Annotated in this window: 52 protein-coding genes (2 of these 52 cut by a window edge); 20 read left to right on the top strand and 32 right to left on the bottom strand. The window is 58.1% G+C overall.

Annotation, left to right across the window (positions count from 1 at the left end; genetic code table 11):
• Positions 1-456, top strand: partial view of an ABC transporter permease gene (locus tag ACP15L_RS13895; RefSeq protein ID WP_425084622.1) — the 3' end only. It extends 690 nt beyond the left edge of the window; 456 of the gene's 1,146 nt are visible here — the last part of the coding sequence; its start codon lies beyond the left edge, outside the window; the stop codon is at positions 454-456.
• A 104-nt stretch (positions 457-560) separates the two neighbouring features.
• On the opposite strand, the gene ACP15L_RS13900 is transcribed toward ACP15L_RS13895, so the two are convergent.
• From ACP15L_RS13900 to ACP15L_RS13930, 7 genes are all read right to left on the bottom strand, one after another.
• Entirely contained in the window at positions 561-1,433 is an 873-nt protein-coding gene (locus ACP15L_RS13900; RefSeq protein ID WP_170380358.1) for an NAD(P)-dependent oxidoreductase, read from the bottom strand.
• Positions 1,434-1,448: 15 nt separating this feature from the next.
• Entirely contained in the window at positions 1,449-2,411 is a 963-nt protein-coding gene (locus ACP15L_RS13905; protein ID WP_425084623.1) for a 2-hydroxyacid dehydrogenase, read from the bottom strand.
• A gap of 4 nt (positions 2,412-2,415) precedes the next feature.
• A complete protein-coding gene (locus tag ACP15L_RS13910) occupies positions 2,416-2,610 on the bottom strand; it encodes a hypothetical protein (protein WP_170380356.1) in 195 nt (64 codons plus the stop codon).
• A 16-nt stretch (positions 2,611-2,626) separates the two neighbouring features.
• A complete protein-coding gene (locus ACP15L_RS13915) occupies positions 2,627-3,970 on the bottom strand; it encodes an amidase (RefSeq protein ID WP_425084624.1) in 1,344 nt (447 codons plus the stop codon).
• Positions 3,967-5,331 carry a TRAP transporter large permease gene (locus tag ACP15L_RS13920; RefSeq protein WP_170380354.1) on the bottom strand — a complete coding sequence of 455 codons (1,365 nt, stop codon included), beginning with the start codon at positions 5,329-5,331 and terminating at the stop codon, positions 3,967-3,969. Before ACP15L_RS13920 ends, ACP15L_RS13915 begins: the two co-directional genes overlap by 4 nt.
• Positions 5,324-5,932: a TRAP transporter small permease subunit gene (locus ACP15L_RS13925; protein WP_170380353.1), complete on the bottom strand. Its 609-nt coding sequence runs from the start codon at positions 5,930-5,932 to the stop codon at positions 5,324-5,326. Before ACP15L_RS13925 ends, ACP15L_RS13920 begins: the two co-directional genes overlap by 8 nt.
• Positions 5,933-6,013: 81 nt before the next feature.
• On the bottom strand, positions 6,014-7,108 hold the full coding sequence (locus ACP15L_RS13930) for a TRAP transporter substrate-binding protein (protein ID WP_170380352.1): 1,095 nt from the start codon (positions 7,106-7,108) through the stop codon (positions 6,014-6,016).
• Positions 7,109-7,354: 246 nt separating this feature from the next.
• On the opposite strand from ACP15L_RS13930, the gene ACP15L_RS13935 reads away from it, so the two are divergent.
• Positions 7,355-8,188 (top strand): IclR family transcriptional regulator, encoded by an 834-nt coding sequence (locus ACP15L_RS13935; protein ID WP_425084625.1) that lies wholly within the window; start codon positions 7,355-7,357, stop codon positions 8,186-8,188.
• A gap of 54 nt (positions 8,189-8,242) precedes the next feature.
• Here ACP15L_RS13935 and ACP15L_RS13940 read toward each other — a convergent pair whose 3' ends face one another.
• From ACP15L_RS13940 to ACP15L_RS13975, 8 genes are all read right to left on the bottom strand, one after another.
• Positions 8,243-9,679, bottom strand: coding sequence for a sulfatase-like hydrolase/transferase (locus ACP15L_RS13940; RefSeq protein WP_425084626.1), 1,437 nt, complete (start codon positions 9,677-9,679; stop codon positions 8,243-8,245).
• A gap of 4 nt (positions 9,680-9,683) precedes the next feature.
• Positions 9,684-10,472, bottom strand: a complete 789-nt coding sequence (gene phnX / locus ACP15L_RS13945; RefSeq protein ID WP_425084627.1) for a phosphonoacetaldehyde hydrolase — start codon at positions 10,470-10,472, stop codon at positions 9,684-9,686.
• 14 nt (positions 10,473-10,486) lie between these two features.
• On the bottom strand, positions 10,487-11,674 hold the full coding sequence (locus ACP15L_RS13950; RefSeq protein ID WP_425084628.1) for a 2-aminoethylphosphonate--pyruvate transaminase: 1,188 nt from the start codon (positions 11,672-11,674) through the stop codon (positions 10,487-10,489).
• 96 nt (positions 11,675-11,770) lie between these two features.
• The gene (locus ACP15L_RS13955; protein WP_425084629.1) at positions 11,771-13,705 is read right to left on the bottom strand and encodes a dipeptide ABC transporter ATP-binding protein; all 1,935 of its coding nucleotides are present in this window, start codon (positions 13,703-13,705) and stop codon (positions 11,771-11,773) included.
• Complete coding sequence (locus ACP15L_RS13960; protein ID WP_425084630.1) at positions 13,705-14,868, bottom strand: ABC transporter permease; 1,164 nt, start codon at positions 14,866-14,868, stop codon at positions 13,705-13,707. The genes ACP15L_RS13955 and ACP15L_RS13960 overlap by 1 nt, the downstream gene beginning before the upstream one ends.
• 1 nt (position 14,869) lies before the next feature.
• The gene (locus tag ACP15L_RS13965; RefSeq protein ID WP_425084631.1) at positions 14,870-15,862 is read right to left on the bottom strand and encodes an ABC transporter permease; all 993 of its coding nucleotides are present in this window, start codon (positions 15,860-15,862) and stop codon (positions 14,870-14,872) included.
• A 90-nt stretch (positions 15,863-15,952) separates the two neighbouring features.
• Positions 15,953-18,004, bottom strand: a complete 2,052-nt coding sequence (locus ACP15L_RS13970; protein ID WP_425084632.1) for an ABC transporter substrate-binding protein — start codon at positions 18,002-18,004, stop codon at positions 15,953-15,955.
• A gap of 93 nt (positions 18,005-18,097) precedes the next feature.
• Complete coding sequence (locus ACP15L_RS13975; RefSeq protein ID WP_425084633.1) at positions 18,098-18,997, bottom strand: LysR substrate-binding domain-containing protein; 900 nt, start codon at positions 18,995-18,997, stop codon at positions 18,098-18,100.
• A 263-nt stretch (positions 18,998-19,260) separates the two neighbouring features.
• On the opposite strand from ACP15L_RS13975, the gene ACP15L_RS13980 reads away from it, so the two are divergent.
• Together ACP15L_RS13980 and ACP15L_RS13985 are read left to right on the top strand one after the other, a co-directional pair.
• Positions 19,261-20,037, top strand: coding sequence for an HAD-IIB family hydrolase (locus ACP15L_RS13980; protein ID WP_425084634.1), 777 nt, complete (start codon positions 19,261-19,263; stop codon positions 20,035-20,037).
• Between the two features lie 18 nt (positions 20,038-20,055).
• Positions 20,056-21,291, top strand: a complete 1,236-nt coding sequence (locus tag ACP15L_RS13985) for a glycosyl transferase (protein WP_425084635.1) — start codon at positions 20,056-20,058, stop codon at positions 21,289-21,291.
• On the opposite strand, the gene ACP15L_RS13990 is transcribed toward ACP15L_RS13985, so the two are convergent.
• From ACP15L_RS13990 to ACP15L_RS14060, 15 genes are all read right to left on the bottom strand, one after another.
• Positions 21,269-23,011 (bottom strand): sugar phosphorylase, encoded by a 1,743-nt coding sequence (locus ACP15L_RS13990; RefSeq protein WP_425084636.1) that lies wholly within the window; start codon positions 23,009-23,011, stop codon positions 21,269-21,271. The genes ACP15L_RS13985 and ACP15L_RS13990 overlap by 23 nt on opposite strands.
• 377 nt (positions 23,012-23,388) lie before the next feature.
• Positions 23,389-25,230 (bottom strand): V-type ATP synthase subunit A, encoded by a 1,842-nt coding sequence (locus ACP15L_RS13995; RefSeq protein ID WP_425084637.1) that lies wholly within the window; start codon positions 25,228-25,230, stop codon positions 23,389-23,391.
• Positions 25,227-25,919, bottom strand: coding sequence for a hypothetical protein (locus ACP15L_RS14000; protein ID WP_425084638.1), 693 nt, complete (start codon positions 25,917-25,919; stop codon positions 25,227-25,229). Before ACP15L_RS14000 ends, ACP15L_RS13995 begins: the two co-directional genes overlap by 4 nt.
• Position 25,920: 1 nt before the next feature.
• Positions 25,921-26,598, bottom strand: a complete 678-nt coding sequence (locus ACP15L_RS14005) for a hypothetical protein (RefSeq protein ID WP_425084639.1) — start codon at positions 26,596-26,598, stop codon at positions 25,921-25,923.
• Positions 26,598-27,041 (bottom strand): ATP synthase subunit C, encoded by a 444-nt coding sequence (locus ACP15L_RS14010; RefSeq protein ID WP_170324458.1) that lies wholly within the window; start codon positions 27,039-27,041, stop codon positions 26,598-26,600. Before ACP15L_RS14010 ends, ACP15L_RS14005 begins: the two co-directional genes overlap by 1 nt.
• Complete coding sequence (locus ACP15L_RS14015; protein ID WP_425084640.1) at positions 27,038-28,834, bottom strand: V-type ATP synthase subunit I; 1,797 nt, start codon at positions 28,832-28,834, stop codon at positions 27,038-27,040. Before ACP15L_RS14015 ends, ACP15L_RS14010 begins: the two co-directional genes overlap by 4 nt.
• On the bottom strand, positions 28,831-29,436 hold the full coding sequence (locus tag ACP15L_RS14020) for a V-type ATP synthase subunit D (RefSeq protein ID WP_170380336.1): 606 nt from the start codon (positions 29,434-29,436) through the stop codon (positions 28,831-28,833). The genes ACP15L_RS14015 and ACP15L_RS14020 overlap by 4 nt, the downstream gene beginning before the upstream one ends.
• Positions 29,414-30,775: a V-type ATP synthase subunit B gene (locus tag ACP15L_RS14025; RefSeq protein ID WP_425084641.1), complete on the bottom strand. Its 1,362-nt coding sequence runs from the start codon at positions 30,773-30,775 to the stop codon at positions 29,414-29,416. Before ACP15L_RS14025 ends, ACP15L_RS14020 begins: the two co-directional genes overlap by 23 nt.
• 153 nt (positions 30,776-30,928) lie before the next feature.
• Positions 30,929-33,352 (bottom strand): DUF3141 domain-containing protein, encoded by a 2,424-nt coding sequence (locus ACP15L_RS14030; protein WP_425084642.1) that lies wholly within the window; start codon positions 33,350-33,352, stop codon positions 30,929-30,931.
• Positions 33,353-33,965: 613 nt separating this feature from the next.
• Positions 33,966-35,111, bottom strand: coding sequence for an acetylornithine deacetylase (argE, locus tag ACP15L_RS14035; RefSeq protein WP_425084643.1), 1,146 nt, complete (start codon positions 35,109-35,111; stop codon positions 33,966-33,968).
• Positions 35,108-36,043, bottom strand: coding sequence for a LysR family transcriptional regulator (locus ACP15L_RS14040; RefSeq protein WP_170667733.1), 936 nt, complete (start codon positions 36,041-36,043; stop codon positions 35,108-35,110). The genes argE and ACP15L_RS14040 overlap by 4 nt, the downstream gene beginning before the upstream one ends.
• A gap of 54 nt (positions 36,044-36,097) precedes the next feature.
• Positions 36,098-37,207 (bottom strand): aromatic ring-hydroxylating oxygenase subunit alpha, encoded by a 1,110-nt coding sequence (locus ACP15L_RS14045; RefSeq protein WP_425084644.1) that lies wholly within the window; start codon positions 37,205-37,207, stop codon positions 36,098-36,100.
• 24 nt (positions 37,208-37,231) lie between these two features.
• Positions 37,232-37,906 carry a DUF1028 domain-containing protein gene (locus tag ACP15L_RS14050; protein ID WP_425084645.1) on the bottom strand — a complete coding sequence of 225 codons (675 nt, stop codon included), beginning with the start codon at positions 37,904-37,906 and terminating at the stop codon, positions 37,232-37,234.
• Positions 37,907-37,910: 4 nt separating this feature from the next.
• Positions 37,911-38,327: a RidA family protein gene (locus tag ACP15L_RS14055; protein WP_425084646.1), complete on the bottom strand. Its 417-nt coding sequence runs from the start codon at positions 38,325-38,327 to the stop codon at positions 37,911-37,913.
• A gap of 2 nt (positions 38,328-38,329) precedes the next feature.
• The gene (locus ACP15L_RS14060) at positions 38,330-39,472 is read right to left on the bottom strand and encodes an aromatic ring-hydroxylating oxygenase subunit alpha (RefSeq protein WP_425084647.1); all 1,143 of its coding nucleotides are present in this window, start codon (positions 39,470-39,472) and stop codon (positions 38,330-38,332) included.
• 200 nt (positions 39,473-39,672) lie between these two features.
• Here ACP15L_RS14060 and ACP15L_RS14065 point away from each other — a divergent pair, with 200 nt between their 5' ends.
• A complete protein-coding gene (locus ACP15L_RS14065) occupies positions 39,673-40,920 on the top strand; it encodes a flavin-containing monooxygenase (RefSeq protein WP_425084648.1) in 1,248 nt (415 codons plus the stop codon).
• A gap of 209 nt (positions 40,921-41,129) precedes the next feature.
• Here the strand turns inward: ACP15L_RS14065 and ACP15L_RS14070 are convergent, their stop codons facing one another.
• Both ACP15L_RS14070 and ACP15L_RS14075 read right to left on the bottom strand, forming a co-directional pair.
• Complete coding sequence (locus ACP15L_RS14070; protein WP_425084649.1) at positions 41,130-42,002, bottom strand: amidohydrolase family protein; 873 nt, start codon at positions 42,000-42,002, stop codon at positions 41,130-41,132.
• Positions 41,999-43,012 (bottom strand): ester cyclase, encoded by a 1,014-nt coding sequence (locus ACP15L_RS14075; protein ID WP_425084650.1) that lies wholly within the window; start codon positions 43,010-43,012, stop codon positions 41,999-42,001. The genes ACP15L_RS14070 and ACP15L_RS14075 overlap by 4 nt, the downstream gene beginning before the upstream one ends.
• Before the next feature lie 152 nt (positions 43,013-43,164).
• Between ACP15L_RS14075 and ACP15L_RS14080 the strand changes: the two genes are divergently transcribed.
• The 15 genes from ACP15L_RS14080 to ACP15L_RS14150 form a co-directional block, all read left to right on the top strand.
• Entirely contained in the window at positions 43,165-44,211 is a 1,047-nt protein-coding gene (locus tag ACP15L_RS14080; RefSeq protein WP_425084651.1) for an ABC transporter ATP-binding protein, read from the top strand.
• A 75-nt stretch (positions 44,212-44,286) separates the two neighbouring features.
• Positions 44,287-45,498, top strand: a complete 1,212-nt coding sequence (locus ACP15L_RS14085; protein WP_170640096.1) for an ABC transporter substrate-binding protein — start codon at positions 44,287-44,289, stop codon at positions 45,496-45,498.
• A 67-nt stretch (positions 45,499-45,565) separates the two neighbouring features.
• Positions 45,566-46,588 carry a carbohydrate ABC transporter permease gene (locus tag ACP15L_RS14090; RefSeq protein ID WP_170380322.1) on the top strand — a complete coding sequence of 341 codons (1,023 nt, stop codon included), beginning with the start codon at positions 45,566-45,568 and terminating at the stop codon, positions 46,586-46,588.
• Position 46,589: 1 nt separating this feature from the next.
• Positions 46,590-47,744 carry a carbohydrate ABC transporter permease gene (locus ACP15L_RS14095; RefSeq protein ID WP_425084652.1) on the top strand — a complete coding sequence of 385 codons (1,155 nt, stop codon included), beginning with the start codon at positions 46,590-46,592 and terminating at the stop codon, positions 47,742-47,744.
• Between the two features lie 4 nt (positions 47,745-47,748).
• Positions 47,749-48,279 carry an ester cyclase gene (locus ACP15L_RS14100; RefSeq protein WP_170380320.1) on the top strand — a complete coding sequence of 177 codons (531 nt, stop codon included), beginning with the start codon at positions 47,749-47,751 and terminating at the stop codon, positions 48,277-48,279.
• A gap of 11 nt (positions 48,280-48,290) precedes the next feature.
• On the top strand, positions 48,291-49,622 hold the full coding sequence (gene hisD / locus ACP15L_RS14105; protein WP_170667739.1) for a histidinol dehydrogenase: 1,332 nt from the start codon (positions 48,291-48,293) through the stop codon (positions 49,620-49,622).
• Positions 49,619-50,671 carry an ester cyclase gene (locus ACP15L_RS14110; protein WP_425084653.1) on the top strand — a complete coding sequence of 351 codons (1,053 nt, stop codon included), beginning with the start codon at positions 49,619-49,621 and terminating at the stop codon, positions 50,669-50,671. Before hisD ends, ACP15L_RS14110 begins: the two co-directional genes overlap by 4 nt.
• Positions 50,671-51,435, top strand: coding sequence for an SDR family NAD(P)-dependent oxidoreductase (locus tag ACP15L_RS14115; protein ID WP_425084654.1), 765 nt, complete (start codon positions 50,671-50,673; stop codon positions 51,433-51,435). The genes ACP15L_RS14110 and ACP15L_RS14115 overlap by 1 nt, the downstream gene beginning before the upstream one ends.
• Positions 51,435-52,478, top strand: coding sequence for a LacI family DNA-binding transcriptional regulator (locus ACP15L_RS14120; RefSeq protein WP_425084655.1), 1,044 nt, complete (start codon positions 51,435-51,437; stop codon positions 52,476-52,478). Before ACP15L_RS14115 ends, ACP15L_RS14120 begins: the two co-directional genes overlap by 1 nt.
• Positions 52,475-53,464 carry a nuclear transport factor 2 family protein gene (locus ACP15L_RS14125; protein WP_170380316.1) on the top strand — a complete coding sequence of 330 codons (990 nt, stop codon included), beginning with the start codon at positions 52,475-52,477 and terminating at the stop codon, positions 53,462-53,464. The genes ACP15L_RS14120 and ACP15L_RS14125 overlap by 4 nt, the downstream gene beginning before the upstream one ends.
• A gap of 148 nt (positions 53,465-53,612) precedes the next feature.
• Positions 53,613-54,572, top strand: coding sequence for a cupin (locus tag ACP15L_RS14130; protein ID WP_170641186.1), 960 nt, complete (start codon positions 53,613-53,615; stop codon positions 54,570-54,572).
• On the top strand, positions 54,569-55,171 hold the full coding sequence (locus tag ACP15L_RS14135) for a class I SAM-dependent methyltransferase (RefSeq protein ID WP_170473918.1): 603 nt from the start codon (positions 54,569-54,571) through the stop codon (positions 55,169-55,171). The genes ACP15L_RS14130 and ACP15L_RS14135 overlap by 4 nt, the downstream gene beginning before the upstream one ends.
• A gap of 10 nt (positions 55,172-55,181) precedes the next feature.
• Entirely contained in the window at positions 55,182-56,306 is a 1,125-nt protein-coding gene (locus ACP15L_RS14140; protein WP_425084656.1) for a cobalamin-independent methionine synthase II family protein, read from the top strand.
• Entirely contained in the window at positions 56,303-56,998 is a 696-nt protein-coding gene (locus ACP15L_RS14145; RefSeq protein WP_425084657.1) for an alpha/beta fold hydrolase, read from the top strand. The genes ACP15L_RS14140 and ACP15L_RS14145 overlap by 4 nt, the downstream gene beginning before the upstream one ends.
• Positions 56,995-57,671: the 5' portion of an RraA family protein gene (locus ACP15L_RS14150; protein WP_425084658.1), read on the top strand. It continues 19 nt past the right edge of the window; only the first 677 of its 696 coding nucleotides appear in the window; its start codon is at positions 56,995-56,997; the stop codon falls past the right edge of the window. Before ACP15L_RS14145 ends, ACP15L_RS14150 begins: the two co-directional genes overlap by 4 nt.

Genomic DNA, 57,671 nt, shown 5'->3' on the forward strand with positions numbered 1-57,671 from the left:
TTGATGCTGGGCAAGATCATTCCCTACATCTTTCTGGGCCTGATCCAGGTCGCGATCATTCTGGGGCTCGGGCATCTTCTGTTTGACGTCCCCACTAACGGAGGGCTGGGCACATTGCTGGTGGTGACGCTGCTGTTCATCATCGCCAGCCTCTCGCTGGGGCTGGTGATTTCCACGCTGGCCCAGAACCAGCTTCAGTCGATGCAGATGACCCTCTTTATCCTGCTGCCGTCCATCCTGATGTCCGGGTTCATGTTTCCGTTCGACGGCATGCCTCAACCGGTTCAGATCATCGCACAGGTGTTGCCGGCCACGCATTTCATGGAAATGATCCGGGGCGTGGTTCTGCGCGATGCCTCTCTCTATGATCTGCGCTCGGAGATCCTGTGGATGATCGGCTTTGCCATTTTCGGATTGCTGGCAGCAACGCTGAGGTTCAAAAAGCGCCTGGGCTAACGAACCATCTGGCGCTTGAACTGCGTGTCAGGTAAATCGCCGCCCTACCTCGCTTTGCTTTGCAAGCGCTCAGCCGGGAGGCGTGGAAATCGGAGGCGTGTTGTTCAATCCAAGGCCCGAAGTCTTTTTAGCAAAGACGAGGTATCCCAGCGGCCACCGCCGAGTTTCTGCACGTCCTTGTAAAACTGATCGACCAGCGCAGTCACCGGAAGGCTCGCCCCAGTTTCATTTGCAGTATCAAGACAAATCCCCAGATCTTTGCGCATCCAATCTACGGCAAACCCGTGGTCAAAATGGTCGTCCAGCATCGTCTCATACCTGTTCGCCATCTGCCAGCTTCCGGCTGCGCCCTGACTGATAACCTCGACGACCGCGCGCCCGTCCAGACCCGCTTTCTCGGCGAAATGCAGGGCCTCGCTCAAGCCCTGAACCAGACCGGCGATCGCAATCTGGTTGCTCATCTTCGTCATCTGACCCGCACCGCTTTCGCCAATCCGACGACAGATCTTCGAATAGACCTGCATGATCGGCTCGGCCGCATCGTATACAGACTGATCCCCGCCGCACATGATCGAAAGGACACCGTTCTCGGCCCCGGCCTGACCGCCCGAAATCGGCGCGTCCACAAAGCCCAAGCCCTGATCCTTTGCCGCCGCATACAACTCGCGCGTGACTTTCGCCGAAACGGTTGTGTGGTCCACGAGCGTGGTGCTTTGCGACATCCCGGAGAACGCTCCGTCCGCACCCGTGCAAACGCTGCGCAGGTCATCGTCATTCCCCACACAGGTCATGACAAATTCTGCCCCCTCGGCCGCCTCGCGCGGGGTTGCGGCCATAGAGCCACCATGTTCGGCAACCCAGGCTTCGGCTTTGGCTGCCGTCCGGTTGAAAACCGTCACGTCGTGGCCTGCGGCCTGCAAGTGGCCTGCCATCGGATAGCCCATTACACCCAGGCCGAGAAAAGCAAGTTTAGCCATTACTTATGTCCTCTACTACAAAAGGTCTCGCGGTGTTTGACCCGCAAAAAAGGCATCCAGATTGTCCAAGGCGCGAAAGCCCATCGCGTCTCGGGTTTTGGTTGTGGCGCTGCCGATATGCGGCAACATGAAGATGTTTTCATGCGCTGCAAATTTTGGGTTTCCACCCGGTTCAGTCTTGAAGCAATCAAGCCCGGCAGCAGCCAGCTTGCCGCTTTCGATCGCGTGCAGCAGCGCGTCTTCGTCAACAAGCGCACCCCTTGCCGAGTTCACCAGAACCGCGCCGTCAGGCAGCTTTGCCAGGTTTTCAGCATCCATCAGGTTCACGGTTTCCGGTGTTGCGGGACAATGCAGCGACAGGAAATCCGCGACCGTCAACAACGTGTCGATGCCGTCGTGATATGTCGCGCCTTGCTCTTGTTCAGGTGACAGGCGGCTGCGGTTGAAGTAGTGAATCTCCATATCAAAACCGCGCGCCTTTTCTGCGAATGCGCGGCCCACACGACCCATACCGACAATCCCAAGCCGAGCGCCAGTGAGCTGTTTGCCGACCATGAAGGACGGGCTCCAGCTGTCCCAAGCACCGGTACGCATCAGGCGGTCCCCTCGGACCGCATGCCGCGCGGCACCCAGCATCAGCAACATCGCAAGCTCAGCCGTGGCGTCCGACAGGACGTCAGGCGTGTTTGTCACGACAATCCCCTTCGCCGCCAGCGCCGGAAGGTCGCAGTGATCTACGCCCACTGAATGGTTCGCCACAATCTTCAGCCGTGGAGCAAGCTTTGAGACGACCTCAGCCGAGAAATGTTCCGAGTGACACGGCATCATCGCGTCGACCTTCGCGCTCATGGCGATGATCTCGTCCGCCGTGCCCGGCGTGTCGGCCTCGTTCAGGATTACGTCATAGCCTTGTCGCGCGCGCGCAATCGTGGCATCGGACACCCGACGCGGTAGCCAGAGAACGGGTCTATCGCTCATGGGGTCAGTCCTTTTTGATCGCGTCTTCCCAGAAATTGTACAGCGCAAGGGCTATGACGAAGACCGCAATACACAAGAACGGAAACCCGCCCCAGAACCCGGCGAAACCGGTCGAGATACTGTGGGCAAGGCCGAGAACGAACACCATCATCAGGCCGGTGCCGATGAGGCCCATGAGAATATTTGTCAGTCGTGACATAGGATTACTCTCCCTTTTATTCTTGCGTTTTGAGGGTTCTTTGAACCCATGCAGCTGTCCGAAAAAGCCGGTCGTCTTCTTCGATCGCGCCGATCAACTGGACACCAATGGGCAGGTCATTCTGCCCCACCAACAAAGGCAGCGTGAGGCAGGGCAAACCTGCCAGCGTCCAGGTGAGGCAGAAAACGGAATCTCCGGTATGGCCCGCGCTCAGCGGAACGGCTTCGCCGGTTGCTGCCGGGGCCAGGATTGCGTCGAATTCATTGAAATACTCGGCAAAGAAGCCCTGAGCGGACGCCATGACGGCCAAGGCGTCTTCATATTCGGCCTCGCTGATATCTCCTCCACGGGTTATTGCGGATTGCATCTCGGGGCTGAGTTCCGGCCAATACGCATTCGAGATTTCGACCATGTTTTGGCGAATTTCGTAGTCATAGATCGTTTTGTGAACGGTGATCAGATCGGCCAGTTGCGACGATACCGAAAAACGCTCGACCCTTCCACCAAGCCCCTCGATAACGGCGTTCAGCCCCTCAAGTGCATCCTCATCAAGGCGATCGTTGAAGGGAAAATCAAGCCAGGCAATGTTCGGTTCGACCGGAACATCCGCCTGCGCGCCGGACAGCATATCCGCTCGCGGCCGGGCAAAGCTGGCGGGATCGCGCTGGTCATATCTAGACACCACATTTGTCAACAAAGCGATGTCTTCCAGCGCGTTGGCGAAACCCCCAACATGGTCCAAAGAAACCGAGGTTCTGAAAACCCCATGTCGCGAGATCATTCCGCGCGTGGGTTTGAAACCATAGGCACCGCAGTAAGAGGCCGGGCGGATAACCGAACCCCCGGTCTGTGTGCCGATGGCCAGAGGCACATGTCTGGCGGCAACGGCAGCGGCCGATCCGCTGGACGACCCCCCTGGTGTTCTGGTCGCATCAAAAGGGTTGGTGGTTTCGGTCGGATGCATAAAGGCAAGCTCGGTCGTCTTGGTCTTGCCCATGATAACGGCGCCGGCCTCGCGCAGGCATTCTACGAGCCTAGCATCTGCCTCCGGCTGTCGACCCGAAAAGATCGGTGTGCCCCTCTGTGTGGGCATGTCTTTTGTGTCGACAATGTCCTTCAGCCCCACGGGCACCCCGTGCAAGGGGCCAGTCGCTCGTCCTGCCTTGCGAATGCGATCCAGCTCGCGCGCCTGATCCAGCGCAACGCCCGCATCCAGGTAAGCCCAGGCGCGGATGGTGCTGTCGGTCTCTTCGATGCGTTTGAGACAGTCCTCAACCAGTGCTTCGGACAAGATACGCCCGTCCCGAATGCCCTCGGCGGATTGAACCGCCGAGAACAATGACAGATCGTGTTTGGTCATGGCACCCAGACCCCGAACAGGTAGTCAGGCAGCCACAGCGCGATGCCCGGGAACTGATACATCAGCACCATGCACAGGATCACGATGGCCAGATAGGGCATCAGACCTCGGAAGATCTCCATCAGCTGGATCTGGTTCTTTAGGACCCCCTTCAAATAGTAGGCCGACATGGCCATCGGTGGTGTCAGGAATGAAGTCTGCAAGTTCAGAGCTACCAGCATCGCGAAGAAATACGGGTTGACGCCAAACGTCTCGAGCATGGGCAGGAAGATCGGCACGAAGATGATCAGAATCTCGGACCATTCAAGCGGCCAGCCCAGCAGGAAGATGATCAACTGCGCAAGCACAAGGAACTGCCAGGGCTGAAGGTTCATCCCAACAACCCAATGCTCGATCACGTCATGCCCGCCGAGATATGAAAAGATCGACGCAAAGGTCCACGAGCCCACGAATAACCAGCACACCATGGCGGTGGCCTTGGCCGTGAGGAAGACACTTTGCTTGACCTTGTCCCAGGTGAGCGACCGGTAGAGCACTGCCAGCACAAGCCCGCCCAAGGCACCCATCGCCGCCGCTTCGGCCGGCGTTGCAAGACCGCCGAGGATTGAGCCAAGCACCAGCAGGATCAAAACGGTCAACGGCACGAACGAGATCAGCAGGTCCATGTAGATCTGCCGTTTTGGCGGAACATCATCCTCCTGCGGCTTGGGGGCCAGCGACGGGTTCAGCCAGACACGCACCATGACGTAGACAATGTAGAGACCCGCCAGCATGAGGCCCGGAAAGACCGCCGCTGCATAGAGGCGCAGCGGAGAAAGCTCGGCAATGGCGGCGTAGACGATCAACATGATCGACGGTGGGATCAGGATGCCCAACGTGCCACCGGCGCAGATCACGCCCGAGGCAAAACTGCGCTGATACCCCGCGTTGGCCATTGCCGGATAGGCCAGCAATCCCATCAGGGTGACAACGGCGCCCACAATCCCCGACGCTGTCGAGAAAACCGCACACGTTAGCAGCGCCGCGATCGCCAGAGATCCGGGCAAGTTGCGGGCCGCCATGTAGAGCGAAAAGAACAACCGGTCGACGATGTTCGCCCTTTCGACCACGTAGCCCATGAACAGGAACAAGGGGATGGCAACAAGCGTGTCATTCTCCATCACCGAATAGGTGTTCTGGTTCAGCAGGTAGAAGATGTTGTTGTTGAAGATGTCCGCAATGCTCTCGGGCGCGGACTGGTAGTAGGCATAATACCCGAACGCGACACCCATGGCGAGCAGTGTGAACGCAATCGGAAAGCCCAACAGAACCAGCACAATAAAGAGGCTGAGCATCAGGATGGCGACTTGTGGATCAGTCATCGCTGCGACCTCCTTGCTTGGTGCCTGTTGTATGAATTCGGTCGACGGTTGATTCCATCAGCATGTCTTCGGTCTCACGTACGTCATCCAGACGGTCGAGCCAGACGCCATTTCGCATCGCCAGCCAGCATCTTGCCATCTCGGCAAGCCCTTGCAGCATCAGCAAGACACCGGCGACGGGGATCAGAGTTTTGAAGAAATAAATCTGAATTCTGGCGGGGCTGTTCCAGCTGACTTCTTCATAGCGCCAGCTGTCCTTGGCGATTTCCCAGCCGTACCAGAACAGGGCAAACATGCCGGGAAAGAAAAAGATAATATACAGAACGAAATCGACCCGCGCCTGCCAGCGGACCGAGAAAAGGCGGTACAGCACGTCACCGCGCACATGCGCGTCTTGCGCCAGCGCATAGGCCCCGGCCATCAGGAACAAGGCGCCATACATCTGTACCATCATATCGAACGCCCAGACGGTCGGCTTGTTCAGCACGTACCGGACGAACACTTCGTAGGACACCGAAAGTGTCAGAATTAGGATGCACCAACCGAAGGCTTTGCCGACCCATTGGCTTAGCCCTTCGATGGCGTGGATTGTCTTGATCAAGGTCAGTTCCTCGCCTGTTCCGCCCGCAGTTCAGAAAGCCGCGCGCCGGCGCGACCTTCCGTTTTCAAAGAGTGTCAGGCCTCAGCCGAAGTAGTGCTTATACGCCAGCTTGTAGTCAGGCTGGTTGAGATTGAGGTAGTTCATGACAGTCTTCGCATAGGCCTTCTGGCTGTCGACAACCTTGGCAAAGAACGGATCTTCGTTCGAGATCCTTTCGACCACAACATCCCAAGCCTCGAGCTGGGCCTGCATCACGCTGTCAGGCGTGCGATACACGTTGACACCCTGCTCTTCGGCCAGCGTCACCAGATCGTCAGCGTAGCGCTTGGTGTTGTTCCAGTAGAAGTTCGAGTTCTCGGCCTCGGACGCGTATTTCAGGATCGCCTGAAGCTCGGGCGCAAGCGCGTTGAACTTGTCTTTGTTGAACGTGACCTCGAAGAACTCCTGGCTCTGGTGGAACGAGGCCAGATGATAGTGTTTGGACACGTCCTGCATACCAAAGTCGCGGTCGGATGTGGGGTTGTTGAACTCGGCCGCATCAATCAGGCCGGACTTCATCGCGGGCTGGATCTCGCCCCCGGGCAGCTGCACAACGGACATGCCCATCTCAAGCAGAACATCTGCCGCAAGACCAACTGTACGGTATTTCAGACCGTTCATCTGATCCGAGCTTGTGATTTCCTCTTTGAACCAACCCAGTGGCTGTGCGGGCATGGGCGAGTTGAAGAAGGACACAACGTTCAGGCCAAGGATGCCCATCAGCTCGTCAAACAGTTCCTGACCGCCGCCATAGTTCACCCAGCCCAGAACCTCTTGGCTGGACCAGCCAAAGCACGGACCCGTTCCGAACAGCGATGCCGTCTTGGATTTCGAGTACCAGTAGGCCGGAACGTAATGCGCCGCGTCCAGAACGCCGCGGTGGACCGCGTCCTGCATCTGGCTGGTTTTTACGACCGAATTCACAGGCAGAAGTTCGATCGTCAGTTTGCCACCGGACATTTCATTGACGCGGTTGACGTAGGATTGCGCGTTCTCAAGAAAGATGCCGCCGCCCCAGGCTGCCTGCATCTTCATTGTCGTTCCTTCCTGCGCATGGACAGCCGGAGCAGCAAGCGCACCAGCACCTACAACAGCGGACCCACGCAGAAAGTTTCTGCGGTTCAAAGATTTTGTCATGTTTCCTCCCTAGACTGGGCCGTCGCCGATATCCCTTCGGCATTGGCACCAAACCCGCCCTCCAGCGGATAGAATCTACGATAAGCCAGATTCGCAATTTTTCAAAATATTTTGGAAACTCTTTCATTTTTGGCGTCAAAATATACGCAATATATTGTTTTTGCTTTATTTATTATTTTCATTTTTTTGAACTTGCGAACAAGCTAGACTCTTTTCACTACAAGTCAGATGACAAACGCACCAAAAATGAACGAACCAAAGACAGTTGCAAGACGCGGGCGCCCGCGCCTGAAAGCGAATGAAGAAAAGCCCGCAGGTTCTCCGGTCGGGGCTCTGGATCGTGGGATTCGTGTCCTGATTGCCGTCGCAGATGCCCGGGGCGCGACGCTTGTCGACATTGCAAGAACGACAGGTATTCCAACGGCAACGGCGCACCGGCTTCTGACCACGCTCCATCAGCGAGGCATGGTGGTTAACGATGCCGAACATGGTAAGTGGCGCGTCGGACCGCAGGCCTATCGGATCGGCAACACGTTCGAGGAAACCTCGAATCTGCTGGAGGTCGCACCAGCCGCGATGCGCAAGCTGTCCAAGGAAACCGGAGAGACCGTGAACCTTGCCATCGAGGAAGGTGGGCAGCTGCTTTACCTGATCCAGGTCGAATCCGAAAATCCGATCCGCGCCTCGATCAAGAACGGAACCGCAGCTTACTTTCACACATCCGGTGTCGGCAAAGCCATCATGGCGCATATGGACGAGGCAGCGCTGGAAAAGCTATTGGCCCCTCTGACACTGGTCCAGCAGACTCCCAACTCGATTACGGACAAACAACGGCTCAAAGACGAGCTGCAGATATCCCGGCAAAGAGGATGGGCAATCGACGATGAAGAGCGTTTTCCAGGCCTGCGCTGTATCGCAGCGCCTGTCTTCGACTCGTTGGAGAATGTCGTCGCTGGCGTTTCAGTATCTGGGCCCATCACCAGATTCCCCGACAACAAGCTTGAAACCTTGGCTGCGTCAGTTGTTGAGACTGCGGCAAGCATCTCTGAAAAACTCCGGAGTTCCCCACCTCAGAGTTAATTTCTTTACTTTTTCAACCGTATTGAGCTTCGGGGGTCAGGTCCTGAGGTCACCTCAGACCGAGCCTTTTCTCATTCTGTGTGACAGCACCTCAGCCCGCAGGTGATGCAGTCGGGGCAGATCTTCCCGCGCGAGATTCCGGGTGCAATCGGGATCGTTTTCGACATCAAACAGCATCGGCTCGATATCCGTTGCGAAATGCGCAAGCCGATATCCGTCTTTCTCAAACGCAAGGGCGCGGAAATGATCGGGCGGGCATTGCCATGCGGTTTCAAAGCGCCCCTTGCCGTTCTCTGATCCAAGCTCAAGCTCGACCATGGCCTCGTGCCCGTAGGGTCGGTCGGGCGCCAAGAGGTTACAGCCCTGCATCTCGGAGGGCGGTGCAGCTCCAAGCGCCGACAGAACCGTCGGGGCCACGTCAATCGACTGGGTCAATGCGTCGATATCTTCAGGCTCAAGATCCGGATGCCCGATCATCAGGGGCACGTGGGACGCAGCGCGGAACGGGGTCTGTTTTCCCCAAAGACCAAGATCGCCCAGCATCTCTCCGTGATCAGCAGTCAACACGATCAGCGTGTCGTCCAACTGACCCACATTTCGCAACCATTCAAAAATCCGACCGATGTGATGATCAACTTCAGCAGCAAGCCCAAGGTAGGTGGATCGGCAAAGCGCGATCTGCTCCGGCGTCATGGCATCTTGCTGTCCGTCAAAACCCCAGAACATATCCGTGCCGCTTGGGCGGGAATGATAGGCTTCAAAGAACGGATGCTCAAAAGTGGCCTCAACCGGTGGCGGGATGTCCTGTGGGTTGATCAAATCGTTATACGGCGCAGGGGCAACAAACGGGGGATGCGGCCGGATATAGGTGACCATGGCAGACCATGGCTGTGATTTGCGAACGTCAAGATGCGCTAAAACCCGATCGGTCAGGTACGCGGTATCACTGTCCTGCGCCTCATAGAGCGCTGGCCCTCCGAGAATGTCGTTCTGAGGTTTGTAGAGCGCATTCAGGTCGCTCGCATCCGGCACGTCATAGCCACGCGATCTGAGATGGGCGAGCCACTCCCACGCTTCCTCGCGCATCTCGGTGACCTCGGTGATCCCCGGAATCGGCCCTGTGTAGGACAGATGCGCCGGGTCATTCGGGTGCAAGCCTCTGGGATCAGGCTGCGTATCCGTATAGCCGAACAGCAACAGCTCTCGCCCGATGGAGCGCAGCGCCGTTGCAAGGTTGGGGATATCGCGCCGCAGCGGAACGCCGTTCTGAACCGATCCATGGTGCATGGCGTATTGGCCCGTGAGCAAGCTTGCACGGGCCGGACCGCAAGGCACCACAACCGTATGATGGTTGCGGAAATGCACCGATTGCGCGGCCAGAGCGCGAATGTTGGGCAGCGGCACATACTGGCCCAAAGCGCCCGTCAGAAGGTCCGCGCGGAACTGATCGATGACGATGAACAGAAAATTGCGCGGAGCCTTCTTCAGCATGGGGTCAGGCCTCTACGCCGTCCAGTCCACGGATCAGCGCGGGCAGATCGGCAACCGTGTCGATCACATAGTCCGCACCAGCGTCCTTCAGGATTTTGGTCGCGTGCTGGCGCAGCGCGTCAACCTCCTCCGCCGACAGTGCAGCCAGTTCCTCCGGTGTTTTGCCCACAGCATTGCCGGACAGAGATACGCCCACGGTCAGACAACCAGCGGCGACACCCTCTTTGATTCCCGGTTCGGTGTCATCGACCTTGATGATCGCCGCAGGTGGATAGGCCACCAGATCGACCATGCATTTATACATGCCCAGCGGACCGGGGCGGCCTTCGGGCAGGTCGTCGGAACAGACCAGGTTGTCCGGCTCATAGCCCTGAGCGGCGGCAACCGGCAGGACGTTCTCCATGATTGAGCGGGTATATCCCGTGGTCGATCCGATCTTGAGGCCCATGGACCGCAGATCGTCAATCGCAGCTTTGCCTCCCGGAACCAGATCCGCGTAGTCGGCGGCGACTTTTTCGTTCATCGGCACAAAGATCTCATAGACCTTGTCGACATCCTGATCGGTTGGCGCATTGCCATATTTCGCCTCCCACTGAGCGGCGATTTCGGGCATGTCCATCATGGTGCGGATGTGATCCCATTTAGGCGCGCCCATCGGTGCGCGGGCCTGTTCGATCGTGGCTTCGATATCGAACTTGGCGAAGGCCTTCACAAACACGCCCATCGGCGCGAATGATCCGAAATCGACCATTGTCCCCGCCCAATCAAACACGGCGGCTTTGAATTTGCTCATTGTCTTTCCTTTCGTCAGGCAGGTTCAACCTGTTTCTGTTTGAGTGTTTCGTCCGAGGGGCTGGCACTGTCGACCCCCATGTCACGCAGCACCTCGGCTGCGGTGGCAACGACGGCTTGCATCACATGCGCATCGACCTGTCCGATGTGGCCAATCCGGAAGCTTTCGGCTGCTGTGAGTTTGCCGGGATACAGGATAAATCCGCGCGCTTTCATGCGGTTATAGAAATCCGGAAACGCAAAACGGGGGTGATCCGGGCAGAAGAAAGTGGTGATGATCGGCGACAGCCACTCATCGTCCAGCAACGTGACAAAGCCCAGTTCACGCATCCCTTTGACCAGCGTCTTGCGGTTTTCAAGATACCGCGCGCCCCGTGCGGCAACGCCCCCCTCGGCCTCATGCGCGCGCAGCGCTTCGATGAAGGACGCAACTACATGCGTGGGCGGGGTAAAGCGCCACTGGCCTGTTTTCTCCATCGCGGCCCATTGGGCGTGAACATCCAGGCTGAGCGAATGGCTGTTGCCTTCCGCCGCCTTGATCGCGTCTGTTTCAGCGATCACGAACCCAAAGCCCGGCACGCCCTCGATGCATTTGTTGGCCGAGCTGACCATAGCCTGAAACGGGATCACATGCGGCTCGAGCGGGACAGCACCGAAGGCCGACATGGAATCGACCAGAAGCTTTCGACCCGCCGCTTGCGTTGCATCCGAGATCTCTTGCAGCGGGTTGAGGATGCCCGAGCTGGTTTCGCAATGGATGGCCAGCACGTGCGTGATCGCAGGGTCGGCCCGCAGCGCCTCTGCCACCTGATCCCCGCGCGGGGGCAGATAGTCACCCATGTCGATCACAGCGAAGTCACGGCCAAGATAGCCCAGCGTTTGTACCGCCCGTTTGCCATAGGCGCCGTTGCACAACACCAGCACTTTGCCGTCCCTGGGCACAAAGCTACCCAGCATCGCCTCGACCACGTAAGAGCCGCTGCCCTGCAAAGGCACACAATCATAGCGGTCTTTGTCCTGCCCCAGAATATCCAACAGGCGGCGACGCAACTCAGCCGTCATGGCGCGAAAATCGGCATCCCAACTGCCCCAGTCACGCAGCATCGCTTCTTTCACCGGCAGCGACGTGGTCAATGGGCCCGGAGTCAACAGATACGGTTCACCGAAATGCGGCGAGGGCAGTTTTTGGTTGTGATCAATCATGTCATTCATCTTCTATATGAAGGGTGCCATAACATAGTTTTGAGCTATGTCTCGGCTACAGTTTTCCAGTGATCCCCGCAAGGGTGTTTCGACCGACTAAGCAGGCTCCAGCGCCTTGGTCCTTTCCGTGGTCACGTGCTGATCCAGATGGCAGGCCACGAAATGCCCCTCATCCACTTCCACCAGCTGGATCGACTCGTCCGAGGGCTGATCCGGGATGCGCAGCGACACCCCTTCCGGGCCAGAGGAGGCAACGGGATGGATCATGTTGCCCTCAAAGCGGATCGGTTTGAATTCGGCGTCAGGATCAGGGTGTGGGACAGCGGACAGCAACGCCTTGGTGTAAGGGTGCCGCGGGTTGAAAAAGATCTTGTCGGTCGGGCCATATTCCATGAACCGCCCCCGATACATCACCGCCACCCGGTGCGAGATTTGCGCGACCACCGCCAGGTCATGCGCGATGAACAGGAAGCTGACACCCAGTTCGGCCTGCACGTCCTTCAAAAGCGCGACGATCTCGGCCTGAATCGACACGTCCAGCGCCGAGACGCATTCGTCGCAGACAACAAATTTGGGCTTGGACACCAGCGCGCGCGCAATGCAGATCCGTTGCCGCTGGCCGCCGGAGAACGCATGCGGGAAGCGCCGCAGATGCTCCAGGTCGATCTTGCAACGCGCCGCGATCTCGCGCACCCGTTCGTCAATCTGGTCCCGGTCTGTCATCAGACCCGAGGCGACCAGCGGTTCGGCTATGATATCCCGCACCGTCATGCGCGGGTTCAGGGAAGAATACGGGTCCTGAAAAACAAGGCTCATTTCCGGGCGGAAGCTGCGCAACAGGTTGCCACCAAGGGTGTGCAACTGGACCGGGCCTTCATGGAACGCCATGTTGATCTTGCTGCGAACAGCGCGAAGTTCGGCCTCGGACGCGTGGGCAAGGTCGATATCGCCCTTTTTCTTTCGGTGAAAGATCACCTCGCCTTCGCTGGGATCAATGGCGCGCAGCATCGCGCGCCCAACGGTGGTTTTGCCTGATCCGCTTTCGCCGACGAGGCCCACGGTTTCGCCCTTGAGGATGTCGAAAGTGATGTCACTAACCGCGCGGACCGTTTCAACCTCGGTTCGGAACAGCTTCTTCTTTCTCACCTCGAATTCGACGCCCAGATTGTTGACGTCAATCAGCTTTTTGCTCTTCTTCAACGGCGCGGGCGGGACGACCTTGTCCAGCCGCGGAACCGCGTCTAGCAAGCGCTGGGTATAGGCCTGTTGCGGATTGTTGATGACCTCGCGCACGGTGCCTCGCTCGACAATCTCGCCCTTATACATCACCGCGATGTCATCCGCGACTTGGGCCACCACACCCAGATCGTGGGTGATGAAAATCATGCTCATGCCCAGCTCAGCCTGCAGATCACGCATCAGTTGCAGAACCTGAGCCTGAATGGTCACGTCCAGCGCGGTCGTCGGCTCATCCGCGATCAGCAGCTGCGGACCGGCTGAGAGTGCCAGAGCAATCATGGCCCGTTGGCGCATGCCACCCGACATCTCATGCGGGAATTGATCCACGCGGGCAGAGGGGTTGGTGATACCCATCTTGTCCAGCATCTCAATCGCAAGCTCGCGGGCCTGCCGTTTGTTCAGCCCGCGATGCAGCTGGATCGCTTCAATGATCTGGTTGCCGATGGTGTAGATCGGCGAAAAGCTGGCCATCGGCTCCTGAAAGATCATCCCGATCTCACCGCCGCGGATCACGCCCATGCGTGGGTCATGGGGGCGCACCTTGGCCAGGTCGACGGATTTGCCGTCCTTCATGACGTAGTTGATCTCGGACCGCTGATCGATGCTGGCAATGCCGGGCAGCAGCTGCATCACCGCCTTGGTCGACACAGATTTGCCCGAGCCGCTTTCGCCCACGATGCCCAGCGTCTTGCCCTTCTCTAGCGAGAACGAGACATCGCGAACCGGCTGGATCAGCCCTTCATCTGTGCGGAAAGACAGGGTCAGGTTTTTGACGTCGAGGATGTTTGCCATCACTTCGCCTCCGCATAAGGGTCAGCCGCGTCGCGCAGCCCGTCGCCGATCACGGTGAAAGCCAGAACGGCTACCACCACGAACACAGCAGGAATGAACAGCCAAGGGGTTTGCTCGATCGCACGGACCGATTGCGCCTGTTGCAGCAGAACGCCCCACGAGACCGACGGCGGGCGCAGGCCGAGGCCAACAAAGGACAGCGCGGTTTCCGACAGGATCATGTAGGGGAACGAGATCACCAGATCGACGATGATGAAGCTGGTGAAGCTAGGCAGCATGTGCTGACCGATGATGCGCTTGGGGCGCGCGCCGGCCAGTCGAGCCGCAACCACATAGTCTTCGTTCCGGATCGACAGAAGCTGCGACCGGATGCGCCGCGCCAGTGTCGGCCAGCCGAACAGGCCCAAGATCAACGTCATCGCGAAATAGACCTGCGTGGTCGACCACTCCTTCGGCATGGCGGCGGCCAGTCCCATGTAAAGCGGGATGATGGGTACAACGCGGATCACCTCGGTCACGCGCTGGATGACGTTATCGATGAGGCCGCTGAAATACCCGGCAGTCCCGCCGATGATCAGCGCCAGTACAAATGAGATCAGCACCCCGATCACACCAATCGAAAGTGACGTCCGCGTGGCATAGATGGTGCGCGAGAACACATCCCGTCCCAGATCATCCGTGCCCCAGAAATGGATCTTGGCGTCCGGGTTCTGCAAGCCGATCAGGTGGCGGTCGGTTGGGATAAAGCCCAGAACCTTGACCGGTTCTCCTTTGACGAACAGCCCCAGATAGTTGCGCACGTCGGGATCGGGCACCGAGACGGCCCGCAGGGTCACCGGATCACGCTCGGTCTTGGTGCCGTTGATAAAGGGCACGACAGAGCATCCGTTGTCATCGCAAAAGCGCGGGATTTGCGGCGGTCCTTCGATAAAAGAGGTATCGCGCGTGACCGGGCCAAAGGGCGCGACGATCTCGGCAAACAAACCGGCCAGCGCCATCAGCCCCAGCACGATCGAGGCATACATCGCAGCGCGGTGCTTTTTGAAGCGCCACCAGATCAGGGTCCATTGCGAGGCCGAGTAGTATTTCAGCAGCTGCTGACGTTCTTTTTCCGCAGCCCGACGCTGGGCCGGGGTCATTTCGGGATCTGTCATATCGGTCATGTCACGCCCCCAGCTTGATGCGCGGGTCAAGCCACGCCAACAGCAGATCGGAAAGGAAATTCATGAACACGATGGCAAAGGTCAGCATCAGCAGGATCGCACCCGCCACGTTCATGTCGAGGTCGAGATACGCTTTCAGCAACAGCTCGCCCAGCTCGGTCAAGCCCAGAACCACGGCCACGATCGGCAGCTCGGAAAAGATCCGGTTCACGTCAAACCCGATGGTCGAAACGACCGGGTTGATCGCGATACGGGCCGGGTATTTGATCAGCAGCTTCCGCTCGGGCACACCGCGCGCGCGGGCTGCGGTGACGGACAGCTTGTTCAGCTCATCCGACATGGTCGCGCGCACGGTCTGGATTTGGTAGGCGACCGCCGACCAGGCCAGAACTACCGCAGGCAACCACAGGTGTTTGAGCATATCCCAGACCTTGGCCACGCTCCAAGGCGCGTCCTGATACTGGGCCGAGAACAACCCGCCGATATCCGCCCCGAACCAACGGTTGGCGAAATACAGCATGACCAGCGCCAGCAGAAAGTTCGGCAGCGCGAGGCCCAGATACGAGAAAATCGTCAGACCGTAGTCAATGGCCGAGCCGCGCCGCACGGCCGCGTAGATCCCAACCGGGATCGAGATCAGATAGGTCAGGATAAGCGTTGCGAACAGGATGCCTGCGGTCAGCCAAACCTTGTCACCGATCACCTTGGTGACCGAGGTTTCAAAGGCAAATGCCTGCCCGAAATCCCAGCGCAGAACGATACCGCCAATCCAGTCGAAATACCGAAGCAACATCGGCTTGTCCAAACCCAGCTCTTGACGGATGGCCTGCACATCGGCCTCGGTTACGTTGACCCCGGTGCCCGAGTATTTCCGGAACGCGTAGCGGTCCGCGTAGTCTCCGGGCGGGATTTCCATGATCAGGAATACCATCATCGACACCAGAAGCATCGTGATGGCCATTCCTACTAATCGTTCGGCGGTGAATCTGAGCATGCGTCTGTCCCGAGATTGCAGCTTGGACTGCAAAACTCCGGGGCGTCTGCTGCAAACGCCCCGGAGGAAAATGTCAAACCCGCATGGGGGTTACTGTTCCAGCCACCACTGCGAGGGGCGGTAGGGATAGGTCCAGTAGAAGTCGTAGGTTTTCGACTTGATGGGTTTGACGTTCTGCAGGTCGTTGCGCCAAAGGAAGGGGGCAACGATGTCACCGACGGTGCCGATCTTCAGCATGTTGTCAGTGTGGATCTTAACGATTTCCGCACCGATTTCATTGCTGGTGTCCGAGCCGAACTCAGCCTGGATGAACCGCTCGCTCAGGTCCCACAGCTTCTGGATATCGGCCGGGGGTTCAACACCTTCAGCACCATCGGTCTGTTTCCATGTGGCCCATTTGGCACCGGTGCCTGGGTTGAAGAAGTCACCAAAGGGCGGCACGAAAACGGTGGTATCCTGCGAGATGGTCGGGCCGGCGTTGCCGTCATACTTCCAGGTCGTCAGGTCCAGATCGTTGTTGTTGCCCGATGCGCGGTATTCGTCCGAGGTAACCTCTTTCAGGTCAACGCGCACGCCCACTGCGGTCCAGTAATCCCGCACCAGCTCCATCATTTTCACTGGCACACCCTGCGAGGAATAGACCAGGCGAATGACCAGAGGCTTGCCGTCCGGGCGCTCCAACGTGCCGTCGCCGTCGCTGTCGCTCAGGCCCATTTCGGCCAGAAGGGCCTTGGCGCCCTCGACGTCATAGGCGATGTCCTTGTTCAGCACGTCATCCGAGATGAACGACACGGTCTTGGGCTCGGCCGGAACACCTTGCATCGGAGTACCCTGACCCAGATAGACGATCTCGTTGATTTCATCACGGTTCATCGCCAACGACATGGCACGGTTGAAGCGTACATCGTTGAAGATTTCGCGCAGCACCTCGTCGTTATGGGTGCGGTTGAACGAGAAGAACACGTTTTCACCCAGTGTCGGCGCGAACTGGATCGTGTAGCCGCCTTTGCCTTCGTTCTCTTTCAGCAGCGGGAAGTCTTCCAGGAAGATCGCCTGCTGTTTCCAGACAACCTCTCCGTTCATGACCTTAAGGTTCTGAACTTCCTTGTCGCCGACATAGCTCTCAACGATTTCGTTGATATAGGGCAGCTGGTTGCCCGCAGTGTCGACCTGGTGGAAATAGGGGTTCGCCACCAGTTTGCGACCTTCCGAGGTCTCTTCGACAACGATGTGGCTTTCCAGGGTCGGCACAACCGCACGGCCAATGGCAGCGGCTTTGTCGGCGTCTTTCAGCAGCGGCGAGGGAACGTCTTTCCAATCCGAGCCGCCGTAGTAGAAATCAACCGCTTCGGCGCCGTTGGCGAAACCGTATTCCTGCGCCAGCGCATCGGCGTTTTCGTTGTATTTGGGCATGAACTGACCCAGAAAATGCTTAGGCTGGAACGGCTGGCCATAATCGACGGCAAAACGGTTCAGAATGCCCGGCGTCGGCACCGGGAAGGTCATGCGGACGGTCACATCATCAACCGCCTCAACCTTGATCGGCTCGCCTGCAAACAGCCAGCGATCCGGGGTTTTTTCCAGAATGTCGGTGTTCAGCAGCAGATCATTGTACCAGAAGGCAACGTCTTCGGCGGTGAAAGGTTCACCGTCAGACCATTTGTGACCTTCACGCAGCGTGATCGTCAGAGCGGTTTTGTCTTCGTTCCAGTCCCAAGCCTTGGCGACGTTGGGCACAACCGTCTGCAAGTCATCCGCATAGCGAACAAAGTTCACATGGCGCACGGATAGAAGGTCCGACGTGCCCGACTCGGTCGCTTTCGAGATACCGGTGATCGCGCCGCCATACTGGCCGATGCTCTCATAGGGCATCACGACCAGAGGCTCGGTCGGCAAACGGTCTGCGACAGCGGCCAGGTCGGCGTTGCCCAGAATTTTGCCGTTCAGGTCGGCAATCGCGGGGTTTTCCGAGAATTCCAGGGTGCAGGATGCGGCCGATTGCAGCTCGGCCAGTTCCAACTGCTGCGGGAACGCGGGCTCCAGCCCCATTGGATCAGCGACGGTGGCGACCGGGCAATTTGCAAGCGCGGGAACCGCAATCATTGTTGCGGCAGTGGACATCAGGATATGACGGATCGTCATGACAACCTCCAGGTTTGTTCGACGATCCGGTTAAGGGGCCATTGTAACAATTTAATAATGAGTAAGAGTTTATAGCTTTAAACTATGTCACTCCTATTCGTGAACGCTCGCCAAAGTTTCTTGAGTAATTTCATAGAATTGCCGGACGGTGGCCGACGCAGCCATCGCAGGCATCGAAACCAAAAACTGATGAGCGCTTAGTTTTTGATCGTTAATCGGGATGAATTTCAGATCCTTATCTGCGGCCACCAACTCCGATTCGAAGCCTACCCCTTCGCCCACGCCAGCCCGGACCAGAGAGGTGATCGACCCCCAGGAGCCGAGGCCTAGAATGGTATCCGGCGCGATACCAGCTTCTGAGGCTGCGCGTTCGAAGATCTGACGCGTACCGGCATTCGGCTCCCGCTGTATCAGTCTCAGTTTCGCGACATCCGCCCAACTAAGGGTCTCGACGTCTCGCAATGCACCTTCGCTTTGGGCCACTATGCCGATCCGAAACGAGGCGACCTTTTGGCAATGCATCGTCTCCAGCGGTTCGAGCGCGGTGACAAAGGCGACATCCAGATCACCGGTGCGCAGCAAGGGCAACAGGTCAAGGCTAGCCATTGCACGCGCATTCAGGGTGATACCCGGATGGGTCTGGATAAATCGGGCAATAGGTGGCATGGCGATCTGATAGGTCGAATAGCCCACCCAAAAACTGCCCGACTTCAGGTCTTTCCGAGCGCCAATCGCCAGATCGACCTCGGACTTCAACGCCAGCAGAGCCTTGATCTGCGGACGCAGTGTTTCGAACATTTCGGTGGTTTCAATACCCTTGTTGCCCCGCCGCAAAAAGCGACACTCGGTTTGCCGTTCCAAGGCGACGATCAGGTTAGAAACCGTGGGTTGAGAGACGCCCAACTCTTCTGCCGCAGCCGTGAAACTGCCGGTTCGGGCAACCGCCTCAAGCGCTTTGAGCTGGCGGATGCTCGGTTCTACGTTGCTGGGCATGGTTGGCTTCCTTCGCTCGCGCTGTCGTGCAGGTGATCCGGAACGGGCACAAAGTTCGATGCCCGGATACACTTTCCTAGCTTTATCCGTTTTCCTTTCCCGCGCGTCCAGTGCACATGGGAGTGGGTTAAGTCAGGACTTACCGGTCTAAATTGCCTAATTCTTAATCGTTCTTGCCTGTCTGCTGATTTTTTAAACACTAAATCTGCATGTTCTTCTGATTTGAGATGTAGCCGCGCAATCTCGGATGCTAGTCAGAAGCCATGTCCCGACGCCTGCCACTTCTGGTTTTCTCCGATCTCGATGGTACTCTGCTGAACCATCACGACTATAGCTGGGACGCCGCGCAACCCGCACTAAACCGGCTTCGGGACATTGGCGCGGGGCTCGTGCTAGCCAGCAGTAAAACCGCTGCTGAGATTATTGGCTTGCGCCAAGACATCGGCTTTTCGAACATGCCGTCGATAGTTGAAAATGGTGCTGGCATTCTGGCAACGGGCCACCCAGAAACCGGCGGGCCATCCGAATATCTGAACATTCTGAATATCCTGCAACACCTCCCACCCGGCTTTCGCGGCTTCGCAGATATGAGCGTGCAGGAGGTGAGCGACAGGACCGGCCTTGATCTCGTCGAGGCAGAGAAAGCCCAGGATCGGCATTTCAGCGAACCGGGCGTGTGGGATGGCGCGCCAGAGGATCTAGGTACGTTTATCTCCGAAGCCGGGCGGTACGGTCTAAAGGCCAGGCAAGGCGGTCGATTTCTCACCTTGTCGTTTGGAAAGACCAAAGCAGATGCCATGTCCGACGTGATCCGCCTGTTCAAACCGGAAAGAACCATCGCGCTTGGCGATGCACCGAACGATCTGGAAATGATCCTTGCCGCCGACACTGGTGTCGTTGTCGCAAACCGGCATGGTGCATCCATTCCGGCCCAGGCGCTCGAAGACGAGCAGCGGATATTCAGAACCACACGCGAAGGCCCCGAAGGCTGGGCCGAGGCCATTCTGACCCTCACCGCAGCTGATCACAAAGACAGTTAACCAAGACAGGCAGCCCAAATGGCAGACTTCCATCAAAACGGAAACATCACCACGCTTCACAACCTGCGAAGCCGCCCGGCCGAGCATCTGGTGCACGAAATCTCGGTCTTTGCCGAAACGCGCAAGGTGACACTGATCCTGCCCTGTCTCTACTCTGAACTGGAAGGCCCTGCCCTTGCAGGGATTATCGACGAGCTGTCCAAGGTCAATTACCTGCATCGCATCATCATCGGGCTCGATCAGGCCGACGCAGAACAATACCAAAGCGCCAGAGCGTTTTTTGACCGTTTGCCTCAGAAACATGTTGTGATCTGGAACAGCAGCCCTCGGATGTTGCAGCTGGAAGAACGGCTACGCGACCTCGGCCTTGCACCACAGGAACCCGGCAAGGGCAAAAACGTCTGGTCCTGCATCGGCTATCTGCTGGCCTGCGCCGACAGCTCGGTCATGGCGATCCATGACTGCGATATCGTGACCTACAAACGGGATATGCTGGATCGGCTGGTTTACCCCGTGGTCAACCCAACCTTCCCGTTCCAGATGGCCAAAGGCTTTTATCCGCGCATCGGCGACGGCAACCTGAACGGCCGCGTCACTCGGCTTTTGGTCAGCCCTTTGCTGATCGCATTAAAAAAGGTGATCGGCGATCGGGACTACATCGATTACCTGCGCAGTTTCCGCTACCCGCTTTCAGGCGAGTTTGCCATTCGCACACCGACCCTGCCCGATCTACGCATCCCGTCGGACTGGGGGCTGGAAATCGGCGTTCTATCCGAAGCCTGGAGGAACCTCGCGCCCAAATCCGTCTGCCAGGTCGAGATTGCCGACAATTACGATCATAAGCATCAAAAGCTGTCGCCTGAGGATGCCAACACCGGGCTAAGCCGAATGTCTACCGACATCTGTAAGGCCATTTTCCGCAAACTGGCCGCAGATGGTACCGTATTCACCACAAACACATTCCGGACCCTCAAGGCGACCTATTATCGCTCGGCTCTGGATTTGCTCGAGGGTTACTATACCGACGCAAAGATGAACGGCTTGGCGCTTGATCGCCACACCGAGGAAAAGTCGATCGAGCTCTTTGCCGAAAACATCATCCGCGCCGGGCGGGTCTTTTTGGAGAACCCCCATGAGACGCCGTTTATCCCGACATGGAACCGGGTCCATGCCGCAGATGCCGAGTTCCTGCACCACCTGAGCGAAGCGGTCGCGCTGGATCTGGATGAGTTCACACCGCAGGGGCGTTCGTGATCCAGCGACACTGGTAAGGCGCCAGTGAGAATTCGGACATATTGGCACCAAAGACCTCGCCGGTCAGGGCGTCCATCCATGTTTCTTCGGCAATCAGGTTCACTTCTGTCGGATTAATCTGCACGTGATCCGAAGACACGTTGTGAAGGGCGAAAATGGATTGGCTTCGATCCAGACTCTGCCGCCAGATGCCGAAAACCCTTTCGTCGAGCCGTAGGGTAAACTGCGTCGCATTCGGGTGGAACGCCGACTGCTGCGCGCGAATGCGCAACCGGCGCGACATTTCCGACAACACTCGGGATTGATCCGATCCGGGGTCGGCGAGCTTTGACAACAGGTCCGGATAGTGCCAGCGATGCCGGTTGATCGCCCTGTTCATCCCGCGACGTTCCACCGCCTCATGGTCGTTTGGGGTGGCCAACAGAGAGTGAATGTAGAACGCGGGAATGCCCTCAAGGGACATGACGATGGTTTGCGAGCAGATGAAACGCGCCAGGTGAAACTGGTCTTCGCCGTCAAAGGTCGCGCGCATGGCCTCGAAGAAGGCGCAGTTCAGTTCATAGGGTTCTTCGCGACCATCCGGTAAAGCGCGCATGGAAACCAGCCCGCCCAGGTTTCGCACGGTGTCGATCATCCGCGCCTTTTCTTCGGGTGGCAGCAGGCCTTCTGCGGGCCGCATCCCGATACCATCATGGCTGGCGGTGAAATTCAGATAGGCACACCCCAATTGCGCCGGAGGCATGGCCGCCTGCCAGTCACGCAAGTACCGGGCCGTGCCGGACTGCATGGCGTGCAGAATCAACGGAGGCAGGGGAAAGTTGTAAACCGCATGTGCCTCGTTCCGATTGCCGAAATAGCTTAGGTTTTCGGTACGCGGAACATTGGTTTCGGTCAGCAGGACGACGGTCTCTGTCGTGAAATCGCAAAGCAGCCGAAGCAGTTGCACGATCGCATGCGTCTGAGGAAGATGGATCGAGGTCGTGCCCACCTCTTTCCAGATAAAGGCCACGGCATCCAGCCGCAGGATGCGCACGCCCTTGTCGATATGCAGTCGGATGATCCGAAGCATTTCGATCAGCACCTCAGGATTGCGGAAATCCAGATCAATCTGATCGTGGCTGAAGGTACACCAGACGTGACGGTCGCCACGGCTGGTTTCAACCTGACGCAAAAGCGGCGTGGTTCTGGGCCGTACCACCGGCTGCAGATCATCTTCGGGCGTGGCCTCGAAGAAGAACCTGTCATGCGGCGGCTTTCCCTGCAGGTAGTTGTTGAACCATAGCCCCTGACTGGACACGTGGTTGAGCACAAGATCCGACATCAGGTGGAAATCATCCGCGATACGCGTGATGTCCGGCCAATCCCCCAATTGCGCACTGACGCTGTAGTAATCCGAAACAGCAAATCCATCATCGGACGTGAAGGGAAAGAATGGCAGGATATGCACGCCGTTCACGACCCCTTGCAGATGACGCACAAGAAAATCGTGCAACAGGTCCAGCGGTTTATGAACCTGGTCCTCGATGGAATTGCCGTAAGTGATCAGAACACTGTCCCGCTCTGACCACAGACCATTGCCGGGCTTTCGCCCCTGCTTTCTCTGGTGGTGGCCGGGCGGCCAGAACGCCTGCACAATCTGCTCGGACAATTCTGAATGGTCATGGTCCGGGTAGATACGGATCAGAAGATCCGTCAGTCGCCGGGAGAAATTCTGGCTCATGGTCGTTGTGCTTGGCTCGGCTTCGTCAAATTTCAATTGTTCGCCAGAGCATTAGATCTGTCAAACAAGTCCAATTGCAAGGACGCGCCTTCCCGAGGTTTATCGATCCATCTGCCAGTAAATTGGTCGATGTCAAAGAAAATTGCGCGCCCACGATGTGGCCGTCGCACAAAGCATCCTTCGGATATCGATTATTTTTGACGGAATCATGGATGGGTTTTCAACGCGATGACCTCGAAAGCCATACTACGATTGGCCAAGACACTTTGGCCTTTCAAAAGTTTGCAACAGCTTTGGGACCGATGCTTTATCTAGCCCGAAACCTCACGGACATTGCCCTCAGCAGTCGGCTTTCGCCCTCAATGGCCAGCCACTTGTCAGATGCCGAATTTTTCATGACAGAGATCGGTGATCTGTTGCCAGATTGATTTGAATTCCGGCGTGTTCTCGGCTTCGTAGTGAAAGTTTTTCATCAATCCAGTGAGGTGCGTGAACACCTGCCGCACTTCGGCTTTGTCGGCGAAATCGGCTGTGGATTGGGTGACATCGTAGACCAGCTTAAAGGTCATCTTTTGCCGCTCCAAGGGCACGGTTGCGTCCACCTGGTCAAAGGCATCTTGCTGCAGGTAGACCATGTCCACAAACAGCGCTTTTTGTTGGGTGACAAAATCCTCGATGGTGACACCCTCTTCGCCGGTGACTTGCATCATTTGATCGACCTGCTCACCTTTTTCGATCAACGCCAGCAGGTCCCTGACCTTACCTGTCCAGCCGGGTTCCGCGTTCTTGTCATACCAGTCAGAAAGCTGATCTGTGTAGCGCGACCAGCTGAGCATCGGGTCAACGGCCGGATAGAACCGCTTATAGGCCCGCTCCGAGGACAGGCCGAGAAAGCATTTTACCGTAGACAGAGTGGACTGCGTGACTGGTTCATCAAAGTTTCCCCCAGCCGGTGACACAGTCCCGATCAGGGTCAAGCTGCCCAGATCGTCGTCATTGGTTTTCAACGCGCCTGCCCGTTCGTACAAACCCTTGATCGAGCTTTCCAGATAGGCCGGAAACCCCTCCTCGCCCGGAATTTCTTCCAGTTTGCCGGAGGTTTCGCGCATGGCTTGCGCCCAACGGCTGGTGCTGTCGGCGATCAGCAGAACGTCATAGCCCATCTGGCGGTAATACTCACCCAGCGTGATGCCAGTGAAGATTGAGGCCTCGCGCGCGGCGACCGGCATTGAGGACGTGTTACAGATGATGATCGTGCGATCCATCAGGCTGCCGCCGGTGGTCGGGTCGGTCATCTTGGGGAATTCGTGGATCGTCTCGACCACCTCACCAGCGCGTTCGCCACAGGCCACGACGATGACGATATCTACCTTGGCGTTCCGCGCAATCAGGTTTTGCAGCACCGTCTTGCCCGCTCCGAACGGGCCGGGAATGCAGGCCGTTCCGCCGCGAGCGATCGGGAAGAACGTATCAATCAGACGCTGCGAGGTCAGAACCGGCTCAGTTGGATAGAGGCGTTCGGACAGGGCGCGTTTAAGGATGCTCTCTGGCAAGGGGCGACGTACTGGCCATTTCTGCGACAGGGTGAGTGTGTGTTCACCGCCCTGCTCATCCTCCAGCCGAGCAACGATGTCGTGGATCGTGGCCGCGCCCTTCTGGACCCAAACGACCTTGTAGTCGCCTGTCCAATTGAAGGGCAACATGATCTTGTGGCTGAAGTGGCCTTCGGGCACCGTTCCAATGCTGTCGCCTGCTGTGACCGTATCCCCAACCTTGACCGACGGCGTGAACGACCATTTTGCCTGATCATCCAGCGGTGCAACGTCTGCCCCACGCGGCAGAAATGTTCCAAACTCGCTGGCCACCTTGGGCAGCGGCGATTGCAGGCCATCAAACACCTGCCCCAGCAAGCCCGGCCCAAGTTCGACCGACAGCAACTGGCCCGATTGTTCTACGGGATCGCCGACCGCGACACCGTCGGTACTCTCATAGACCTGCACATCCGCTGTATCACCGCGTACGCGCAACACTTCGGCCTTTAGACGCTCTTGCCTGCCGCCTGGGCCGGGGCGCGTGGGCAGGATGAAAACCACCTCGTTCTTGACCAGCTGTCCGGGTTGGCCCGAGGCGTCGGCGTTGGCTTGGATCTGCACAAGCCCCTCCTGCACCGAAACGACGCGGGCGGTGGCGGTCTGCGTGGCGGGGGTTGGGGCGGTCATGCGTATGCTCCCTCAAAGTCGATATCAGCGACATCGGCCATGGCCTGTTGCGCCAGATGTTCAAATCTCTTGGCCGCATCCTGCGCGTTGCTTTGCGCCCAGCGGTCGAAAATGTTCCATTTAAGCACGTAAATCGCCACCGCTTCGAAATCGAAGTAGTGACGAGATGCGTGCTGTTTCAGTTGCTTGTGACTGACCGATAAGAGCAACCGCTCCAGGCCCAATGGATCTTCGGCGTCCAATAACTGTTTCGCGTCCTTGATCCACGGCATCGCCCCTTCAAGACGGAAATGCGGGTCACCCCAATTCTCGGGGATGTGCCGGCTCCAACGCCCCATTCCGAATACCCCTGAAGGGGGGCTGCCGCCTTGCTTACGCAGGCGCAGTGCAGCAACGGCAGTGCGCAGATCCATGCGCTCCACAAGAATCTTCCGCAAAGTTGGTTGCGGCGTATCCTCCAATGCTTCTTTGCATCGCTTGATCGCCTGAGCATCCGTTACGTCCATGTCATAGCCGCCCCAGTTCAGAGCATGCTCCAACGCCTTCAAAACGCGCGCGTCCTCGGATGTCAGCGCCGTCAAGCGCCGCTCAAGGCGCAGGCGCGACAAGGGCGGCTGTTTGGCTACAAACAACCGTTCCGAGCCCGGTAGGCTGCTGATCAAAGCGATATAGGCGTCGGGGTCCGACATGTTACCGGATCACCCCTTCCAGCACGGCGCGGAAACGAGGTTGCAGATGCTGCATCAACAGCGAAGCCACGGCTTTGTCGGTCAGGTCCAGAACCACGCCCTGATCTTCGGCCCGAACTCGGATACCGCCCTGCGCGTCGTCTGCAGCATGCAATTCAACCTGTTCGCGCAGCATTTCGGCGGTCAAGCCAAGCACATATTTCGTCAACTTACCGGACTGGATGTCATCAGCGTTTTGCTTGATGTCTTCTTGCGTGGCGACCTTTGCGGGCAGGATGACCTGAATCTTGCCCTCAAGATTGGCGCCCTCAGAAGCGCGCCCGACAACCTCCAGGATCATCTGTTTCAGCAGGTCCGGGTCTGCCATTTCTTTGGTGACGAGGCGCGCCACGTCCTCTCGAAACCGATCCGTCAGACCCGCTTTCATGGTCAGAACCGCGTCCCGCATGGCGGTGTTCAGCGCCTCTTCGCCTGCCGCGCGATAGCTGTCGGAGTCGCTGCGGGCCTTTTTCTGGTAGGCATCCGCCTCACGCTTGGCGTTCGCCAGAATCTTGGCCGCCTCGGCCTTTGCATCCGCCCTCAGCTTCTCAGCATCCGCCTGCCCGGCGGCCACACCATCACTGCGCAGTTTGTCGATCAGCGCGTCAACGCCGTGCGAGATCATGCCATCCTGTGCCATCAACTGATCCCCGCGCTGATCACAAGGGCGAAGACGAAGGCGAAGACGCCAAAGCCTTCGATAATTGCCGCCGGAGCCAAGGACAGGCCGAAAATCTCGGGCTTCTCTTTGGTCGCATTAATCGCGGCGGCGCAGGCCCGACCCTGCCAGATGCCGCAATACATCAGCGCGATGCCGGACAGGATGCCGATCCCGAACAATCCGCCCGCGTTTTCCGGCGTTACATCGCGGTTGAGCGTGAACATTATGACGATCCCATAGATCACCATCGTTGACGGAAAGGCCGAGACGCCGACGAACCGACCATAGCCGCCCTCTGTCTCGGTCATGGCACCAATACTGGCCATGCCCGCAATCGAACAGCCAATCGCACTGGCCGCCGCGCCCAGCGCCATTGGGGCGTAGATGCCCAGCCAACCCAATGTCAGAACAAGCTCATTCATTCCTGAACCTCCTTGCGGGCGAACGGACGAAAGACGATGCCTTCGTCCGGCAGGCCCCATTTAAAGAACTCGATGTAATTGAGACGTAAACCGTGGACGACGCCGCTCATCATGGCGAGGGCGAAGTTCAGGATATGGCCGATGATCAGGATCAGCAGACCGAACAAAATGCCCGGCCCTTTCAGCGCGTGGATAACCGAGACGGCCAGATCGTTGAAAGTGATCGCAAGTGAAGCCGATGCCAATCCGAGCGCAAAGAGACGCATATAGCTGAGGACATCTCCGAATGCGCCCATGGCCCCGGCAAGACCCTGCACACCGTCAATAAGACGCCAGAGCCAGTCGATTGGTTTTTTGATCTGCCTCTCGCTGGTAAACAACAGGATCGCCAAAAGACCCGCGCCCAAAATCATCGCGCCCGGCGCCGCTGATTGGCCTTTCATGTTACTGAGCCACAAAACAAACCCGCCGATCAGCGCCGCGATCCAACCTAGATTGGCAACCGCTTTTCGCTGCCCCCATGCCGCACGCGCGGCTAAAGCGTTGGCCAGCACAAGATGTAAGACACCGACAACAATCGAGATCATCATCATCGCAGCGAAGTTATTCAGGTCCAGCAGTTTGGCCTTTGCCAGAAGGGACCCATCGGGCGGTGCGACCCCAAAATAGCTGCCGAGCAACACGCCATAAATGACTGTCGCCCCCGAAACGATGACGCCGTAGCGCCTCCAGGATTGTTGGCTAACCGTCCCGCCCAAACGCCTCCAGAACAGCAACAGGCCCAGCAGAATGACGGCCCCATATCCTGCATCTGCCACGATCATCGCAAAGAAGAACGCGAACGAAGCTGCGACGATCACGCTCGGGTCCCAATCCTTGTAGCCCGGCACTTGGTAAAACAGCGCCAAGTCCACAGCAGCGCTGCGCTGTTCCGGCTGCTCCAGCAATGTGGGCGGGGTGTCATCGGCGCCCGGGTCTTCGATCAGAACGGCGGCATCTTTCGCCCCCGCCATCTCCAGAACCGCATCGATCCGATCTTCTGGCACCCAGCCCTGCAGGGCGAACATCGCCTCTTCGTCGCGGACCTTCTGGGTGGCGTGGGCTAGCTCTGCCGCACTTTCAGCTACGGACAGGTTGCGCCGCATCAGCGTTAGATATCGGGTCTGCGCAACCCTTTCCGCCTCAAGCGCTTCGATCGCGATCTCTGCCTCTTCCAGCTGTGCTTCCAACTCGTGGATCGGCAAAGACCCGGTATGCGTGCGCGGGACCGGCAGGATATCATCGGCCGGTTCGTCTGGCGCAATCAGGACGGCATAGATGAAGCGGTGATCCTGTTCGAGAATGGCCCAAGGCAGCGCCAGACCTTCCAACGCACCCCGGTGCTTTAGGGGCAGTTGGTAAAACCACAACCGGTTGCCCGCAAGAACATCGTCGGGCGGGAAATCCAAATCCCCCCAAGGCTGCACCTGAGCAATCCGATGGGCTAGAAAATCCCTTCGGTCTGACATGTCACGCGTACGCTGCATCAGGTCCAGCACGTCTTTGACGAACTGATCCATCTGGAACTCAGGATCGCGTTGTATTTGCCTGCGAGGCTCGGCTACATCTGTCAGAAAGCGCAGCGCCTTGTATGCTTCATGCGCGCCGCGTTCGTTGACCTTTTCCGGCTCAGCCGGCGGAGGGACCAGGGGCAGCACATGCATACAACCAAGCGCCTGCAGCGCCTCAAGCGTTTCGATCTTCTGCGCCGCCCGTCCCACCAAAGACAGCTTTTTGAGCCGTGCAACACTCATGACACGGCCTCCTGCGCATGTTTGCGCTTGGAGATCTTCGAGCGCACGACGGCCTGCATCTGCTCATCACTCAGATAGATGCGGATCTTCTTGATATTGGCCTTGGCGCGCGGGATCAGAACCTTTTCGAACAGATTGACCCGCTGCGTGATCGTGGCGACGGCCTTGTCGAATATCTTCACCCGCTCTTCCGCCACTTTGACCCGCAGGCGCGCCTCGATCATGTCGTGCAGCAGTTGCGCGGCGGCGTCGACCCAATGGGGCTTGGCCAGCCGTGAATACGGCCGCACCGAAACCTCAATCCGGTCAAGGGCGGGCATCTTTACGCCCACGACATTCACTTCTTTGACCTTGTAGTCTTTCAGCTCGACCAACCCGTCCAGATCAATGCCCTTTTGCGCCAGCATGGGGAGCTTCGCCCCGACCTGTTGCGCCAGATCGCTCACTTCGTCTTCGAGACGCTTTACATCTTCGCGTGCTTTGGCGCGTTCGGCCATCAACTGCTGGCGCTTCAGGTCCAGCGACGGCAGGAACCGCTCATAGCTTTTCAGCTGTGTCTGCTCGCGGGCGAGCGACGACTTATTCAGCTGCAACCGCGCCATCACCATCCTTTGGGAAATACTTGTCGATCAGAGCTTGCTTCATCAGCAATTGCTCAGGCTCAAAACACTCGGCCAGTGTTTTCCAGCCCAGATCCAGCGCGTCCTCCAACGGGATCGAGACGTTGATATCCATGAACCGCTTTCGGAACAGCGCACCGAATTTCAGCAGTTGATGATCGTAGTCCGACAGATCAAAGGCCATCGCCTGTTTCTGCGCGGCATCCCGGCTTTCCGAATAGAGGCGGATCATCGTGTTCATGATCTGCCCGTGATCCTCTCGTGTGGTTTTGCCTATGACGTTCTGCTTCAGACGCGAGAGGCTGCCGAATGGGTCAATCACACCCGAATGCAGGTAGAACTGCCCCTCCGTGATGTAGCCCGTGTTATCCGGCACAGGGTGGGTCACATCGTTGCCGGGCATCGTCGTAACGGTGAGAACAGTCACCGAGCCCCCTTTGGCATAGTCACAGGCTTTCTCGTAGCGCCGCGCGAGCTGCGAATAGAGATCACCCATATAGCCACGCTGTGAGGGGACGCGCTCCTGACTGATGCCCACCTCTTTCATCGCATCTGCATAGGCGGTCATGTCGGTCAGAAGCACGAGAACGCGCTTACCCTCTTCCACCGCGAATTTCTCGGCCACGGCCAGCACCATGTCTGGCACCAGAAGGCGTTCCACCAGAGGGTCCATGGCCTGATTGACGAACATCACAGTGCGCGAGAACACCCCTGCATCCTCGAACGAAGTCCGAAACGTGTGATAGTCATCGAAGATCAACCCCAAGCCGCCGAAGACCACGATATCCGCGTCCGCCTGTATGCCGATGCGGCTGAGGAAGGCGTTGAACGGTTCGCCCGAGACCGAAAAGATCGGGATCTTCTGACTTTCGACCAGCGTATTGAACACGTCGATCATCGGCACGTCGGTGCGGATCATCTTGTTGGGTACGGCCCGTTCGGCCGGGTTCACTGTCGGCCCGCCAATATCGATCCGCGGCTCGGCCGACAGGTCAGGGCCGCCGTCAATCGGCTCTCCCGCGCCGTCAAAAACACGGCCCAGAATATTGGCTGAATACGGCGTCTGCATCGGGTGACCCAGGAAGGTCGCGGTCGCCTCGGTCGAGATGCCCTTGGTGCCCGAGAACACCTGCAGCGTCACCACATCCCGGTCGATAAAGATGGCCTGTGCCAGCGTTTTATGCCCATCGACCGTTTCGATCACCGCCAGATCATTGAACCGAACAGCCGGTGCGCCACCATCGTCAACCGGTACACGAACCTTTATCGTGTCTCCGACAATTTCCAAAACACGTGTATACTTCAAAAGACTCTGAGACATCGCCTACCCTAAGTCGCATGTTTAAGAGTTTAAATTCTTTCCACCTTCGTGCTGCCCACCAAAGCATCAGCGCCGGAGGGATTTATATTGATCTGGCAAACCTGGTTGCCGCCAAGTTAATAGAGATTTCCGGCCTAAAGCAATGAAATCGTTTTAATTCAGACTGGGTTTTGTCTTTACTCTTCGCTTTCTTGGTCGAGCTGGTGATGACTCTGACGCTGGCTTTGCCTCAGTTTCAGCATCCCCATTGTAGTCCAAAACCCGTACAAGCAGATTGGCCATCTCTTCCAGTTCTTTAGAGGGCGTTCGGACTTCACCTATGATGTGTTTGACGAGATCGACGGCTTCAGTGCGCCGCGCTTTGTCCGGCAATAGATAAGGCAACGTTTCGACCGCACCCTTCGGATCAAAAGTGGCGACCAGAGATTGCTCATGCAGAATACGTTGACGGTCGGTGACCGAAAGGCACTTGAACGGCGCTTCGTGGTGAAAGATATGCGCCCAACGGTGTAAAATCTCGGCACGAAAGCCTTTGTGACTGTCAGCCAATAGAACCAGTATACGAATGACCGCCTCGGGTACACCACCTTGCCGCATATGAGCAAGCACCGCGCTGACCTCGGGCAGATCGCGCAAAGTCGCCGGGTCTGGCAAGGTTCGGCGCGTTGCATTCCTTTGCCCGAACCAAGACGCAAACGGCCCACCCCAAATGGCGAAAAAGGACGTCTCATACCAGGCGTCGCGCAAATCTCGGCCAAGATCCATCGACTGCTCAATCCATTCACCGGTGAGTTTTTCCCATTTCAGAAACGGATTTTCAGCATCGGCGGGAGCGCGCTCCGCTCTGGCATTCTGCGCCAGAGTTTCGATTCCTTTCCCCAAAACTGTGCTCGAAGATATCGCAGCGCGTTGTGCTCGCAATGGATGTGCATTTCGCAAAGCCTGGGCCATCACCGGTGACGACAGGGCTTGCACTGCTGGGCGACCGAAGGTTTCATAGGCCCCTGCTTGCACTTCGGACATTTGCGCCACTGCGGCAAAACTGTTCTCATCCTGTCGACCGTCATCCAATGCCGCGACGTCCGACAGCGTTCGTTCGACGAAACGAACTTCGAAGGATTTATCGACCCCGTCCCCTTCGATGCTATCAATGACCATTTCATAGAGGCCGGGCGCCATTGCCTCGACCGTCTCAAGTGTAGAGGCCAAGCCTGCGTGCTCTTTGCGCGCGACTTTGGAGGAAACAAAGATGCCCAGATGTCCCACCTCATCATGAAGCATGTATATGATGCGCTGGCCGCGTACCCGTATCTCTTCTTCGTCAGCATACGTTTCGGCAATCCAGTTCAACGCCTGTTGCGGCGGCGTGATATTGTCGCCATGGCTTGCAAAGACAAAAATCGGCGCCTTGATCGCCTTGAGATCAACGGGAACTCCGGGTTCCAGTTGCGCGGTATTCTTGACCAGCCGGTTTCCGACGAAGAGCTGTTCTACAATCCATCGAATTTCGGCCTCGTTCAGAAGAAAGAACCCACCCCACCAGCGCTCAAAATCGATGAAGCGTTGCCTGCCGGCTTCGGGATCGCGATACAGATCGAAATATTTGCCAAAGTAGTTTCGGCTGGGATTTAGCTGTTCGAAATTCATCACCAGATTGGCGCCATCGAACTTACCATCCCCCAAATCTGACCAGAACATCGGCTGCCAGGTGCCGCCAAGCATACCACCATTGTAGCGCATGGGGTTTTCACCAACTTCACCCGACCATGGTGCAACCGGCGCTCCGTTGAGCACCAAAGGCCCGGTCAGATCAGGGTTGCAGGCCGTCATCAGCAGCGTCGCCCAACCGCCCTGGCAATTTCCTGTCACGACCGGTTGCGGGCTTTTGGGATGACGCGCGCCGACTGTGCGAACAAATCCAGCCTCGGCGTGCATAACGTCCGCCAATGTCTGACCTTCAACCGGATCACGGTCGAAGCTCACAAAATAGACCGGATGGCCCTTGGCTAGCGCCACGCCAACCTGGCTGTCGGACTTGAAACCACCAATACCACCGCCATGACCGGCACGCGGGTCAATGATGATGTAAGGGCGTTTGTGATCGTCCACGTCGATCCCTTGCGGGGGGACGATGCGCAATAGGTGATAGCTACAGGGCCGGTCGAGTTCGGTCCCATCAACGATCACGTCGTAGTCATAGGCAAGCACCGGCGGGCAACCTGCCGCTTCATGTTCGAGGAAAACATCACCACGCTCACGCAAGGCGTCCATCGTCAAGGCGACGCGCTGACCAGCATCCTTGAGATAGTCCGCCCAAGCCGAGCCAGCGGATTTCGTCTGCGTGAATTGCACCGCAAGATCGCGCAGATCGTTTGTCAGGTTCAGAACCCGATCCGAATGGTGCTCAGTTATTTTCTGAGCCTGAATGGTGGCGGCTCGGGACAGAATTTCATACTGAACACCAGATTGATCGAGCACGTTGGAAATCGCGTCAAACAGTTTGCTGTTCACGGCCGTTATGTTTTCACCCGTTGCAAGGTTCGATGCCTTTTCATTCGCGAATGAATTCCGAGCCATTGATCTATCCTTCCTCGGACGATGTTGTTATTACCGTCGATGGGGAGTATGCCCCCGGTCAAATTGAACGCCTCGCTGCTTGCAAGAAACGATGCACAGGTCGACATCTTCGATGGTCGCGAAGTGATGTGTGGGTGCATGCTTTGCTGCAGCGCACCAAAATTGGCTATCCCGGTGACGACGCGGGTTTTCAGAAGGCCTGGCGACATCTTCGCTTTGCGACTGCAGCGCGCGTGCATAACCCCACGCGATCGACCGATCGCTCGCTACTCCGATGACGACAGCTTTTGACCTATTCAGGTGGAACATCGTGGCGCCTCGATTTCTGCAGTGCAGCATAGCACTTCTCAATCGATTCGAAACATTTGAATGGTCAAACTACCTCGCCAACGCTGCGTCAAAGTCGTTCTGTAGCAAGGTTGTGGCACATTAGACTCCGCAACAATCTCTGACGACACGCGACCGATCCATTAGAATGGACAACGCTTAAAGCTGACCACAATACGCCAATCCAGGACCGCCCCTTACCGGAGCAGACGGCATTCATACGCATCAAGTGTGGGCGTCAATTGTCGGAAGCTTCGCAACTGACCTCACAAAAAACACATCTGCCCTAGAGGCCAAACAACACCTCATTCGCGACTTTTCCAAGCATGAGGGAACAAGCAACCAACTGTTCTTCGGAAACATACTCATCAGGCTTGTGGCCTTGTTCCGCCATAGACCCTGGGCCGCACACCACTGATGCGATGCCGAGGTTTGACAGAACGCCAGCCTCAGTTCCGAATGCAACGTGGGTTGTGTCGCCGCCGCCAGAGGATTTGACCAGTGAGACCACCGGTTCAGAGCTAGCGACCGACAGCCCCGGGTACCCCGCCAACGCTCGAAGCGAGATTTGGGCAGCCGGTGGAAACTTGGCTAACACCGTGTCTGCTGCCTGCTGAAGTTCGGCTTCGATCTCGTCGGGGTCATCTTCCGCCAGATGCCGGAACTCAAACACAAGTGACGCTTTGTCGGGCACAAGGTTGAGTGCCGTGCCGCCGGACAGCTGGCCAACATGGAAGGTCGTATAGGGAACATCGTAGGCGTCGTTGCGGATCCCGGTTTGTTGGACCTTTTGCTGCATCTGGCGCAATTCTGCGACGAAATCGACAGCAACGTGAAGTGCGTTGACAAATTGCGGGGCCAGTGCGGAATGTCCGGCCTCTCCTCTGATGTCCGCGCGGTATGCGCGCTTGCCCTTGTGACCAATGGCGACCAGCATCTCGGTCGGCTCGCCCACAATGGCCAGTTTGGGGCGTCCCAAAAGCGACGGTAGCTGCTTTTTCATGCGTGAAATCCCGACGCAGCCGATCTCTTCGTCGTATGACACCAAGAGCTTCAAGGGCGTTTTCAGTTCCCGACCCTGCACGGCATCGGCGAGGGCCAGCATCTCAGCTAGAAAACCTTTCATGTCGGTCGTACCACGCCCGTACAATCGGCCTTCTTGTCGGGTCAGTTTAAAGGGGCTTACGCTCCAGTCCTGCCCCTCGACCGGCACCACGTCGGAATGCGCAGAGAGTAGTAGGCCACCTTCAACGGACGGCCCGATTTCTGCAAAAAGCCCTGCCTTGGGTTCCTCAGGATCCGCGATGCGCTGCACCCGAAAGCCGCGATCTCGCAGAAAGGCTTCGATAAAGGCGATCATATCGAGGTTGGATCGGGCACTGACGGTTTCAAAGGCAACCAAACGCTCCAGAACCTCTAGCGAGACACTCATGAAAGCGCTTCTCCTCCGATGGCGCGGAAGGCGCCCGCGCGGGCCTGAGCCTGCGCATAGTCTATGAACGCAGACACAGTACGCGACTTTTCCGCACCGTGGGTGGTCAAAAGGCCCATTCTCAAGGACCGAACCGGTCCGGTGATCGGCACACAAACCAGCGGGTTACCGTCCGGTGATGTATTGCTTTGCGGGCGCACATTGGCGATGGAATAGCCAAAGGCGTTTCCAACCATTGAACGCATCACCGCCATGTCTCGCGTCAGCTCCACGATACGAGGCTGGCGCGAAGATGCGGTAAACAGCGACAGGAAGTAGTCGGTACTGATCGGCAAATCGAGAAGGATCATTGGCAGGTCCGCCAGGTCATCAATGGATACGGACGTCCGTGACGCCAATTCGTGTCCGGCATGCAGCAACGCAAACGGGTTCAGGCGCACAAGCCCGATGAAATTCAGATCGGTTGGAATATCCATGTCATAGGTCAGCGCAATGTCGATCTCGGACCGTTGCAACGCGTTGAATATCTCTGCCTGGTTCAGTTCTTTCTGGGCGATCCTGACATCGGGAAATCCGGTTTCAAACCCGCGCCGCAACCGCGGTAAGACAAGTTGCGCAAAGGTCAGGAGGCAGCCCACTGCGAGAGGGCCGCGCGCCGTACCTGAAATATCGGCGGCAATGTTTGCGATCTCTCTCGCGTCGTTCAGGACCTGGCGGGCTTTTTCAAGCACCCTCTGCCCACCTTGCGTCAGTGACAGGCCCTGCGCGTGTTGCCTTACGAACAGCGAAATCGCCAACTCCTCTTCAAGCTGAGTGATGGCCGATGAGATCGACGGCGACGAAACGTTCAACCGGTCTGCGGCCCGCGCTATACTACCTGTTTCGCCAACCGCAACGAGGTACTCCAACTGCCGGAGGGTCAGACGCGGCACGCAGACGCTCCTATTTTAGAGACGTTGGCAGAGGTTTTCAGGGCTCGCATACTCTCAGGCCAGATCAGGGGCACTATCCTGTTGGGCCAGCCAGGTCTGGAAATCGCGGATCGTGCCTTCATAGTCATCCCCTGCCAGCGGCCCCTCGATCGCGTGGGCTGAATGCAGCGCGACCTGCATGCGCTCAAGCTTTTCGCGATCCTCGCGGTTGACCTCTTCCCAGAGCGCGATTCGCCCCTGGATCGTGTCGTGATCGAGGTTATCGCGATAGACGGACATCGTCCATTTGACGCGGATCAGGTTCGCGTTGATCGGGAAAATAGACAGCGATACGAGCAGGCTGGCGGCTTGGCTGGCCACCTGCGTGGGAAACTTGGCAAAGAGGGATGACCGTTTTCGTTCTGCCTCGCTCAGGCCCGTCGCGCCGTCTCCGCGCGGTGTGATATTGTCCGGGTAATTGGCAGCATAGGAGGTGTAGCCGTCCCCGCTGACCAGCTTGCGCGACAGCCCTGATGGGGTGTAGCCGTGCAGGGTTTGCGGATGGACCACACTCAGATGGTAGCCTTCCATGAAGTTCTCAACCAGGCATTTCCAGTTGGTCTGCCAGTTCTCTTCAGCCACATGCACAAGGCGGAAGTCCTCTGTCTCATAAGGTGCCAGCATTGCATCAAGCTCAGGGTGCTCAAACGGCGGGGCGTCTGGCGTAAGGTTCACGTAAATGAACCCGTTCCAAAGCTGCACCTGGTGTTCCGGCAGCCTGCAGGATTTGGGATCAAAGCCCGCATTCTCCATTCGCGGCGCACGCAGCAAGGCACCGTCGCGCCCATAGGCCCAAGCGTGATACGAGCAAACAAATCGCTTTGTATTACCGCTTCCTTCTGCCAGAGGCATTCCGCGATGCCGACACACATTTGCAAGGGCGCGGATTTCACCTTCATCGCCACGCACGACAAGCAAGGGTTCATTCAGAAGTTGGACGGTGAAGAAATCACCGGGTTCCGGGATTTCGTCGACCCGACCCAAGCAATGCCACCCGCTGCGCAGCACAGTCTGCGCCTCGTGGTCGAATTGCTCCTGCGAGGTATAGAATGCGCCGGGCATACCCATCGGGCGATCCGCGGGCAAGGCGGCCAAGTCTTGAAGTTTCGTTCGCAAATGGGTCATCCCGGCCTCCCTTGTTGTTATGTCTTACGCGTCCCCCGGCACGCCATAGGAGGGCGCGGCGGAGGGATCGAGTGCGCGGCGCACGTAATCGTCCAGTTGTGGTTTGTAGACGTCCCAAGCGGTTGCAACCGCTTCAATGGGGCAATCCTCGGTCCAGTCGCAGCGCAGGTCGGCCACGGGCCAGCTGACTTTGTCGACCAACATCAGACCAGCGGAATGCACGGGCCCGGCCTCGCCCCCGGCTACAAGCCCAGCGCGCAGTGCAGCAATCAGCCGGTCACCCAAGTGACCTGTCGCATCTTCGAATGCGGACACGATGGCAGCGGGTACACCGTCATGGGCCAGAAGATTGCCCCCCGATGCAACATCCCTGCCCTGCGCCTCGTTCCAGTTGCCCAGTACATTTTGGCCGGAGTGGATGGCTGTGGTTCCGATTCCATCAATTGCCAGAAGCTGCCTGTACGCGATGTGCGCGGCCTCACCAGTGATTTGGCGCACCGCCACCTCAGCCGAGGCGCCCTGTTCCATCAGATCGAGCGTCTTTGGGCCAAGGCTCGGATCGGTGACATTCTGGCTTGCCACCGCACCAACGCCTGCACGGGCATAGGCGCAACGGGCTGCAACGGCCGGAGAGGAAGACGAGATCGCCATGCCAAACATGCCGGTCTGCGCGCAGCGGGCCACAAGAGAGAAAGTCACGGGGCTAGTCCGGGATCACGGCGGTGGCGTCAATCTCCACCAGCCATTCAGGCCGTGCCAGAGCCTGTACAACCAGACCGGTTGAGACAGGATGAACGCCTTTGATGTATTCGCCCATGGTCCGATACACAGCCTCACGGTGGCGGACATCGGTGATGTATACGACCACTTTGACGAGATGCTCCATTTCGCCGCCTGCTTCTTCGATCAATTGCTTGATGTTCTGCATCACCTTGTGGGTCTGCTCCGCGGGGTCATGGCTGTCGATGTTCTTGGAATCATCCAGGTTCTGCGGACACTGCCCGCGCATCCAGACAGTACTCCCGCCGCGTGTGACGACGGCTTGGCACAGGTCATTGTCGAGCGATTGTTCAGGGTAAGTATCGCCGGTATTGAAAGGGCGGATGCGGGTGTGGGCCATATTTAGGTCGCGCCTCCTGCGTCGATCTTTGACATCAGATACTGCGCAAAGTCATAGTTCGGGCGTTCCAGATGGCTGAGATGCCCAGGCGATGCTGCTTCTGAACATAGTCCCCGAAACACTTTTTCGGTACAGCCACGATCTTCGACATTCACGTCATCCAGAAGCGCCTTGAGCGCGGTGAAATTGTCTTGCGCGTCTGGGTCATCCGCAAAGTCATTCGACATGCCACCGCCAAAGCGGATATGCACCTGACCCGGCCCTTTGGGATGCAAGGACAGATACCAGAAATACCCTGGCGTCAGCGTGATCATCAGGCTTGGATAAAGCGCCAGAAGAAAGGTCGTGCGGCGTTCATCGCCTTTCAGCCGGTCATTGCTGGGGTGCGCCATGGCGATGCGTAGGGATTCATCCTTCAGAATCGTGTGGTAGTTGAAGGCTGCGCTGCCGGGCGGGCAAATCATGTCCTCCAGCCGCGACAATCCACCAATCGTGCCCGCGTGACACACCGGCAAATGGTAGCTTTCCATGAAATTCTCGGCCAACACTTTCCAGTTGGTATCCCAGACATGTTCTTCGTAGAACGCCTCGGAATAGTTGGCCATGTCATAGCCTTCGATCATGGTCGCCACTTCGGACAGTTGCTGGGCGACGGGTGCCGCATTTGGATCAAGGCAGACAAAGACCCATCCCAGCCATTCCTCGCAGCGGACCTGAGGCAGCGCGTAGTTGTCTTTACAAAACCCCTCGTTCTGCTTCATCGCGGGCGCACCGCGTAGCTTGCCGTCGAGGCTGTAGGTCCAGGCGTGATAGGGGCAGACGATTGTCTTTGCATTCCCGCGCCCATGCAAAAGTGTCGACATGCGGTGCAGGCACACATTGCTCATCGCGCGCAGATCTCCGTCCCTGTCGCGCAACACAACGATTGGCTGCCCGGCCAGTTCGCAGGCCACATAGTCCCCTACAGACGACAAGGCGTCGGCCCGGCCCACACAGTACCAGTCCTTTCGGAAGATGTGCTCAAGCTCTGCATCGACAAAGCTCTGCTCGGTATAGACCTCGGTCGGCATGGCCCGCGCACGTTCAAATGGGGCCGAGGTGTTCGCGCGCAGAGCGGCGATAGGATCAACGTGGTCTTTGGGCATGAACGAACCTCTTTGCCTGAGTCGCGGGCGGCCACCGCATTCACATACTGAGACGGCTTTTGCCGGAAACAAACCAAAAGTCTATCTTACCGGTGATTAGGTAAAATCTAATCGACATAAGATGATACAAAATTAGGGTTGCACAAGCAAAAGAAGCAGCCGGGCCAACAGATACCCAGCACGGCAAAAAAGGTGACGCGATGGAAAACTTCGACACGGTGGTGATTGGCGCAGGTCAGGCGGGCATTGCCACAAGCGAGCATCTCCGTGCCCAAGGCATTGAACACGTCCTTTTAGAGCGGGGCCGCATTGCCGAACGTTGGCGATCCGAACGGTGGGATTCACTCGTTGCAAATGGTCCGGCATGGCATGATCGCTTCCCGGGCCTCGAGTTTTCCGGCGACCGCGACGCGTTTCCGCGCAAGGAATGCGTGGCCAAGTATTTTGAAGACTATGCCAAAATGATCGACGCGCCCGTGCGCACAGGCGTTACGGTGACGCGTGCGCGCCCGCATGAAAACCGCGCGGGTTTTTTGATCGAAACGTCGCAAGGTCCCATAGAAGCGCGCCACCTCGTCTGTGCCACAGGGCCGTTTCAGAAACCGGCGATTCCGCCGATCATCCCCGAATCCTCTGACGTTCTGCAGATGCATTCCACCGCGTATCGCAATCCCGAGGCTTTGCCTGAGGGCGCCGTTCTGGTCATCGGCGGTGGTTCCTCCGGATCGCAGATCGCGGCCGAATTGCATGATGCTGGGCGCGAGGTTTTCTTCTCCATTGGCCCCCATGACCGACCTCCACGTCGCTATCGCGGGCGAGACAATGTCTGGTGGCTGGGAGTGCTCGGCATTTGGAATTTGGATACTCCGGCGCCCGGCACCGAGCATGTCACAATCGCAGTCAGTGGCGCGCATGGCGGCAAAACTGTAGATTTCAGGAAACTTGCCCAGCGCGGTATCACTTTACTGGGGATGTCGTCGGGATATGAAAACGGCGTTCTCCATATCGCTGATGACCTCAAAGCCAATCTTGATGCGGGCGACGCAAACATGTTGTCCCTGCTCGAAGCCGCCGATGCCTATGTTGCGCGCACCGGCATGGACCTACCAGAAGAGCCCGAGGCCTGGGTCGTAGGGGACGATCCCGCCTGTGTGTCAGACCCCATTCGCGAGCTGGACCTTGAGCGCAACAATATCCGCACCGTGATCTGGGCAACTGGGTTCCAGTTTGATTACGACTGGCTAGAGGCAGACACGCTGGACGACCGAGGCAGACCGATCCATCAGCGTGGTGTCTCTCAGGTGCCAGGGCTGTATTTCGTCGGGCTGCCATGGCAATCGCGCCGTGGGTCCTCGTTCATCTGGGGCGTTTGGCACGATGCAAAGTTCATCGCGGACCAGATCTCTATTCAGGAAAACTATCTGGCCTATGCACCAAACTCTCCTTGAGAGGTGTCGACTTGCAAAAGAGATTCAGGCCGTTCGCATGAGCGGACTGATCTGTCTGGCTCGGTTTTAATTTGAAGCCGAAAGTCGGGCTGTGATTGCCTGAAATGATGAAACCGAATGAATCTGGGCGTGCACTTATCTAAGCGTATCGCCCCACGCGGCACCCTCAATTGCAACGGGCCGATCAACTTCGAGAACAGTTTCCAACTTCACTCAAAACGGTAAAACCTCTTTGCAGTGTTGTGGAACACGCTGTCCTTATGCGCGTCAGGGATCAGTTCTTGAAGGCGCGAAACCAGCTCAAGGTAAGTCGAAGAAAGACTGTCGACCGGAAAGTTCGATCCGAACATGCAACGATCGGCGCCGAATTGCGACAAGCAGGTTGAAACGATTGGCGCGACGCTTTGGGCGCTCCAATTGTGATCAAACATGCCAAGCCCCGAGAGTTTGCAATGGACCTGCGGCAGTTTGGACAGGGAACTAAGCGCCTCTTCCCAGTGACTTAACCCCTCAGCGCTGCGGTCATGTGGTGAGCCAGCATGGCAAAGAGCGACAGGCGTACCTGGTGCCTGAGAAAGCGCTTCGGCAGTTTGCTCCATCAATTCGGGAAGCAATTGCAGGTCAAAGGAAAGGCCTCGCTCGCCCACAGTGTTCAACCCTTTCCGGAAATCCGGGTTTTCAAGCAATCTGTTTGTGCCGGTCTTGGCATCTTCGCCCGGCGCGCGCCCGACGATCTGACGCACACCCCGGACCGAGGGTAGCGATTGAAAGCGATCCAGCTGGTACTCCAGATCATCGGCCGTCAGATCGCAAAACACGACCTGAACCAGCGGCCAGTCCGGATATTGATCGGCCACGGATTGCACCCACTGCGCCTCGGCCCAGGGATCTGCAGCACCGACCTGAATATGGACCGAAGCCGAGAAGCCCTGTGCCGACGCATCCGCGCGATACTCTGGCAACAAGTAGTTACGCTGAATCGGCGTGGGATCGCCAAAGAACCGAACGGCCCCTTTTTCCATCAACCAAGGATACTCGACCGCGTTCAGATCCCACAGATGGTGATGTGCGTCTATCTTCATGGTGTTTTGACCCCAACAGTGCGGCCCAATACGTCGACCCCCTGTTGTTTCCAGAAATGCAGCAGGTCTATGAAAATCCAGTTTTCGGCCAGTTTGTCCTCGGCGCGGCGGTAAATGTCGATCACCCTGAACTCGCCCGGTTCGTCAGTGGCCGGCATACCCATGAACCCTCCTGAGGGCGTTGCGGTGAAGTTGGGCCAGCCAAAGAAGCCGCCATAGTGTCCTTCGGCCAGACGGCAGATATGCTTGGTCTTAGACCGGTCTTTGAAACCCGCACGGAACGGTCCCGAGTGTTGCTTGGCGTAGCGTTCGATCGTGTAGGTCGCACCTATCCCCTCGGGGCCCCACCAGATCATGTCTTGATGCCAGGTTCTGGCCAACTCTTCCTCAAGCGGTAACCCGCCTTGCCACTGGCCAAGGTCCGAGATCATCGCATTGATCAATGCCAGTGTTTTCTCACCCTCTGCAACCGGCTGTTCCGTGAGCAGCAGGCCGTCATGTGGCATTGGGCCGGGTTGCACCAGATGCGCCGCTGTTTGCGGAGGAAACGGGTTCTGCCCGGCCTGCACCATCAGGTGTGGTATGTCGAAATACATCGCCGTTTCCGTGATCTTGCCGTCGGCGACCTTGTAGAAGGCGCAATAGCGCAGAAACGCAAGCTTTCCGGTCGGGCGAATGCCCAACCAGGGATGGTCGAACAGGCCCATCAAATGCCCCATAGTGACGACCCACACATCTGATTCATCACGCAGCGAATTCTGCCCGGCGAACATGATATCCACCCGATTTTGCAATCGTGTCAGACTGGATTTCAGGGGCATCCAGAATTGCTGGGCCACTTGTTCTGCATCATTGATCAAGTTGAACGGGTGAAAACCGCGCCACAGTGAATCAAGCGTACAGAAACGGCTCATGACGCTGAGAACGTCTTGGGGCGTCGCTGAATCCAATGCGGAATGAAAGTCAGAGATAACTTTTTTCTCTTTCTGGAAGGTCACGGTATTTTCCATTTGTGTCAGGGTGTTGCGCGTTTTGTGTCGCTAGAATGAATCGGGTATTTTCCACATTCTTGCATACGTATGCAAAAAAGTCTTGCCTGATTTGATATATGCGAACTACAGTTTTGCAAACGTATGCAAAACGAATCCTAGTTGGGGGCACCATGGCGGAAATTCAACTGCGTAACGTCGGCAAACGATGGGGTTCGTTTGTGGGGGTCCACAATTTTGACCTAACCATCGCAGATCGCGAGTTTCTGGTGCTGCTGGGACCATCGGGTTGCGGCAAGACCACCACGATGCGGATGATCGCCGGGCTTGAGGACGTGACCGAGGGCGATATCCTGATCGACGGTAAAGTCGTCAACGATCTGGAGCCCAAAGACCGCGACGTGGCGATGGTGTTCCAAAGCTATGCGCTCTACCCCAACATGAATGTCTATGAGAACATCCGCTTTCCTCTGAAAGTGCGCGGCATCGACCCGGCGACCCATGACGACAAGGTGCGCCGCGCCAGCGCAATGGTCGAGCTGGACGATTTTCTGCATCGCAAACCCGCCGAACTGTCGGGTGGGCAGCGGCAGCGTGTGGCCCTGGCCCGCGCCATCGTACGTGAACCGAACGTGTTCCTGATGGACGAACCTCTGTCGAACCTGGATGCCAAGCTGCGGGTTTCGACCCGGGCGCAAATCAAGAACCTCAGCCATGAGCTGGCGGTGACGACGATCTATGTCACCCACGACCAGATCGAGGCGATGACACTGGCTGACCGTGTTGTGGTGATGAAACAGGGCGTGGTGCAGCAGGTCGGCAGCCCGACCGAAATCTATGACCGACCCGCAAATACATTTGTCGCCAGCTTTATCGGCTCGCCCGCCATGAACCTGATGGAGGGTGAGGTCGCGGGCGGCGTGTTCCGTGCGGAACATGTCGAGATCCCGGTCAACGCACCCGATGGCCCCATGACACTGGGTTTCCGGGCCGAGGATGCCAGCCTTGCCGAAGGCTCGGGCCAGATCACCGCACCGATCTACACGCTCGAGCTTCTGGGCGACGCGACCATGATCTCGGTCCGGGTCGGTGGGGCTTTGGTGTCGGTCAAGGCCGATAAATCTTTCCGCGCCGAGATCGGGGATGATGTCTCATTCTCGGTGCCAACAGAAATCTGTCACCTCTTCGAAGCTGGAAGCGGTGCGCGGATCGGGGGGTAACCCCGCCAACAGCCCTTCGGGGCATAACAGCGGTCCGGACGTCGACGACGGACCCATCCTGACAGGGAGAAACGCATGAAACTCAAGACGATCCTAATGGCAGGCGCCATGGCCATCGCGGCAAGCGGTGCATCGGCAGCCTGCTCCTATGAAAACGAAGTGCCGCTGAAATCGCTGTCAGCGGGTTTCGAAGCCTGGAAAGCTGTGACGGACGCAATGGCCGAGTGCGGCAATTTCAGCGCCTCGCTGGATCAGGAATTCCGCGAGAAGCAGCCCGAAGCCTTTGCAGCCGACCCTTCGCTCTATCAGATTGGCGGCGTGGCGAATGAAACCATGATCCCGCTTCTGAACGCGGGCACAATCCGTCCGCTGGATGATCTGGTTGCAAAATACGGGCAAGACCTGCTGCCCAACCAGCTGATCAAGGTGGATGGCAAGGTGATGGCGATTGCCATGATGGTGAACGCGCAGCACCTGATGTATCGCGATGATGTTCTGGCCGAGCTGGGCATTGAAGAACCCAAGACCTATGACGACGTTCTGGCTGCCGCCGCCAAGATCAAAGAGGCCGGCGTGATGGAATACCCCATCGGCGGCACCTTCAAAACCGGTTGGAACCTGGCCCAGGAATTCGTCAACATGTACATGGGCGAAGGCGGCACGTTCATCGGCGAGGGCAACATGCCCGCGATCAACAACGAAAAGGGCGTCAAAGCGCTTGAGACGATGAAGGCCATGACCGAGTTCATGGATCCCGAATACCTCGTGTCCGATTCCACCTATGTGCAGCAGCAGTTCCAACAGGGCAAGATCGCCATGGCGAACCTTTGGGCCAGCCGCGCCGCTGCCATGAATGACGAGGCCGAAAGCCAGGTGGTCGGCAAGGTCACCATGGCTTCAGCTCCGATGGGATCCGAGCGTCCCTCGACCACGATCTGGTGGGACGGCATCGTTCTGGCCTCGAACATGAGCGATGAAGAGGCGGACGCCGCCTTCCGTCTGGTCATGGAAGGGATCGACGGTGACATGGTCAGTGCGAACAATGACACTGCCGTCTGGCTGAACGCGGCCTACCAGCCCGGCGAACTGGCTGCAGGCGCTGCCGCCTCGGCGGAAAACGGTGCGGGGGCCTACCCGGCCAGCGCCGCAATGGGTGTTCTGCACAGCGCCTTGGGCAACGGTCTGGCCGATTACCTGACCGGCGCCAAGGACGCACAGACTGCGCTGGCCGATATCGAGGCGGACTACATCACTGCCGCGAAAGAAGCTGGCCTGATCAGCAACTGATCCTCCCCGGGGAGGGCCCCGTGCCCTCCCTGTTTCCCCACCCGAGAACCATGAGAAAGGCAGAGCCATGAATTTCAGGACATTTGCCGCCTTTGTTGGCCCCTCTGTCTTTATGATGCTTCTCTTTATCGCTTTCCCGTTGGTCAGCGTGTTCAAGCAGAGCTTTTACATCACCCAACCCGTCTATGAGATGGTCGAGGTCGAAACCTGCACCCCTGGCTTCCTGACCCAGACCTGCGTGACCGAGCAGAAATCGCAGCCCAAGCTGGACGAACATGGCGAGGTGATCACACAGACCGAATATGTCGGCCTGCAAAGCTATCGCAACGTGCTGGAGCCCGAACGTGCCTGGCGCGCGATCACCGAGGGCAATTGGTCGGTCCTGTCCACCATCAACTTTTGGAAGGCGCTACGATTCACGCTGACTTTCACGCTGATCACACTGCCTCTGGTCATTGGGTTCGGGTTGGGCATCGCGGTTCTCATCAATAACGCCGCGGGGTCGATCCGCGGGCCGGTCATCTTCATCTCGCTGCTGCCTTTCATCATCACGCCGGTAATCGGCGCGCTGTCGATCAACTGGCTGTTCCGTGGGGACGGCATCCTGACAGCGCTGCTGGAATGGTGGTTGAACCGCGACATCGCCCTGTTCGCGCAGGCCTGGACGATTGAAATCCTGATGATGTTCTATCGCGTCTGGCACGTGGCCCCGTTTGCGGCCGTTGTGTTCTATGCCGGGCTGCAGACCGTCAATCAAGACAGTCTAGAAAGCGCCGTGATCGATGGGGCGACGCGTTGGCAGCGGATGAAATACATCGTCATTCCGCATCTGATGCCGCTGATCATCTTCGTATCGATGATTCACCTGATGGACGCTTACCGGGTGTTCGAAGAGATCGTCGGTTTCTCCAGTCAGGCTTATGTCATCTCGCTGCAATGGCTGACCTTCGACTTCCTCGTGCCGGATCAGGCGGGCAACCGGTCGATCAGCCGGGCCTCGGCCAGCGCGATGCTGACCATGATCGGGATCGTCATTCTGCTGATCCTGCCGCTGCGCCGCACCTGGCGCGACCATAAAGGAGGCCACTGATATGTCCTCGCGCGCGCTTCGCCAACCTCTCAGCCTGCGGCTGACCTCAAACATCTTCCTGGCGTTCTGGTGCCTTGTCGCCGCCTTCCCGATCGTCTGGATCGCGATCATGAGCGTCAAATCCCCAGTGGACGCCTATGACAGCAACGCGCTGAACGTGATCTTTGGCCCGGCGACGCTGGCCACAGGGAACGGATTGTCGGTTCTGGATATCATTCTCGGGATCGCGGTGATCTGGGGTGCTGCCATGGCCGTAACCAAGGTGCTGCCCGCGAAGATCAGGGAATACACGTCGCCGGGTCAGGCATGGTTCGGCTGGGTGGTCGGCGTACTTGTCGCCTTGATCGCGTTCCTGCTGGTCTTCTTTGTGGTCCTGCCTGCGGTTCTGAACGTGCTGAACCCGCTCTTTGGACCCTTGGGTCGCGACGTGCTTGGCGTGACGACCGAGCATTACAAAACCGTCTGGGTCGACCGGGGCTTTTCCAACAACTTCAAAAACTCGCTGATCGTGACCGCCGGGGTTGTGACTGTATCGCTTACCGTGGGCACGCTGGCGGGTTATGGTCTGGCGCGGTCGGGCTCAACACTGGCCTTCTGGATTTTGCTGATTGCGCTTATCTTTCGCGCGCTGCCACATTCGGTTCTGGTGGCGGGCTATCTGCCGGTCTTCATCAACTCGGCCGAATGGCTGGCGCCAATTCTGGGTGAGAATGCACCGACGCTTTATGGTAAGCCTTTCGCCGTGATCGCGGTGCTGGTTGCGATCAACCAGCCGTTCACGATCTGGATGCTGCGCTCGTTCTTCCAGAACATTCCGGCCGAACTGGACGAGGCGGCGCGGGTTGATGGCTGCAACCACTTTCAAGCCTTCCGCCGCGTGATCATGCCGGTCATGTGGCCGGGAGTGATTACGACTGGGCTGTTCAGCTTCCTGCTGGCCTATAACGACTTTCTTGTGACCTCGCTGCTGCTCGATGCGCAGAACCAGACGATGGTCCCTGCCATTGCGGGCATGTTCAACCGCGAAACAACCACGACCGATCAGGTGGTCGCCGTGGCCGCTGCGGTGTCGATCATCGCCCCGCTGTTCTTCCTTGTGATGATCTTCCAACGCCAAATCGTAAGCGGGCTGACCGCTGGCGCAGTAAAAGGATAAAGAAATGAAGGGTTCCCGCCCGGAACAAGCCGTTCTGACTCGTGACACGGATCTGAGCAAAACCGAAGACACGCGCCGCGTGATCGAAACCATGGTGGACGGTTTGAACGACCACCGTATTGACGATATCGGCGAGTTCTTCTCAAAGGGTTTCCGCTGGATGGGCAATCAGGGCTGCGGCACCAAGACCGGCCTGAAGGAATTTCAGGATAACTGGCAGCGCCCCTTCCAGGCCGCGTTTTCCGACAAAACCTGTATCGACGAGGCACGCCTCTATATGGGCGAATGGGCCGCCGCCTTTGGCCGGCAAGAGGCCACCCATTCCGGCGAGTTTCTGGGCATCGCCCCCACCGGAAAGCGGGTCGAGATCCGTTACATGGATTTCTGGAAAGTGGTCGACGGCAAGATCGTCGACAACTGGGTGAATGTGGATTTCGCCCATGTGGCCGCGCAGCTGGGGGTCGATCTGTTTAACGGTGAGGGCTGGGAAGCCTATGACCGGGGTGAGAAAACCGCACCCCGCCCCGACAAGTAAGGATCAGGATTATGGCAATCGAGTATCTGAAACGCGGCAAATCCGACGCTGACCGGGCCGAAGATGACGCAAAGACCCGAGCCGTGGTCGAGGCCACGCTGAAAGACATCGAAACCCGTGGTGACGCCGCCGTGCGCGAGCTGAGCGAGAAATTCGACAACTATTCCCCCGCCTCGTTCCGCCTGTCGCACGAGCAGATCGACGATCTGATCGGCCAGCTGACCGACCGCGAGCTGGACGATATCAAGTTCGCCCAAGAGCAGGTGCGCAACTTTGCACAGGCGCAGCGGGACTCGATGCTGGATATCGAGGTTGAAACCCTGCCCGGCGTCATACTGGGCCACAAGAACATCCCCGTGCAGTCGGTGGGTTGCTATGTACCCGGCGGCAAGTTCCCGATGGTGGCCTCGGCCCATATGTCGGTGGCGACAGCCAGCGTCGCGGGCGTGCCGCGCATCATCGCCTGTACACCTCCGTTTCAGGGCAAACCGAACCCGGCGGTGATTGCGGCCATGCACCTGGGCGGCGCGCATGAGATCTATGTGATGGGCGGCATTCAGGCCATCGGCGCGATGGCGCTGGGGACCGAAACCATTGATCCCGTCCACATGCTCGTTGGCCCCGGCAATGCCTTTGTGGCCGAAGCCAAGCGCCAGCTGTTTGGCCGTGTGGGCATCGACCTGTTTGCCGGCCCGACCGAGACCATGGTGATCGCCGACGAGACCGCAGCAGACGCGGAACTCTGCGCAACCGACCTGTTGGGTCAGGCTGAGCATGGCTACAACAGCCCCTGCGTGCTGCTGACCAATTCGCGTAAACTGGCCGAGGATACTCTGGCCGAGGTCGACCGCCTGCTGGGCATCCTGCCCACCGCCGACACTGCGAAAGTGTCCTGGGCCGAGTATGGCGAGGTGATCGTGTGCGACACCTATGACGAGATGCTGAAAGTTGCCGACGACATCGCATCCGAGCATGTACAGGTGATGACCGACCGCGATGACTGGTTCCTTGAGAACATGACCTGTTACGGTGCACTGTTCCTTGGCCCGCGCACCAATGTGTCGAATGGCGACAAGGTGATTGGCACCAACCACACGCTGCCGACCAAAAAGGCTGGGCGCTACACCGGCGGGCTATGGGTAGGGAAATACCTGAAAACCCACAGCTATCAGAAGGTTCTGACCGATGAAGCGGCGACGCTGATCGGTGAATATGGCTCGCGCCTGTGTATGCTGGAAGGCTTCGTGGGCCATGCCGAGCAATGCAATGTCCGCGTCCGCCGCTATGGCGGGATCAACGTCCCCTATGGCGAGGCGGCGCCGTATCGGGACGCCGCGGAATGAGTGATATCCATACGCAGCACAAATCCCTGATCGCTCCTCTCAGGGCGGCTATGTATGACTTTACGGAAACGGGTGTGCGGAAAGCGCTGGCAAATGTCAGCGCTCCGGATGCCCTGTTTCGGTTGTGCCACCCGTTCGGCGACAGCAACGGTAGCGATGCGTTTTATGACACCGCTTACAAAGGTTTGCTGGACGCATGGCCTGACTTGGAGCGGCGCGACTACATCGTCACAGCCGGGCCGGATGAACACAGCGCGGATTGGGTCGGTTGCGGCGGCTACTATACCGGTACCTTCACCGGACCGTGGCTGGATATCCCGCCGACCGGCCATCAGGTAACGATGCGGTTCCATGAATTCTACCGCTTCAGCGACGGCAAGATCGTCGAGATACAGGCGCTTTGGGACATCCCCGAGGTGATGATACAGGCCAACGCCTGGCCCATGGCCCCAAGTCTGGGGCTCGAATGGCATGTGCCGGGTCCCGCCACGCAGGATGGTCTGGTGCCGGGGCCATATGATGCCGCCAAAGGCCAGCAGACATGCCAGCACATCATCGACATGCTGGATCACCTCAAGAAACACCCCTCGGAAGGCGGGCCAGAGGTGATGGAGATGGAGAAGTTCTGGCACCCCCGCATGAACTGGTACGGCCCGGCAGGTATCGGCACCGGGCGCGGCTATGCTGGGTTTCGCAATTGGCACCAGATTCCGTTTCTAAACGGGATGCCGGATCGCGGGAAGTATGTGGATGACATCACCTATCACTTCTTCGGCGATGGCGAATATGCCGCCGTCACCGGCTGGCCGAACATGATCCAGACGGTAACCCATGACGGCTGGATGGGTATTGCGCCCTCGGGCCAGCGGATCACCATGCGCAGCCTTGATTTCTGGCGGCTCGAGAATGGCCTGATCCGCGAAAACTGGGTTCTGGTCGATCTTCTGGACGCTTATCGCCAACTGGGAGTTGACGTGTTCGCCCGTCTGCGGGAATTCAACAAGGCCCGGAATATGGGCCGAATTGAAATACCGGATGGAATGAGCTGATGACTGAACTGCCCCGCACCCCCTCGTTTTCGCTGAGCGGTAAAACCGCGCTGGTTACCGGTGCCTCCTCGGGTATCGGTCAGGGCTGCGCCGTGGCGCTGGCCGAAGCCGGGGCGCATGTGGTTTGTGCGGCGCGCGGGGCAGATCGACTGGCCGAGACCGTCGCCGCACTGCAGGCGCAGGGCTGGTCGGCTGAGGCTGCTGTGGTGGATCAGGGAGACTTGCAGGCGCTGAAACAGTTGTTCGAAGGCCGCGCCTTTGACGTGGTGGTCAATTCCGCCGGAACCGCTCGCCACGGCCCGGCAATCGACACCACGCCCGAGGATTTCGACGCAGTGACCGATATCAACCTGCGCTCGGCCTATTTCCTGTCTTCTTATGCAGCAAAGGCGCTACTGGCGGCGGGTCGGCCGGGATCAATCATCCATATCTCAAGCCAGATGGGCCATGTTGGCGGCGTTGACCGAGCGCTGTATTGCGCCACGAAACACGGGCTTGAGGGCATGGTCAAAGCGATGGCTATCGAATGGGGCAAACAGCGCATCCGCATCAACACGGTCTGCCCGACCTTCATCCGCACGCCGCTGACACAATCCACCTTCGACAACCCCGAACGGGCCGCGTGGATCATGGACAAGATCAAACTCGACCGCGTGGGCGAGGTTGAAGACATCATGGGCGCGGTCACCTATCTGGCCTCGGACGCCTCAGCTTTGGTGACCGGCACCTCGATGCTGATTGACGGCGGGTGGACGGCGGACTGATGGCTGAAAAGGTCACATCCCTTCAGGTTGCGCAACTGGCCGGTGTCAGCCAATCGGCAGTTAGCCGGGTGTTCACGCCCGGTGCCTCGGTCAGCAAAAAAACCGAAGACAAAGTGCGCAAGGCGGCCGCCGAACTCGGGTACAGACCCAATGTTCTGGCCCGCGCCATGGTGTCGGGCAAAAGCCGGATCATTGGTCTGGTGGTGGGGTATCTCGAGAATTACTTCTACCCCGAGGCGTTAGAAAAGCTCTCCAACGCGCTGCAGGAACAGGGCTATCACGTGCTGATTTTCATGGCCTCACGCTCGGCCGGGAATATTGACGACGTGATGGACGAGATTCTGGATTATCAGGTTGACGGGGTTATTCTGGCCTCGGTTCCGATGTCGTCGGATATTGCCACGCGCTGCCAGCAGGCCGGTGTTCCGGTTGTATTGTTCAACCGTACGCAAGATCTAGACGGGATCACTACGGTGGCCTCGGACAACTATGCGGGGGGCCGCAAAGTGGCCGAGTTTCTACTGGCCGGAGGGCATAAGCGGATTGCCTATATCGCGGGCTGGCAGGGAGCCTCGACCCAGCGCGACCGCGAGGCCGGGTTCCGCGCGGCATTGGCCGAAGGCGGGCAGGATGTGTTCGCCCATGACGTCGGAGATTTCCACACCGAAAACGCGCGCGCCGCCGCCCGCCGGATGTTTGACGTTGCCCCCGGTAAACGGCCAGACGCAGTGTTTGTGGCCAATGATCACATGGCTTTAGCCGTGATGGACGTGATCCGCTTCGAATTGGGCCTGCGCGTGCCCGAGGATGTCTCGGTCATCGGCTATGACGATGTGCCGCCCGCCGGGTGGCCTGCCTATAACCTGACGACCATCCGCCAGCGCGCAAATCTGATGGTGGCTGAAACCGTCACCGCATTGCTTGACCATATCGACACCCCGGCCACGGCCGAACCGCGCAAAGTGGCCATTGACGGGCCGCTGATCGTGCGGACCTCGGCGCGTTTGCCGAAGGGGTGGAAACCACAAAGGACTGAGACATGAAGGGCTTTGATCCGAAATTCCGGGACTTCCCGGATTACATCATCGGGATCACCAAAGAGATCTGGGAGGATCGCGGCATCGCCACGCTGCACGACTATTACAGCAAGGATATCGTCGTGCGCTCGCCCGGGTCGGTGGTGCTGGGCAACCAGAACGTCATCGGCGCGACCATGGCGACGCTGGCCGAGTTTCCCGACCGTCAATTGCTTGGCGAGGATGTTATCTGGTCCGGTACGCCGGAAGAGGGGATGCTGAGTTCGCACCGGATCATCTCGACCGCAACACATTTGGCCGAGGGAGTTTATGGAAAAGCGACCGGAACCAAATTGCGCTATCGGATTCTCGCCGACTGCCACGCCATCGACAATCAGATCAACGACGAATGGCTGATCCGCGATCAGGGGGCGATCGTGCGTCAGATGGGTTGGGACCCCAAGGAATACGCCGCCGATTTAATTGCGCGCGAAGGTGGACCTGAGAACTGCGTCAAACCGCTGACACCCAAGATCGACCAGCCCGGCCCCTACAAGGGCACCGGCAACGACAATGAATGGGGGCAGCGTTACGCCGATATCCTGACCCGGATCATGAATGCCGATATGGGCGCAATCGAAACCGAATATGATCGCGCTGTTCAGTCCGAATATGTAGGCGGGATCACCGGTCACGGCTGGGACTCGGTGGATCGGTTCTGGATGGGCTTGCGCGCCAGCTTTCCGAACGCCGAGTTCAAGATCGAACACCAGATTGGCCGCGACGACCCGAACATGCCCCCTCGCGCCGCGATCCGCTGGAGCCTATGGGGCAAGCATGATGGCTGGGGTGTCTTTGGCGCGCCAACCGGTGCGCAGGTCTATGTTCTGGGCATCAGCCACGGCGAGTTCGGCGAGTTGATCAGCGGCCAGCCGCAGCTGCGCCGGGAATATACCCTGTTCGACGAGACCTCGGTCTGGAAACAGATCCTGCTACAAGACCAGGAGGGCTGAGTGGCTGCGATGGGCCTCTCCCTGAACGCCAGTCAGGCGGCGCGGCGCTTTCACACGCATCGCGCCTCGCTGCGCGCTCGGCGTTTGAATAATCGACCTCCCGGGGGACGGGATTGATCCCATCACCCCCATTTTCAAGGAGACCATCATGAGCACAATCCAACAACGCATCGTCCGCTACGGCGAGCTGCAGCCCTGCAAAACCGCCTTTATCGACGCCCATACGCCGGGCAGTGACCAGAAAGAGAACTTCACCATTATCGGCGGCGGCGTCTCGGAATCGCCCGACCAGCACGTCCACATCACCGACAAGATCGGCTTTAACATCGGCGCTGCGGGCCAGCCTCCAAAATGCCGGAACTCTCTGCACAGCCACACCACGGCCGAAGTGTTCTTTGTCGCCAAGGGCCGCTGGCGGTTCTTCTGGGGTCGCTATGGCACTGCGGGTGAGTTCATTGCCGAAGAAGGCGACATCTTCAACATTCCAACCGGCATTTTTCGCGGGTTCGAAAATGTCGGTCAGGATTATGGGATGATCATGTCGATCCTCGGCGGTGACGATGCCGGGGGTGGCGTGACATGGGCACCGCAAGTCATTCAGGACGCGCAGGCCCACGGGCTGATGCTGGGTGACAATGGCGTTCTGTATGACAGCAAGAAAGGCCAAGAGCTGCCCCACAACGTGCGCCCGATGCCGCTGCTGACCGAGGAACAGTTGAAAGACTACCCCGAGGTGCCGGTCGAGGATGTGGTGGGCAAATACGTTGCCCGCTACTGGGATCTGATGGCATTGTCGGCCAATAAACCAGCGCCGGTGATTGGCGAAAACGCTCTGATCAAAGATAAACCGGGGTTCGAGGTCGACTTCCTCGGGCGCGGGTCGAGTGTCAATGATCCGATTGTCGCTGAAAAGCCAGTTGTTCTAATGCCCGCCAGCGGTCACTGGCGCATCTCGATTGATGGATATGAGACCACTCTGTCAAATGGAGACACTGCCTTGGTTCTGCCAGGGGAACGCTATAGCGTTGAACCGTCGATGACCGGACAGGCAGGTCTGTACCGGATTACAGCGACCGATGACCCGGCAGGAGCCACCTGGACAGGATGACCGCAGATCCAAACGACACGCATGCCATTTATGAACGGCAGGCGACCGACTATGACAAGCGCCGTTCAAAGGCCTTGTTCGAAGCGCGCTGGCTGGCGCGCTTCACTGCCAGCCTGAAGCCAGGCGATCGCGTTCTGGATTTAGGTTGCGGGACAGGCGATCCCATTGCGCGGTGGTTCAAGGCCGAAGGGTTTGACGTCACGGGTGTCGATTTTTCCGAAGCGATGCTGACTATTGCCCGAACCCGATGGCCCGATGGCGATTGGCGTCATGGCGATATGCGCGATTTCGAACTGGATCAGACCTTCGATGGCATCATCGCCTGGAACAGCTTTTTCCATCTGACAGCGGACGAGCAAACGGATTGTATCGCCCGTATGTCCCGTCATTTGCGGCCCTGTGGAATGCTGATGCTGACCGTCGGTCCCCGCGCAGGAGAGGACAGTGGTACCGTTGGATCGGAACGCGTCTATCACGCCTCGCTGTCTCCGGCAGGCTATGCTGTTTGCCTTGAAGAGAACGGGCTGCAATTGACCGGGTTTCTGGCCGAAGACCCTGAAACCCAAAGCCACACAATCCTGATGGCTCACAAAATCTGAGGAGGCCCCGATGACCGTAAAGACCACGCATGTTGGATCCCTGCCCCGCTCGCAGGACGTGGTGGATTACATCTTCGCCCGTGAAAACGGCAAGCCCTATGATGCCGCAGGTTTTGATGCATGCATGACCAAAGCGGTCTCCGAGACGGTGCGCAAACAGGTCGAAGCCGGGGTGGATATCGTCAGCGATGGCGAGACCTCAAAGATTTCCTACGCCACCTACGTCAAGGACCGCTATACCGGGTTTTCCGGTGACAGCCCGCGCAATGCACCTGCGGATCTGAAGATGTTTCCCAGCTTTTTGCAGCGCCTGGCTGATGATGGCGGCACCCCGAAATATGCGCGACCCATGTGTACAGGCGAGGTGCGTTCAAAAGGGCAAGGCGAGTTGCAAAAGGACATCGCCAACCTCAAGTCGGCGATGTCCCAGCACGGGATCGACCGAGGCTTCATGAACGCGGCGTCGCCGGGGGTGATTTCGCTGTTTCTGCAGAATGACCACTACCCAACACGCGAAGCGTATCTGGCCGCGCTGGCCGATGCGATGAAAGAAGAATACGAAACCATCGTGGCCGCCGGTCTGGACCTGCAACTGGATTGCCCCGATCTGGCCCTTTCGCGCCATATGTTGTTCACCGATCTGTCGGACGACGCGTTCGTAAAGATCGCCAATATGCATGTCGAGGCGCTGAATCATGCTCTGCAGAACGTCCCGCAAGACCGTGTGCGCGTGCATATCTGTTGGGGCAATTACGAGGGCCCGCATTGCTGTGACATCGCAATGGAGAAGGTGTTCTCCACTCTGATGGCGACCAAATCGCGCTATGTGCTGTTTGAAACTTCGAACCCGCGACACGCTCATGAATGGACTGTGTTCCGCGACCGGAAAGATGAGATACCCGATGACAAGGTACTGGTGCCCGGCGTTGTCGACACGACCACGAACTTCATCGAACACCCCGAGCTTGTGGCGCAGCGCATCGACCGGTTCTCGGGCATCGTTGGGGCGGATCGGGTGATTGCAGGCAGCGATTGCGGTTTTGGTACCTTTGCGGGCTTCGGAGCGGTTGATCCGCAGATCGCCTATGCCAAATTGGCGGCGCTATCGGCAGGGGCAAAGCTGGCTGCGTCATGACGCCTTTGATCTTGTTGCCCGGCATGATGTGCGACGCGCGCCTTTTTGGTCCGCAGATCGACGCGCTGTCAAACAGAGTGCCGTTGATGAGCTTCCCGCTATGCCAGCAAGACAGCGTCGAGGCCATGGCCGCCGAGATTCTGAAAAATGCCCCTCCCCGCTTCGCTTTGGCGGGGCTGTCTATGGGCGGAATTGTTGCGATGGAAGTGCTGCGTCAAGCCCCGGCCCGGGTGGAACGGCTGGCTTTGCTGGATACCAATCCGCTGGCAGAGGCGTCCGAGGTCAAAGCCCGCCGTGCACCGCAGATGGCCACCGTGCGCGAGGGGCGCTTGCGGCAGGTTATGCGCGATGAGATGAAACCCAACTATCTGGCGGACGGTCCACGACAGGGCGCTATTTTGGATCTTTGCATGGCTATGGCCACGGATCTGGGGCCGGACGTCTTTCTACGTCAGTCGCAAGCGCTGATGGATCGCATCGACCAACGCGCGACCCTGTCGGCCTATACCGGCAAAACGCTGGTTCTGTGCGGGCGTGCCGACGGTCTTTGCCCTGTCGAACACCACCAACTTATGCACGATCTTCTGCCAAACAGCGTGCTGACGATCATTGAAGACGCAGGGCACCTGCCCACACTGGAACAACCACAAGAAACCACGGCGGCCCTGATCCGCTGGCTGGAGGACTCATGACCCCATCGCTTCTGTCTCTGCTTCGCAAGGTCGACACGCCCACCGTATGCAACGCCATCGAGGTGGCACAGGGCAAACGAGGATTTGATCAGTTCACCCGGGGCACCATGCAGTGCTCTGCTCCCGATGAGCCAGCAATTGTCGGCTATGCCCGCACCGCCAAAATCGCCGCCATTCACCCGCCAACCGAGCCAGCAGATGTGATCCGGGCGCGACGCATGGCCTACTACAAGTATATGGCCGAAGCCCCGGAGCCATCTGTGGCCGTGATTGAGGATGTAGACTACCCGGACTGTATCGGCGCCTATTGGGGTGAGATCAACACATCGGTCCACAAAGGGTTCGGTATGTCGGGGGTCCTCACCAATGGCGTGATGCGCGATCTTGGTGACTTACCCGAAGGATTTCCCGTTGTCGCCGGTTCGGTCGGCCCGAGCCATGGCTTCGTCCACATACGCGAGATTGATACGCCGGTTTCCGTGTTCGGCCTGACTATAAGCCCAGGTGATTTGGTACACGCTGACCGTCACGGAGCACTGGTGATACCAGAGGATATCATCGTGCAACTGGAAGCGGCGATCCAGAAACTGCTGGTGACAGAGCGTATCGTCTTGGATGCTGCACGCCAATCTGGGTTTGATTTTGAAACCTTTGAAACCGCATGGGCCGAGTT

The sequence above is a fragment of the Ruegeria profundi genome, from assembly GCF_049800715.1.
GTDB lineage: Bacteria > Pseudomonadota > Alphaproteobacteria > Rhodobacterales > Rhodobacteraceae > Ruegeria > Ruegeria profundi_A.

Bases quoted from the DNA above. Each gene is read 5' to 3' on its own strand.
- ACP15L_RS13900 (WP_170380358.1), bottom strand. From the start codon at position 1,433: ATGGCTAAACTTGCTTTTCTCGGCCTGGGTGTAATGGGCTATCCGATG.
- ACP15L_RS13905 (WP_425084623.1), bottom strand. From the start codon at position 2,411: ATGAGCGATAGACCCGTTCTCTGGCTACCGCGTCGGGTGTCCGATGCC.
- ACP15L_RS13910 (WP_170380356.1), bottom strand. From the start codon at position 2,610: ATGTCACGACTGACAAATATTCTCATGGGCCTCATCGGCACCGGCCTG.
- ACP15L_RS13915 (WP_425084624.1), bottom strand. From the start codon at position 3,970: ATGACCAAACACGATCTGTCATTGTTCTCGGCGGTTCAATCCGCCGAG.
- ACP15L_RS13920 (WP_170380354.1), bottom strand. From the start codon at position 5,331: ATGACTGATCCACAAGTCGCCATCCTGATGCTCAGCCTCTTTATTGTG.
- ACP15L_RS13930 (WP_170380352.1), bottom strand. From the start codon at position 7,108: ATGACAAAATCTTTGAACCGCAGAAACTTTCTGCGTGGGTCCGCTGTT.
- ACP15L_RS13935 (WP_425084625.1), top strand. From the start codon at position 7,355: ATGAACGAACCAAAGACAGTTGCAAGACGCGGGCGCCCGCGCCTGAAA.
- ACP15L_RS13940 (WP_425084626.1), bottom strand. From the start codon at position 9,679: ATGCTGAAGAAGGCTCCGCGCAATTTTCTGTTCATCGTCATCGATCAG.
- phnX (WP_425084627.1), bottom strand. From the start codon at position 10,472: ATGAGCAAATTCAAAGCCGCCGTGTTTGATTGGGCGGGGACAATGGTC.
- ACP15L_RS13950 (WP_425084628.1), bottom strand. From the start codon at position 11,674: ATGATTGATCACAACCAAAAACTGCCCTCGCCGCATTTCGGTGAACCG.
- ACP15L_RS13955 (WP_425084629.1), bottom strand. From the start codon at position 13,705: ATGGCAAACATCCTCGACGTCAAAAACCTGACCCTGTCTTTCCGCACA.
- ACP15L_RS13960 (WP_425084630.1), bottom strand. From the start codon at position 14,868: ATGACCGATATGACAGATCCCGAAATGACCCCGGCCCAGCGTCGGGCT.
- ACP15L_RS13965 (WP_425084631.1), bottom strand. From the start codon at position 15,862: ATGCTCAGATTCACCGCCGAACGATTAGTAGGAATGGCCATCACGATG.
- ACP15L_RS13970 (WP_425084632.1), bottom strand. From the start codon at position 18,004: ATGACGATCCGTCATATCCTGATGTCCACTGCCGCAACAATGATTGCG.
- ACP15L_RS13975 (WP_425084633.1), bottom strand. From the start codon at position 18,997: ATGCCCAGCAACGTAGAACCGAGCATCCGCCAGCTCAAAGCGCTTGAG.
- ACP15L_RS13980 (WP_425084634.1), top strand. From the start codon at position 19,261: ATGTCCCGACGCCTGCCACTTCTGGTTTTCTCCGATCTCGATGGTACT.
- ACP15L_RS13985 (WP_425084635.1), top strand. From the start codon at position 20,056: ATGGCAGACTTCCATCAAAACGGAAACATCACCACGCTTCACAACCTG.
- ACP15L_RS13990 (WP_425084636.1), bottom strand. From the start codon at position 23,011: ATGAGCCAGAATTTCTCCCGGCGACTGACGGATCTTCTGATCCGTATC.
- ACP15L_RS13995 (WP_425084637.1), bottom strand. From the start codon at position 25,230: ATGACCGCCCCAACCCCCGCCACGCAGACCGCCACCGCCCGCGTCGTT.
- ACP15L_RS14000 (WP_425084638.1), bottom strand. From the start codon at position 25,919: ATGTCGGACCCCGACGCCTATATCGCTTTGATCAGCAGCCTACCGGGC.
- ACP15L_RS14005 (WP_425084639.1), bottom strand. From the start codon at position 26,598: ATGGCACAGGATGGCATGATCTCGCACGGCGTTGACGCGCTGATCGAC.
- ACP15L_RS14010 (WP_170324458.1), bottom strand. From the start codon at position 27,041: ATGAATGAGCTTGTTCTGACATTGGGTTGGCTGGGCATCTACGCCCCA.
- ACP15L_RS14015 (WP_425084640.1), bottom strand. From the start codon at position 28,834: ATGAGTGTTGCACGGCTCAAAAAGCTGTCTTTGGTGGGACGGGCGGCG.
- ACP15L_RS14020 (WP_170380336.1), bottom strand. From the start codon at position 29,436: ATGGCGCGGTTGCAGCTGAATAAGTCGTCGCTCGCCCGCGAGCAGACA.
- ACP15L_RS14025 (WP_425084641.1), bottom strand. From the start codon at position 30,775: ATGTCTCAGAGTCTTTTGAAGTATACACGTGTTTTGGAAATTGTCGGA.
- ACP15L_RS14030 (WP_425084642.1), bottom strand. From the start codon at position 33,352: ATGGCTCGGAATTCATTCGCGAATGAAAAGGCATCGAACCTTGCAACG.
- argE (WP_425084643.1), bottom strand. From the start codon at position 35,111: ATGAGTGTCTCGCTAGAGGTTCTGGAGCGTTTGGTTGCCTTTGAAACC.
- ACP15L_RS14045 (WP_425084644.1), bottom strand. From the start codon at position 37,207: ATGACCCATTTGCGAACGAAACTTCAAGACTTGGCCGCCTTGCCCGCG.
- ACP15L_RS14055 (WP_425084646.1), bottom strand. From the start codon at position 38,327: ATGGCCCACACCCGCATCCGCCCTTTCAATACCGGCGATACTTACCCT.
- ACP15L_RS14060 (WP_425084647.1), bottom strand. From the start codon at position 39,472: ATGCCCAAAGACCACGTTGATCCTATCGCCGCTCTGCGCGCGAACACC.
- ACP15L_RS14065 (WP_425084648.1), top strand. From the start codon at position 39,673: ATGGAAAACTTCGACACGGTGGTGATTGGCGCAGGTCAGGCGGGCATT.
- ACP15L_RS14070 (WP_425084649.1), bottom strand. From the start codon at position 42,002: ATGAAGATAGACGCACATCACCATCTGTGGGATCTGAACGCGGTCGAG.
- ACP15L_RS14075 (WP_425084650.1), bottom strand. From the start codon at position 43,012: ATGGAAAATACCGTGACCTTCCAGAAAGAGAAAAAAGTTATCTCTGAC.
- ACP15L_RS14080 (WP_425084651.1), top strand. From the start codon at position 43,165: ATGGCGGAAATTCAACTGCGTAACGTCGGCAAACGATGGGGTTCGTTT.
- ACP15L_RS14085 (WP_170640096.1), top strand. From the start codon at position 44,287: ATGAAACTCAAGACGATCCTAATGGCAGGCGCCATGGCCATCGCGGCA.
- ACP15L_RS14090 (WP_170380322.1), top strand. From the start codon at position 45,566: ATGAATTTCAGGACATTTGCCGCCTTTGTTGGCCCCTCTGTCTTTATG.
- ACP15L_RS14095 (WP_425084652.1), top strand. From the start codon at position 46,590: ATGTCCTCGCGCGCGCTTCGCCAACCTCTCAGCCTGCGGCTGACCTCA.
- ACP15L_RS14100 (WP_170380320.1), top strand. From the start codon at position 47,749: ATGAAGGGTTCCCGCCCGGAACAAGCCGTTCTGACTCGTGACACGGAT.
- hisD (WP_170667739.1), top strand. From the start codon at position 48,291: ATGGCAATCGAGTATCTGAAACGCGGCAAATCCGACGCTGACCGGGCC.
- ACP15L_RS14110 (WP_425084653.1), top strand. From the start codon at position 49,619: ATGAGTGATATCCATACGCAGCACAAATCCCTGATCGCTCCTCTCAGG.
- ACP15L_RS14115 (WP_425084654.1), top strand. From the start codon at position 50,671: ATGACTGAACTGCCCCGCACCCCCTCGTTTTCGCTGAGCGGTAAAACC.
- ACP15L_RS14120 (WP_425084655.1), top strand. From the start codon at position 51,435: ATGGCTGAAAAGGTCACATCCCTTCAGGTTGCGCAACTGGCCGGTGTC.
- ACP15L_RS14125 (WP_170380316.1), top strand. From the start codon at position 52,475: ATGAAGGGCTTTGATCCGAAATTCCGGGACTTCCCGGATTACATCATC.
- ACP15L_RS14130 (WP_170641186.1), top strand. From the start codon at position 53,613: ATGAGCACAATCCAACAACGCATCGTCCGCTACGGCGAGCTGCAGCCC.
- ACP15L_RS14135 (WP_170473918.1), top strand. From the start codon at position 54,569: ATGACCGCAGATCCAAACGACACGCATGCCATTTATGAACGGCAGGCG.
- ACP15L_RS14140 (WP_425084656.1), top strand. From the start codon at position 55,182: ATGACCGTAAAGACCACGCATGTTGGATCCCTGCCCCGCTCGCAGGAC.
- ACP15L_RS14145 (WP_425084657.1), top strand. From the start codon at position 56,303: ATGACGCCTTTGATCTTGTTGCCCGGCATGATGTGCGACGCGCGCCTT.